This window comes from Pedobacter sp. CG_S7 (assembly GCF_040544395.1).
Taxonomy (GTDB): Bacteria; Bacteroidota; Bacteroidia; order Sphingobacteriales; family Sphingobacteriaceae; genus Pedobacter.
The window spans coordinates 1-45,999 of sequence record NZ_JBEONS010000026.1 but is presented as its reverse complement, the minus strand read 5'-3'; the positions used below and the strand labels follow the sequence as shown (position 1 = coordinate 45,999).

Genomic DNA, 45,999 nt, shown 5'->3' with positions numbered 1-45,999 from the left:
AAATACATAAAAATATCCTAAATAACAAAAAAAACAAGTGTAATTTATTGTTAATCAATTAGTTAAATCACATATTGCCTTGCAACGGTCTTAAATTGTAACAAAACTGTTCCTTTTAGTTTTGCCTATAATTTAATTTATTGCAACTTATTAAAATTGTATGCATTCTGGATCCACCTTTAAGGCCGATATCCCCACGCTCGCCAATTCATATCCGATAAATGTTTAACACAGTTAAGTTCATCTGAAAACCTGGCTTGAAATTCAAATATCAAAAGAATTTAAATCGATTTTTCATTCCTCTAATTTACTAACTTTAATAAGTACCTATTTCATCTTTCTTTTTTTCCATTTTACCCCTTCATACCATATCACAGATATAAAACCTATAGCTGAACAAAATAAAAGCTGGTAACTGTTTAGGGCTTCAAAACCGAAGAATTTGGCGAAAGTCGGTACGTAGACCAATGATCCTGTTATCGTTACCGTAATCGCTAAAATCATTGTAACCAGGTTGTTTTTGTATTTTAATGTCGTTAAAATGGAGTAATAAAAAGAACGGTTAACCAGGGTAAGAAAAATATTGGCAGAAATAAGCGTGGTAAATACCATTGTTCGGGTAAGTTGCTCGTCTAAGTGCTGGATTACAGCATATTGATAAATAAATAATGTGCCAGCAGTAATCAATAATCCCTGTACAACGCTTGTCGCCAATTCTTTCCAACTAAAGAATGTGGTGCTAAATGGCCTTGGCTTTTGGATCATGGTATTTTTTTCCATAGGTTCATTTTCATAAATGATAGAACACGTAGGCCCCATAATCAATTCTAAGAAAATAACATGAACGGGAGAGAAGATGTTAGGATAAATCCAACCAAGTACCAAAGGTATAAAGACGGTTAATATAATTGGAATGTGAATAGAAATGATGTATTGAATAGCTTTTTTTAGGTTGCTATAAATTTTTCTTCCAATAGCAACGGCATCAACCATTTTAGATAAATCATCTTCGAGTAAAATGAGCGATGCTGCTTGTTTAGCTATTTCAGTCCCTTTTTTTCCCATGGCAATTCCAATATGTGCCGCTTTTAAGGCTGGGCCATCATTCACTCCGTCTCCTGTCATTGCTACGATTTCATTTTTAGCCTTTAAGGCATTAATGATTTTTAACTTGGCTTCGGGAAACATCCTAGTGAAAATATTGGTTTCTAAAACCCTTTCCTGTAGTTCTTTAGGGGCTAATTTCATCAACTCATCGCCAGTTAAACTTTTCTCTGCACCTTTAAATCCTATTTGGCGCGCTATTGCAATTGTTGTCGCGGTATTGTCGCCAGTAACAATTTTTACTGTTATACCTGCTTTGTGAAAAGCCTCAAATACGGCCTGTATATTTTTTTTCGGTGGGTCATAAAAAGCAACGATACCCTTAAAAGTGAACTGAAATTGTTGCTGTTCATCAGGAAAATCGTTTCCGGCAAAGGTTGCCTCGCCAACACCGAGCAAACGGTAACCATCTTCACCAAGTAACGCAATTTCACCTTCTATTTTGTGTTTTTCTACATCAGTTAAGTTAGACACTTTCATTAATGCTTCTGGAGCACCCTTGGCGGAGATAATTCTATTACCATTCTGGTCTTCAAATAGATGGGTCATCATTGGTGGTTTGCCACCAAGTGGATATTCATGAATCATTTTAAAATTTGGCCTCTCATCGTTCGAGGTAAATCCCGCATAGGCTTTATGCAAAGCAATTTCCATAGGGTCAAATGGAATAGGCTCACTGGCCCACATTGCCATCCGGATCAGCTGCTGTTGCTCCTCATTTAATTCATCGCCAAGATTTGAAACTTCCTGCGACGAAAAAACATACAATTTCGCCAGGCTCATTTTATTCTCTGTAATCGTTCCGGTTTTATCAGTACAGATTACCGTAGCGCTGCCTAAGGTTTCTACGGTTTTCATCTGTTTTACAATGATGCCTTTTTTCATTAACCTCCAGGCCCCCATGGCCATAAAAGTAGTAAAGGCCACCGGTATTTCTTCAGGTAAAACACTCATGGCCAGGGTGAGGGCCATTAACAAACTAATAATAACACTATGGGTATTTAAGAAATTGACGCTCCAAACAATAAGGAATACAATAGCCCCAGCGATGACCATTTTTTTTACAAAATTTCCGATTTGTTGCTCTAAAGGAGTTTTTTCCTCTTTAATGCTTTCCAGGCTTTCGCCAATTTTCCCTAATTTAGTTTCTTTTCCAATTGCGCTAACTGTGGCAATAGCTAAGCCACTTGCTACGGTTGTGCCCCTGTAAACTAAATTATTTTCATTGTCTTTATCTTTATAAACAGAAAGTGACTCACCGGTTAGTACAGACTCATTGACAGAGAAGTCATTCGAATGAATAATCACCCCATCTGCTCCAATAGCTGTACCTTCTTCAATCATCAATGCATCACCAATAACCAGCTCTTCGCTCTTAATTAATAGCTCTACACCATTTCTAATCACCTTGGCACTGGGCTGTGTAAAGTCTTTTAAATTAGCCAAAGCTTTCCGGCTTCTTGAATCCTGATATAAAGAAATAACGGATACCAGGATAATAGCTGAGGCAAGGAATAACCCGTCGCCTTTGTTTCCACTTATAAAATAAACAGTAGAGGCTACTAAAAGGAGCACCACCATTGGCTCTTTCGCCAGGCTTTTTAAAGCATCCAAGAAACCGTTTTCTTGTTTGTAGTTTAACTGATTGTCGCCATGCTTGGCTCTTGCTGCAAGTACTTGTTCATCTGTTAAACCTTCAATATTGAAATTATTAGCTGACATATGGGGGACGATCGGGAAATTAGATAGGGTTAAGTTAGTGTTTTTAATGATAACTTTTAAATAAGACTTCACTTCTAGGTAAGTTAAACTTTTATAAATCATTACCATATCATTGGTAGGTCGTTTGCAGGTCATTTTGACCTACCAACGACCTACCAACGACCTACCAATGACCTATCAACGATCTGCCAATCTACCAGTTTCTAAGTGCGCAATTTGTATTTATAAACACCTCATTTATCGAGTGCTGTTGCTGTGTGACCTATGTCACTAACCATGATAAAAGGATCATTTATCTTTGTAGCTAATTAACCAACTTTATTAACAATGAATAGAAGCTTATGATAGCTTCATTACCGTTAAAAACATAAATATAACTATGAAAATCGAACAGTTTGAAGATAAAAGCCTTTCCCATTATTCTTATGCCGTTTTAAGTGAGCGTCAAAATGAAGTCGTGTTGATTGACCCTTCGCGTGATCTTAGTCCTTATATTGCTTATGCGGCAAGTAATAAGGCGAAAATTATCGGGGTAATAGAAACCCACCCACATGCTGATTTTGTAAGTGGTCATTTAGAATTGCATGAAACTACTGGTGCAACTATTTATTGTTCTAAATTGATAGGAGCCGAATATCCACACCATACTTTTGATGATGGACAACAATTGAATTTTGGAGAGATTATGCTAAAGGCAGTGAATACGCCGGGGCACTCACCAGATGGGATATCTATTGTATTAGAACAGGAGGGAAAAGATTATGCTGTTTTTACAGGAGACACGTTGTTTATAGGTGATTGCGGCCGCCCAGATCTTCGTGAAAGTGCAGGAAACATTACCTCAAAGCGGGAAGATCTGGCTAAACAGATGTACCATTCTTTAAGGGAAAAACTGATGAACCTCGATGACGAGGTATTGCTTTATCCGGCTCATGGTGCAGGTACACTGTGTGGAAAAGGATTAAGTGAGGCCAACAGCAGTACTATGGGTGCGGAGAAAATAAGCAACTGGTCACTGCAGCAAATGACTGAAAGTCAGTTTATAACAAAGCTTTTGGCCGATCAGCCTTTTATACCTGCTTACTTTACTTTTGATGTAGAATTGAACAGGAAAGGTGCAATGGCGCTTAACCTCGCTTTAGAAAAGGTAAAAAGAACTAATTGGGACAGCACAATTATTGATAGTCAGGTAGTTATTGTAGATGCAAGGTCAGCGGCTGCATTTAAAACCTCCCATTTAAAAGGAGCAATAAATATTATGGCGGATGGTAAATTTGAAACCTGGTTAGGTAGTATTATAAAACCTAGCGAACCCTTTTATCTTGTGGCAGAGAACAATAAAGCTTTAAATGACCTGCTCTTAAGGACAGCAAAAATAGGTTATGAAAGCTTTATTAAAGAAGCCTTCGTTTTAATTGCTGGTGATACCAGTTCTGATCAAACAGCTATAATTGACTTTAAGGAAAACCCTTCGGCTTACACCATCGTTGATGTACGTAACAGGAGTGAAGTTACAGAAAATGCAGGATTTGAGCACGCGCTACATATTCCATTACCCGAACTGCGTAGCCGAATTGCTGAAATACCTTCAAATAAGCCAATTATGGTGCATTGTGCAGGTGGTTATCGCAGTGCAGCAGCCAGCAGTATTATAGAAGGTGAATTTTCTGCACAAACAAAAGTTTATGATTTAAGTACTGCGGTGAAAGACTTTTTTTAAGTAAAAGTATGTTGGATGATCATCACCTTTTTGTCTGGTGGTTTTCATCCAGCTTTTTATTGATTTCCTGAAGCATATTGAGTTGTACACCTTGCAAATCATAAAGCTTTTTTATTTGATCCCCCAGTAATAAATCCATTTTTTGGTGAAGGCTCCTTACACCCATTTCTGCCTTAAGGTTAATCAGGTAGTCATTCTCGCTTCTCATTCGATCTTTTTCTTCCTTCCTGTTCTGGCTCATCATAATGATGGGTGCCTGCAGCGCAGCAATGCAGGAAAGGATCAGGTTCATGAGAATAAAAGGATAAGGGTCAAAGGCTTCGCTGCTTTTTACGTTAACGTTATAGGTAATCCATATCGCTAAAACTACAGAACATGAAATAATAAACTTCCAGCTTCCACCAAATTGTGCTACCCGATCAGAAATTTTTTGGCTAGGTGTAAGCGTTTCTTTGGTGGGGTGCAATAAATTGTTGAGAATAAGGTCTTCTTCCTGAATTGTTTTCTGTACAATATCATGAAGCTTTTGAATGAATTCATTCTCATCTGAAGTTACCTCTTCATTAATTTTATTGTTGTTTATTTTTTTAGTTTGCATCTTTATGTAGCTTAATTTATTTTTTGATAGAACGGCTTAAAAAATATTTAAGGGTTTCCAATGTTCTAAATTATCGCTTATTATTTTAAGTATAGCAACAAAAGGTATAAGTATTGCACAAAACGATGTCGAGCTAGAGCTGATACCTGTATTGTTATGCCTTTGCAACGGTATGTTTGATTTTCTCAGCTTCCGAAATATTTTGAATTCCTTTAAGAAGTGCATCCGGAGTAAAAGAGATGGAATCAATGCCATTGGCTACTAAAAATTGAGAAAAGGCAGGGAAATCACTTGGTGCCTGTCCGCATAAACCTATTTTAATTCCTGCTTTTTTAGCGGCTCTAATGGCCTGGGCAATCATTATGGTTACGGCTTCGTTGTTCTCGTCAAACAGGTGACTTACAATTTCCGAATCCCTGTCTAAACCAAGGGTGAGTTGTGTAAGGTCATTAGAGCCTATAGAAAAACCATCAAAGAGCATTGCAAATTGGTCTGCCAGAATAACATTGCTGGGTATTTCAATCATTACATAAACTTCCAGTCCATTTTTACCACGCTTCAAACCAAACTCCTCCATTGTTTGCAAAACATTTTTAGCTTCCTGTATGGTACGGCAAAAAGGGATCATGACTTTAACATTTGTTAATCCCATGGTATTGCGTACGCGGAGAATGGCCTCACATTCTAGTCCGAAACCAGCTTTATAGCGCTCATCGTAATAGCGTGATGCGCCACGAAAACCAATCATGGGATTTTCTTCTTTTGGTTCATATAAACGACCGCCAACCAGCGATGCGTACTCATTGCTTTTAAAATCGCTCATGCGTACAATTACATCACGGGGGTGAAAAGCTGCGGCAACCTTGGCTATAGCTTCAGATAATTTCGATATAAAGTAATCTCTTTTGCTCTTGTAACCTGCAGTAAGGTGGGCAATGGTCTTTTTTTCCGGGCTATCAGCTAATTGATCATAATTGATTAATGCCATGGGGTGTATTAGGATGCTGTTGTTGATGATGAACTCCATGCGTAAAAGCCCTACGCCTTTGGAGGGGAATTGCGATAATTCAAAAGCCCGGTCTGGGTCGGCCAGAATAAACATGGGCTGCGTAATGGTAACAGGAATTGTTGAAAGGTCGGTCTCCGTTACCTCAAAAGCAACGCTGCCATCCATAACTTGTCCTTCATCACCTTCGGTACAGACAACAGAAATCAGCTGCCCGTCTTTAATTACCTGTGTTGCATTGCCAGCACCAACAATAGCTGCAATGCCAAGCTCGCGGGCAACAATTGAAGCATGACTGGTACGGCCTCCTTTATTGGTTACAATGCTGACAACCTTTCGCAATAAACTATTCCAGTCGGGGTTGGTATTATCTGCAACCAGAACGTCTCCTTGTTGTAATTTGTAGGCTTCGTTTAAGGAATTGATAATGCATGCCCTGCCACTAATAATGGTTCTGCCAACTGCTTTACCGGTACACAATACGGTGCCTTTTTCGGTAAGTTTATAATTTTTTATCTTGCCAATTGATTTTTGAGAATGCACGGTTTCAGGCCTTGCCTGTAAAATATAAATTTCCTGATCTTCGCCATCTTTAGCCCATTCAATATCCATTGCCATGCCATAATGTTTTTCAATTTCATAACACCATTTTGCCAGTTGCTGAACTTCGGTATCCGTTAATATCCATTGCGCGCGTTTTTGAGCAGGTGTTTCTATATTATGGATGGGTATTTCGGCAAGAGGGTCCTCGCTATAGACCATTGTATTTGCTTTGTCGCCCAGATTTCTTCCTATAATGGACTCTTTGTGAAGTTCAAGAGAAGGTTTAAATACCCAAAACTCATCAGGATTAACCGCTCCCTGCACCACGTTTTCTCCTAAACCCCATGCACCAGTAATGTAAATAGCATTTTTAAAGCCAGTCTCTGGATCTATGGTGAAAATTACTCCGGCAGCACCTTTATCTGCTCTAACCATTCGCTGTATGCCAACTGATAAAGCAACATCCATGTGCTCAAAACCATTATCAATACGGTATTTGATAGCTCTGTCATTGAATAAAGAAACATAGCATTTAAGTACAGCCTTTAATAACAGTTCGTTGCCATTGACATTTAAAAAGGAATCATGTTGGCCGGCAAAACTGGCAGTAGGTAAATCTTCAGCTGTGGCACTACTGCGAACGGCAACCGAAGTGGTTTCATTGGCAGCAGAATTTAATGAAGCATAATATTTCAAAATCTCATTCTTCAAATCGTCCGGCAACTTTCCTTCTGCTACCAATAGCCGGCACTGTTTTCCTATATCAGGTAAGTTAGATAAAGATTTACTATCAATGGTGTCTAACAGCTGTTTCAGCTTTTCTTCGATTTTGTTATAAGCTAAAAAATATTGGTAGGCCGCTGCTGTAACCGCAAATCCATCAGGTACTTTAATGCCTAAAAACTTCAATTTGTTGAACATTTCGCCTAGCGATGCGTTTTTTCCACCAGTTTCGGCCAAATGGCCCAAGTTTATTTTCTCAAAGGGAAGAATGAATGAATTCATAATAATTTTTTATATAAATCAAAACCTTTTATATATTAAAGTTAAACTTTGTATTGATGATTTACTAATGATATTGTGGTTTAGAAAAAATAATTATTAGTCATAAATGATTTGTTTCCAGCTAACTAAAGTAATTGTACTCATATATGTAAAGTAGTGTTAACTTTATAATTAAATTTGACTATTCCTTATGGTAAAAGATGCTATCATTTCTAATTATATCAATCAATTATTTCCTCAATTTGAGCCGGCCTTAAAAAATATTTTAATTGAAAATGGGGCGCTTAAATCTTTTCAAGCAGGAGAATTGCTGATGCAAACCGGGCAGAACATGCGTACTACGATGCTTGTTGTTGAAGGTATGGTTAAATTATACAGGGAAGGAGACGAGGGAAAGGAATTTTTTATGTACTACCTGCAGCCTGGAAATGCCTGCGCTTTGTCGCTGGTTTGTGCCGCTAAACAAGAAACTAGCGAAGTGATGGCAAAAGCCGTTGATCAAACTACGGTATTGACAATCCCTATTGCCCTGATGGATACCTTGATGAAAGACTATAAAACCTGGTATTATTTCGTTTTGGAAACTTACCGTACAAGGTTTGAAGAGTTACTGATCGTTATTGATAATATTTCTTTTAAGGCAATGGATGAAAGGCTGGAGTTCTATCTTTCCAAGCAATATAACGACTTAAAGACCAGGAAACTTGTCATTACACATAGTGAAATTGCCAGCGACCTGAATTCTTCCAGAGAGGTGATTTCGCGACTTCTAAAAAAAATGGAACAGCGTGGCAAAGTGATGCTCCACCGGAATTTTATTGAATATTTAAAATAATATTGTGTGACTTTGGTCACCATTAAACAGAATTTAAGCTGACATATTTGTATTATAATTACAAATATGGAAATCATTGCTTATTTCGCTTCTGCATTTATTGGTATTTCGCTCGGTCTTATTGGTGGTGGTGGTTCCATTCTCACCGTTCCGGTAATGGTCTATTTATTTGGCGTAAACCCACTCTTAGCTACATCCTACTCTCTTTTTATTGTGGGTACAACTAGTCTTGTGGGGGCTTATAATAATTTTAGGAAAGGACTAGTCAATGTTAAAACGGCGTTGCTGTTCGGTATGTCTTCTATTACAACTGTTTTTCTTATCCGCAAGTTTGTTATTCCTGCCATACCTCAACATTTGATCAATTTAGGCGATTTTGAGGTAACAGAAAACATCATGACAATGGTGCTCTTCGCCATATTGATGCTTGCGGCATCCATTGCAATGATAAGGGATAAAAAAATAATTGATCCTGAAATAGCAGCGACCAAACCAGTAAACCTGCCCAAGCTTTTGCTTTATGGTATAGGAATAGGCATTGCAACAGGATTATTGGGCGCTGGGGGAGGGTTTCTGCTGATTCCAACATTGGTATTGTTAGTCGGCATGCCTATGAAAGAAGCTGTAGGTACTTCTTTGCTCATTATTGCCTTAAATTCTTTAATTGGTTTTGCCGGAGACCTGGGTCATTTTCAGATAGATTGGTTCTTTTTACTTAAAATATCAGCTATTGCTTCTGTAGGGATTTTTGCAGGTGGTTATTTAAATAAAAGAATTAATAGTAATAAACTAAAGAAGGGATTTGGGTGGTTTGTGTTAATTATGGGTTGCTATATACTTATAAAAGAAATTTTCTTAAAAAATTAATAAGTGACTTAAGTCACCGTCTAAAGCTTATTTAAGCCAGATATTTGAATCACAATATAAAAGATATGATCATTGAACAAATTTACACCGGATGTTTAGCACAAGGTGCTTATTACATTGAAAGTAACGGAGAGGCTGCAATTATTGATCCTTTAAGGGAAGTGCAACCTTATCTTGATAAAGCAGAGCGCAATGGTGCAAAAATAAAATATGTTTTTGAGACTCATTTTCATGCAGATTTTGTGTCTGGGCATTTAGACCTAGCTAAAAAATCAGGTGCTGTAATTGTATACGGTCCAACAGCGAAACCTGATTTTGAATTTATTTCCGCTAAAGATGGAGAAGAATTTAAAGTTGGTAAAGTAACCATTAAAGTCTTGCACACCCCAGGGCACACATTGGAAAGTTCATGCTATCTTTTGAAAGATGAAAATGGCGAGGAAAAGGCTCTTTTCTCTGGCGATACTTTATTTATCGGCGATGTTGGCAGACCCGATCTGGCTCAAAAAATAGTTGCAGACCTTACTCAAGATAAATTAGCAGGCTATTTATTTGATTCCCTTAGAAATAAAATAATGCCGTTGGCAGACAATATTATTGTTTATCCAGCACACGGTGCTGGCAGTGCTTGTGGAAAAAACATGAGTAAGGAAACAACAGACACTTTAGGCAATCAAAAGAAAACCAATTACGCTTTAAAAGCTGATATGACTAAAGAAGAATTTATCAAAGAAGTTACCGAAGGCCTTTTACCTCCGCCTGCTTATTTCCCTTTAAATGTAATGATGAATATTCAAGGTTATGAGGGTATTGATGAGGTTTTAGAAAGGGGTCTGATACCATTAAAGCCCGAAGCATTTGAAAAAACTGCTAATAATGCTGGAGCATTAATATTGGATACGCGTACGCCGCAAACTTTTGCTAAAGGATTTATTCCTAATGCTGTAAACATTGGTATCGATGGTAATTTTGCACCATGGGTAGGGGCTATGATTCCTGATATTAAACAAAACATCTTATTGGTTACAGATAATGGTAGGGAAGAAGAGGTCGTTACAAGGTTAGCACGGGTTGGTTATGACCATACGATTGGCTATTTAGAAGGTGGTATGGAAGCTTGGACTACAGCAGGAAAAGAAATAGATCAGATTGAATCTATAGCTCCAGAAGTGTTGGCAGAAAGAATGGAAAAAGGTGTAGCAGTGAATGTGCTGGATGTTCGTAAAAATAATGAATATACCTCGGAGCATTTAATTGGTGCTATAAACCTTCCATTAGATTATGTAAATGAGCACCTGTCTGAAATAGATAAAGATAAGACCTATTACGTTCATTGTGCAGGTGGTTACCGGTCTATGATTTTTAACTCTATTTTAAGAGCTAGAGGGTTTGATAACTTGATTGATATTAATGGTGGTTTTAACGCGATCAAAGAATCTGGTAAGCTTAATCTCAGCCCTTTTGTTTGTCCAAGCACGTTATCCTAAATATTGAAAATGTTATTATGTTCAAGATTAAATTTAAAGATATGGTAAATAGTCTTTTTTCGAAAAATCAATATGACTTAGACGGTGCTGCTTTTAAACAACAGTTTGAAAGTTCTAAAAATGCAGTTTTGATTGATGTTCGTACGCCTGAAGAATTCCAAAGCGGAACGCTAGCTGGGGCAAAAAATATAGCTATTACGAGTGCTGCTTTCCAGACTAAAATACAAACTCTTGCTGTTGAAAAGGAATATTTCCTGTTTTGCAGGAGTGGCAATAGAAGTGGTAATGCTGCCAAATTAATGGAAAAGCTTGGCCTGAAGTGTTATAATTTGGTTGGCGGAATAGGGGCATGGCCTCATAAAAAATAACAAATGAAAACATTAAATATATTAATTCCTACTGACCTTTCACCTTTAAGTGAACAGGCACTTTTAATGGCAGATTTGATTTCAGAAAGGCTTGCCGTTAAAGTTCATTTATTGCATATTATTGAGGCTAATGAATCTATAATAGAGGGAAACCCTGACTTGGCGGAAGCTATAGATGTTACTGTGTTTCAAAAAAGAAAAGAGGAAGCGCTAACCTATTTTGATGGGTTACGTCAAGCTGGTAGAACTTTCGAAGCGCATATTAAAATCGGATTATTAACAGATCAAATCCATTTGGTAACTGCTGCGCTTGCTGCAGATCTTGTTATTATGGCTACTAAAGGAGCTGACGGTTTGATGGAAATAATTTCTGGTTCAGCAGCACAGCAGGTAGTCAGGTATTTGAAAGTACCAATACTTACCCTAAAAATAGGAACCGCTATCAATGACTTAAAAAACATTCTTTTTGTAGCAGATTTCTATCACATCGAGAAGGGGCTTCAAATTGATCTGGTGAAAGATTTAGCCGCTGCTTTTGGTAGCACCATACATTTGCTGCAAATCTTGAAAGAAGGTGATGAAGAACATGTGGGTCAAATCAATGCACAAATGAAACGATTTGCAGAAGAACATGAGTTTGAGCGTTTTGAAATTCACGTTCATCAGGATCGTCAGGTTGCCAATGGTGTTTCTAATTTCAACAAAGAAGCAGAAATGGATTTGGTTTGCATCAACACCCATGGCCGTACTGGTATTGCTCATTTATTATTTGGTAGCATCGCAGAACGCCTTGTTAATCATTGTCAAAAACCCTTGTTAACCTTTAAATTAAAAGAAAATGCTTGAATTTATTAGCCAACCTTGGCCTTGGTACACTTCAGGTGCCGCCATTGCTTTTATCTTGTTTCTGCTCCTTTATTTTGGAAAATCATTTGGATTCTCTTCTAATCTAAGAACACTGTGTACCATCGCTGGTGCTGGCAAAAGTGTGAAGTTTTTTGATTTTGATTGGAAAACGCAGAAATGGAATCTTCTTTTTCTGGTTGGGGCAATAATTGGAGGGTTTATATCTTCTACATTACTTAAAAGTGACCAGCCACTGCAACTTTCAACAGCTACTATTGCTGATCTGAAAGAATTAGGTATTTTCTTTGATGGAAATATTAACCCTGGTCAAATTTTTGGATGGGAATTTATGAGCACACCTAAAGGGCTGCTAGTTTTATTAGGAGGAGGGGTTTTAGTTGGATTTGGATCTAGGTATGCAGGTGGCTGTACTTCTGGTCATGCCATTTCTGGATTGTCAAACCTACAGATGCCATCTTTAATTGCTGTTGTTGGTTTCTTTATTGGCGGACTTGCAATGACACATTTAATCATGCCAATTTTATTTTAAATTAATTGAATTTATTAAAGCTTCTTTCTTTATTACTTTAATTCATTTTATTAATAATTATATTTTTATAAACTATGAAATCTATTAAATTTATATTAGCCGGAATTTTGTTTGGTATTATCATGAGCAAATCAGAGGCTATTTCCTGGTATCGTATTCAGGAGATGTTTCGTTTTCAGGCTTTCCATATGTATGGGTTTATCGGGACAGCTGTAGCGCTAGGTACGCTAGGTGTTTTTCTAATAAAAAAGTTTAAAATCAGAGATTCTGGAGGCAACCCAATTGTGTTTCAGGATAAAGACAAAGGCTGGCCAAGGTATATCATTGGAGGTACCATATTTGGACTAGGTTGGGCTTTAACAGGAGCTTGTCCGGGGCCTATGTTCGTTAACATTGGTTTTGGGTATTGGGCAATGTTAATCGTCATATTTGGGGCTTTAGTCGGCACCTACCTTTATGGGCTGTTGAAAAATAAACTACCACACTAAATTTACCTTAATTTCTTTCTTATCAAGCTCGTCAATAATTGTCTTACTTTTTTAAAAAAAAATAATGGAGGTCAAACAAGGGTTACGTGAAAACTGGAAACAATTTACCATTCTGGTGGTCATTAATGCTTTTGTAGGTGGAATGATTGGTTTAGAACGGACCATTTTACCTGAACTGGCAAAGCAAGAGTTTGCAATTTTAGCAAAATCTGCAATTCTTTCCTTTATTGTTGTTTTTGGTTTTACAAAAGCCATTACTAATTATTTTGCAGGTACATTAGCCAATAAAATCGGAAGAAAAAACCTGCTTGTTTATGGGTGGGTAATAGCAATTCCTGTTCCTTTCATTCTGATGTTTACAGATAACTGGAACTGGGTTATTATGGCCAATGTACTCCTTGGTATTAATCAAGGTTTAACATGGTCTTCTACTGTAGTAATGAAGATTGACCTGGTTGGAGATAAATCCCGTGGTTTTGCCATGGGATTGAATGAATTTGCAGGTTATTTTGCCGTTGCCGTAGTTGCTTTGTTTAGTGGCTATATAGCAAATAATTATGGATTAAGACCTTATCCTTTCCTGATTGGTGTAGTCTTATCTGTTTTAGGTTTATTAAGTAGCTTATTTCTGGTAAAGGATACGCGGAAATTTGTTGCTCAGGAAAGTAAATCTTCTTTACTTAAACCGTTGAAAAATATCTTTTTAGATACTTCCTTTCGTCATCCTAACCTTTCTTCTGTTACGCAGGCAGGTTTGATTAATAATTTGAATGATGGGATGATTTGGGGTTTACTGCCAGTGTTATTAGCTGCGAAAGGATATAACCTTTTGGAAATCGGAATTATTGTCTCCATTTATCCTGCCGTTTGGGGCCTGGGACAATTATTTACGGGTAAGCTCGCTGATTTAATCTGTAGAAAGAAATTGCTTTTTTGGGGTATGCTACTACAGGGAATAGCTATTATAGCTTTAGTTTATGCTACTCAGCAAGCTCATTATATTTTCGTTTCTATTGTTCTTGGATTAGGTACTGCTGTAGTTTATCCGGCATTCCTTGTGGCAATTGCTGAAGATACAACTCCTAATCAAAGAGCTGAAAGTATTGGTATATTTAGGTTGTGGAGGGACTCGGGTTATGCTTTCGGGGCCATTTTATCGGGGGTATTGGCAGATGCTCTTGGGGTAAACTATGCTATCGGGGTAATAGGGTTTTTAACCCTATTATCAGCGTTAATTATTCAATGGAGAATGAAGTGCTTATTTTAGTAAAAACTTTTAACTCCTTCTTGTAGCTGCGGTATTTATTTTGACCAGTTTCATTAACTTTTGCCCTGCTTATCATTTCTTAGGCATCAGTACTAAAAAACCCAATCAAGAAATTACTTAGTCCTTTTTTCGAATTTTAATCACTACTTTTGTCGCCAATGAATATTAAAGTCAGAACAATTTTTGATCAATTTCTTGTTAAAGGCCTTAGGCCTTTATCCATTGGCTTGTTGATTATTATTTGTCTGCTTTCTTCTTGTTCAGTGAGAAAAGGTTTCCAATCTTTTCTCTCCGGTGAAAGTTTTGAGTATTTTGCTTCTGGTAAATTAGTTAAACCCATTATTGCTAAAGCAACGGTGGATGATGCTTTTAAAAGTTGTAATACCTTAAATCAGGGGATGGAGAAAATCCAATCTTTAACCCACGCAGAATCATCCAAAATTGCGATGGTTCCTCTTTTGTTTTTCCTTTTACCGGGATTTCTTATTTCACTTCGTGTAACTATTAAAGATCATGCGGTTTTGCCTGTTCCTTATTCCTTGTTACAGTGGTCGTATCTGCCTTTGTTTTTACAAAATAGGTTTCTTCTCTTATAGAATTGTTTTGCTAAACAGGTATTCCTGTTCAGATTGTGCTGGTTTTTAATTCAGCGCAATAATTTCTATTTCAACAATTTCTATAATTCTAATTTTCTAAAGATGATGAAGTATCTTCTTCAACTGCCGTTTTTTCTGGCGATACTGCTGAGCATACCTTCAATGGCGCAGCAGTCGAATACCCTTTCTTTAAATCAGGCCTGGGAACAGGCAAGTAATACCTATCCTGGACTAAAAGCACAGGAAGCACACATTGGTGAATACGAGTTTAATAAAAAAGAAGTACAAAGCCGTTCTTTGCCACAAGTACAATTACAAGCGCAAAACTCTTATGGTACTTTTGCCGGAAGCAATGGTGCCTTTTTTCCTGTACCGGGGATCTTTAATGTTACTGGTAACAGTTCAACCGCAGAAACCGGACAAAATGCAGCTGTTAATACTTATGGTTCAGTATTAATGGACTGGAAGATTTTTGAGTTTGGAAAACAACGGAAAGCTGTTGAAGCTGCTGAATACCAGGTTCAGGGTGCAAAAAGCAGTTACGATGCTGCAGGTCTTTCTTTAAAAACAAAAGTAACTCGTTTGTATTTTGAAATTCTTTACAGCTATTCCAACTTAATATGGGCAAAACAGCATGTGAAAAGGGTGAAAGAAATCATGGATCTTTCCGTTAGCCTGGCGCAGGCAGGCTTAAAACCTGGGGCCGATACATCACTTACCTCCTCTTCTTATTCACAGGCAATGGCCTACCAGAAGGAGTGGCAGGGAAAATATAATGCCAGTAAAATCAATATGACTGAGGTAGTTCCACAGCAAGATTTCGTTTTGCCACAAGAATCTTTTCTTCTCTATAATGACCTTCAGCAAAATACTGATTCGGTATCACTAAGCCATCCCTACTTACAGGTGCTAAATAAAGAAGTGCTATATGAAAAGGCCCGGGAAGCGTTCGCCTCCCGCAAAGTATTCCCCACACTCTCTATTTTAGGCGGTTTATCGACCAGGGGAAGCGATATCAATACCCATAGGAATTATAATTATACAAATAATTACCTGATTGGCATTGGATTAACTTGGAATATCAGTGGCGCTTATACCAGTTCTCTGGAAAAGAAACGCGCAGAAAAAACTGTTCAAAGTGTGGTTGCGAAATATGAGCTGCAGAAGTTGCAGATGAATACCTCTTTAGCGGCCGTATCGGAAAGGATTTTACAACAGCAGCAACAGGTATTGGAAAATAACATGGCGCAAAATAAAGCCAAAGAAGCTTATGAATTATACCTTTCGAGGTATGAGGGTGGACTGATCAACCTTACCGATTTATTGCAAATCCAGTTTTTGCTGCAAAGCGCTGAAAAGGAGGCAATTGAAGCACAGCAAGTGCTTTGGAGCCTGGTGACCACCCATTCTGAGATTTCTGGTGATTTTAATTACTTGTCCACACATTTTAACTAAACGCTATGAATATGATCCGGTTTGCATTAAAAAAACCTCTTTCCATAATGGTAGCCGTATTAGCTATCACTTATTTTTCTTTTACCGCCATACGAAATATTAATGTTGATATATTTCCTAAGGTTGAACTTCCTGTAATCTATATTGCTATGCCTTACGGTGGTTTAACGCCTGCTTATATGGATGGCTTTATGGCCAATGAATTTCAAAAGGTGCTGATTTTTGTTAGTGGGGTTGAAAATATAGATTTTAAAAGTATACAGGGATTTACCCTGATGAAACTTTCCTTTTATCCAGGTACTGATATGGCACAGGCTTCAGCAGAAGTAGCTACCCAGGTATCCCGAGCGATGGGTTTTCTACCACCTGGAGCCGTTCCGCCACAGGTGGTTCGTTTTGATGGCAGTTCGCTGCCCATTGGTCAATTGGTTTTTGAAAGTCCAAAACGCTCTATTACAGAACTTCAAAACCTTGCCATGACTAAGATCAGGCCAATGTTTGTCACGATTCCCGGAGTGACTGCACCAGCTCCTTTTGGTGCTAATATTAGAACGATGGTTGTTAAGGTGGATCCCCAGCTCATGCAATCTTATGGTCTTTCTGCTGAAGAAGTGACGATGGCTATCGCTAAAAATAACTTTCCTTCACCTGCAGGAAACATTCGTATAGGCGACCAGAACTTGATGAGTCCTGTGAATACGATCGCAAATGGCCCAGAAGAGTTTCTTAATATTCCGGTGAAATCAGAGCCAGGTAAAACTGTTTTTATCAAGGATATTGCTGCTGTAGAGGATGCTGCAGATATCACAACGGGTTATGCCATCATTAACGGAAAAAGATCAGTCTATTTGCCAGTAATTAAAAAGGCAGATGCTTCAACAATAAAGGTGGTCGAGAATTTAAAAGCCGCTATTCCAAAGCTAAAAGCCGCTTTGCCTGAAGATGTGGCAATTAAATATGTCTTCGACCAGTCTGGTTATATTGAGCGTTCATTGGAGAACCTTATCCATGAAGGTGTATTAGGGGCAGTGTTAACGGGAATAATGATCTTTCTTTTCCTTGGTGATTCCCGCGGGGCACTGATTGTGGTGCTCACCATTCCAATTGCGATACTTTCGGCAGTAATTATGCTCTACATGTTCGGTCAGACCATTAATGTGATGACCTTAAGTGGACTGGCACTTTCGATTGGTATACTCGTCGACGAGGCCACGGTGACCATTGAAAATATTCACCAACATTTTGAGATGAAAAAGCCCAAGCAAAGGGCCATTCTTGATGCTTTGCTAGAAATTTCCGTGCCGAAAGTATTGATCCTGCTTTGTATTCTTGCCGTTCTTATCCCTTCATTTATGATGAGCGGAATACCAAGAGATATGTTTATGCCGCTATCAATGGCGGTTGCCTTTGCTATGATTGCCTCTTTTGTTGCCTCTCAAACCTTTGTGCCGATATTAGCCAACTGGCTGATGAAGCCAGAGCTATTGGTGCATGAAAAAGTAAGCCTGCATAAGAAGAAACTGACCTGGTTTGAAAGGTTTAAGCGCAGGTACCTTATTCTGACCCGTTACAGCCAAAACAGAACGGGAAAAGTCATTGGCATTTATACCATCATATCAATCGTGTTGGTACTTAGTGGTGGATTGGTGATAGGAACGGATATAATGCCAGCAAGTAACAATGGCGACATACAATTAAGAATTGTCGCCCCCGAGGGCAGCAGGTTGGAATCATCTGAAGCTTATTTAAAGAAAGTGACAGCAATTGTTAAGGATCAACTCCCTGCTAATGCGATAAAGATAAGTTCAGCCTTTGTAGGTTTACAGCCTTCTGCTACAGCCATTAATCCGATTTTCTTGTTCACCAGCGGTGCACATGAATCAGTTCTTCAAGTTTCGATTGATCAGCAACAATATAAAGGTTCAATTGCAGCGTTGAAAGAAAATATCCGGATAGCAGTTCGTGAAAAGTTCCCAGAGCTTAAAATTAATTTTGAACCTATTGAGATGGTTGAAAAAATCATGAGCCAGGGTGCTATGACTCCAGTACAGATTAAAGTTGCTGCCAGCCAACTGAAAGGGGCAGAAAAGTTCGCCAAAAAGCTGGAAGCAGAATTATTAAAGGTGCCATTTTTAAGGGATGTAAGGATTGCAGAACCTGTAAACTCGCCTAGTGTGCAAATAAATGTGAATAGGGAACTTGCCGGTCAATTCGGCTTAACGATGGAAGATGTAGCCCGTGCGTTAACCATGGCTACTTCATCTACCCGCTTTACCAATAAAAACTTATGGGTTGATCCTAAATCTGGACTGGTCTTCCAGGTGCAGGTTCAAATTCCTGAATCAGCAATGAAATCGTTAGATAAATTGCGTGCTTTGCCTTTGAAATCTGGTCAGCCGCGACCAGTTTTAGAGGATGTGGCGAAGCTTCGCATGGTTAAACTCCCAGCACAGGTGAACAGGCAGGGCCCAAACAGATATGTGAGTGTATTAGCCAATACTTATCAGTCTGATCTTGGAGCCGCTTCAAAAGCTGTTAAAGAAGTGATCCAAAATGCAGGAGAACCACCACGTGGCGTAATCGTGTCTACGGAGGGGTTAATGCAACTGCTCGAGGACACACTTTCAGGACTTCAAACGGGACTTCTAGTTGCTATTGTAGTTATATTTCTGATGTTAACCGCCTACTACCAGTCTTTTGCAGTTTCCGGATTAATCTTATCTGTTGTTCCTGCAGTAATTGGTGGAAGTTTGATGATGCTACTGTTTTCTGGAAGTACCCTTAACCTCCAATCTTATATGGGCATCATTATGTCTGTCGGGGTTTCAGTATCTAATGCCGTATTAATGGTCAACCAGGCAGAAGTGAACCGCTTAACCCGTGGTCTTGCTGCCAGGCAAGCTGCATTTCTGGCAGCTTCGTCTAGGCTAAGGCCAATTATTATGACTACGCTAGCCATGATTGCAGGAATGATTCCTATGTCGCTTGGTATGGGTGATGGGGGTGAACAAGTTGCTCCACTAGGACAGGCAGTTATTGGTGGTTTAGTTTTATCTACCCTGACGGTCTTATTGGTGTTACCCCACTTATATGCATTAATAATGAAAAATAGTACCCGTTTTAGTCCGACACTCGATCCCGATGACCCGGAAAATAAAAATCTGTTTAATCAATCATCAGTTCAAAACCCTTAAAATGCACGCAAGAATTATATTATACGATATGAAACGCATCAAATTTAAAAACTTTAAAAGTTCAGCATTAATTATTTCCGTATTGTTGATTGTGGCAGGCTGTGGGCAAGAAAAGCCTAACAAGGAAACTTCCAATGCCAAAGCTGAAAAGTTGGCCGAGGTTCAGGTTGTTTATCCTATATCCGATCAGCCTTCCTATGCACTGGAACTTCCAGGAGAGCTTAAACCTTATGAGGAAGTGATGCTATACCCAAAAGTAAAAGGATTTGTTAAGAAAATCATGGTTGATAGGGGAAGCCGCGTTACAAAAGGTCAGCTGTTGGCCTTACTGGAAGCACCGGAAATTAGTCAGCAATATCTTTCTGCAAAATCTGTAGAAAACAAGTTTTATGAAGACTACCTATACAGCCGCCAGTCATTCGAAAGGTTAAAGAAAGCAGCGGCCAGGGCAGGTGCTGTAGCAGAAATTGAATTAGATAAAGCAAGAAGTAAATTCAGAAGCGACAGTTCTGCTTATGCATCTGTAAAGGCAAATACCAGGGCATCGGGACAACTGCAGCAATATTTAAGAATTACTGCTCCTTTTGATGGAATTATAACCGCTAAAAATGTGTCTGTGGGTGCATTAGTAGGGGATAATACAAATATAGAATTATTTTCAATTGCACAAACCAATCACCTAAGGTTAACGATTGCCATACCCGAAAAACACGCACAATCGCTAGGGAAAAATACAAAAGTAATATTTACAGTAAGCGACTATCCCGGTAAAGAATTCCAGTCCACACTTTCGCGTAAAAGTGATTTTATACAACAGGGATCTAGATCGGTTACAGCAGAATTTGATGTTTTAAATACAAAAAATGTACTTGCAGGCGGTGAATATGCTCAGGTAAAATTAAAGATGCGCAGGGAATACCCAACGTTATGGCTACCTGTAAGTAGTATTGTGCATGCGCAGTCGGGCATATTTGTGGTCACCGTTGACAATAATTTATTGAAAAGAGTTATAGTAGCAACGGGAATACGGAAAGGGGATCTTCAGGAAGTATTTGGGGAGCTGCAAGAGGAGGATCAAGTTGTTAAAATAGGATCAGAAGAATTAATAGAAGGTAATAAGATAATAATTAAATAAAAAATATCATGAAAGAAACAAAAAAACAAAACGATACAAATAAGCAATTGATAAACAAGAAATGGTTCACCTTTTCCAACTTGAGCACAATCGTGCTGATGCTATTTGTGATGGCTATGATTTTTAGTCCTGATGTAAAAGGCTTTGTCATACAAAACCTAATGAAGGTAGGATTATTTCAGCCTGATTTACCCAAAACAGCAGGTAAAGAAAGCGGGGCAGCTGTAGCAAAGGTGCCAGCCCAAGAAGTATTGTTTTTGGATGGTGAGGGTAAAACCATCAAACTTTCTGAACAGAGAGGTAAAGTAGTGTTTATTAATTTTTGGGCCACCTGGTGTCCACCTTGTATTGCCGAAATGCCTTCCATTGATAATCTTTACCTAAAATATAAAGACAATAAAAATGTCATGTTTATTATGGTAGATGTTGATGGAAAGTATGCAGCCTCCAGCGCGTTTATGAAGAATAAAGGGTTCAGTCTGCCGGTGTATACCCCAGCGGGCGGGATTCCAGAAGAATATTTTGCAGGTTCCATGCCGACAACTGTTATTTTGGATAAATCAGGAAATATGGCTTTCCATCATTTAGGAGGTGCCGATTATAGTAATCCCGAAGTTACTGCATTTATCGATAACCTCAATAAATAAACACCTAATTCACACTGCCCCAAATTGTGTCTAACTTTTTTGGGGCAGTGTAAAAATACGACAGCCGCTACTATTTTGATGAATATTTCTATAAGTGGATTGTTTTAATAAATTCATTTGAATTACCTTGATTCGATTTTTAATATCTATATATTTGCAGCAAATGTTGAATAGGATAATTGCGATATCATTATTGTTTGCGCTGATTGGCTCAAATTTCTCGCGTTTCTTTATTTATGCTGGCTTTGAAATGAACCAGGCATACATTGCTGAAAAGCTATGTGAAAACAAAAGTCGTCCATGGATGAATTGCCAAGGCAAATGTTTCCTAATGAAAAAACTGGAACAGGCTCAGGAAAAGGAGAAAAAGCAAGAACGTGAAAACCATAGAAACCATTACCAGGAAGCACTTCCAACAATAAACCTATCCTATACCTTAAAAAAAACGAGCGTAAAGATTTTTTATATTGATAAGCCAGTTCTCAAAACTGTTCATCGTTCGTTTGCAATATTCCAACCCCCAAAAGCTATTTGTTAAACAGGTTTAAATCCAATTTTTCTAGAATAAATTTATAGTTATATCATGCTATGTCTGGTTTGAATAGTTTTTTCTATTGATCAACTTTAAGTTGATCAATAGAAAAAACTATTAGCGGATTTTCAAGGCACCTGTAATTCTAGTACCCCTATTATTAAGTATAATTTTAAATTAACACATAAAATTTGTGGGATAATTTTAGTATACCCAATATAAATTCCTGATGATGCGAAAATTTTTAGGCTTGTATTTAATGATGTAATTAAATGTTATTAAAGCGCTTTCGGAATTCCAACGAACACTAATTGGTAGGAATTTCCCGCTATAATAAGTTTTAGCGAAAAGGATACCGCTTGCAATAAAGTAAATTAATCAATTATTACTTTTATAGAAATAGTAACGACAAGGAATTTATCACAAACAAAAAAATTAGTTATCCCAAATAAATCAAAAGTATCATGAAAACATATCTCTTAAACTTTAAATGGATTTTAATGCTAAGTGCCATCCTGTTCATTTCGTCTTGTTCAAAGAACGAAGATCCGGCGCCGGAATTTGTTGAAACTAACCTCGCTCCGCTATCTGTAGAGTTTGATAATATTGTTGGCGAAAGAACATTTGTTATTAATAACACCGCAAGTCTGTACACAAATGCAGCAGGTGAAAAATTCTCCATTTCCCTACTTCAGTATTTCATTAGCAATATTAAAGTGACTACAGCTGGTGGACAAACATACACGGTAAACCCCGATAGCAGTTACTTTCTAATCAATGGTGCTGACAAAGCCAGTCGTTTCGCTAAGGTGCGAGTGCCTGAAGGCGACTATACTAAATTAACCTTTACATTGGGTGTGGATAGTTTGCGCAGTACCATGCCAATTGACAAGCGGACTGGAGTGCTGGATCCTGCTTCTAACGGAGGCAATGATTTAGGTGGAATGTATTGGGGCTGGAACGCCGGATATATTTTCTTTAAAATGGAAGGCAATGCAGCAGCTATTTCTGATGATGTAAATGGTGACCCCACCGGTAAGAAACAGTTTAAATACCATATTGGTGGTTTCGGTGGTTATAGTGCACCAACAATAAACAATATTAAAACAATAACGGTAGACCTTACTACAGCAGGTGTGGCTAAAGTTAGAAAAGACCGTCAGAGCAATATTCACCTTTTTGTAGATGCTATGAAAGTGTTTAATGGCAAAAATAACTTTAGTATTGCTGCTCATCCCAATGTAATGTTTAGCCAATACAGCGTAAATGTTGCTACAAATTTTTTAGAAATGTTCAAACACGATCATACTGAAAATTAAAAAAAGATGCGCAAAAAACACGGTATTGTACTAGCCTTGTTCGGCCTTTTCATTCTGGCTTGTAAAAAGGATAGTTCCATAAAAGAACAGATAGATACTTTCCTTGGTTTTCAAAAACCAGGAAATTTTCCTGAACCTGACTATAATTTCGCTAATAATCCTATTACTCAGGAAGGTTTTGAATTAGGTCGAGCCTTGTTTTATGAACCCAGGCTTTCCAGGGATAATACGATATCCTGTGGTTCCTGTCATATTCAGTCAGCTGCTTTTACACAGCATGGACATGATGTAAGTCATGGTATAGACGACCGTTTAGGTACCCGCAATTCACCACCTATTATGAACCTTGCCTGGAATAAATCTTTCATGTGGGGCGGTGGAATCTATGATTTGGATCTTCAACCAATTGTGCCTATAACAACACATGAGGAAATGGATGAAAACCTGAAGAATGTAATGAATAAGTTAAGCAAACTACCAAAATATTTGGAGCTGTTTAAAAGTGCCTATGGATCAGAAAATATTACCACGGCTAAATTTATGAAGGCCTTATCGCAATTTATGCTAATGTGTGTCAGCAGTAATGCAAAATATGATAAAGTAATGCGAAAGGAGGGTGGAGCAGTATTCACAGCTGAAGAGCAGGAAGGCTATGTTTTATTTAAGCAGAAATGTGCTTCCTGTCACTCCGAGCCTTTATTTACAGATGGATCTTTCCGTAATAATGGCTTAGGCATAAGTCCGGTTAATGACAAAGGTTTATATACGGCTACACTTAAAGAAACAGACCTGTATACGTTTAAGGTTCCGTCTTTAAGGAATCTCCAATATACGGCGCCCTTTATGCATGACGGAAGGTTTTTAAGTCTGGCGGCGGTACTGGAGCATTACAATGCGGAAGTTCAACCTACCCGAAATTTAGATCCATTATTAAATCAGGAAAATAAACCTGGGATAACTTTACCTGAAGTGGAAAAAGTAAAACTGGCGGCTTTTTTGTCAACTTTAAATGACACCGAGTTTATTAAAAACACCTTGTTGTCTGAACAATAAAAATTATAACCTGAAACTATCATTAACTTATGTTAGCCTCATCACCTTTCAAAAAATAATTATATAACAATGAAAATAAAAGTAATTATCACCTTTTTACTCTTAATGATTTCCATATCAGCTACACGTGCCTGTGATATTTGTGGTTGTGGTGTGGGAAGTTATTATCTTGGGATTTTACCCGAATTTAACAAAAGATTTATTGGACTTCGCTACCAACATAAAACTTTAAGTACACATCTTGGTCCTGGAGGCGAGCGAACGCCAATTACAGCTGATGAGACTTACCAAAGTGCAGAACTTTGGGGCGGATGGAATATAGGCAGCCGGTTTAGGGTGCTGGCATTTATACCTTATAATTTTAATGCAAGGGAAAGTCAGAGTGGAAATGCTGCAAAAAATGGCTTGGGGGATATCGCTTTAATGGGATACTATAAAGTATTTGAGCAAAAAGGAACGGTAGGGGAAAAATTACTGATACAATCCCTTTACATTGGAGGAGGGATTAAAGTGCCTACAGGTAAATATTCACCAACTGAGCGACTTTCGATACAGGAGTCTCCCAATAATTTTCAGTTAGGTACAGCAAGTACAGATTTTACCTTGAATGCGGCTTATGATGTGCGTTATCAGGATCTAGGAATGAATATTAATGTAAATTACAAAATGAATACGGAGAATAAGTATGACTATAGGTATGGTAATAAATTTACATCAAACGTTTTGGTTTATCATAAATTTCGAGTGGCTAACCTGTTTACTATTGCTCCAAATATTGGTGTTTTATATGAAACAGCAAAGAAAGATATGGAAAGTAAGAAATATGTGGTAGATGTTTCTGGTGGTCATTCCTTTTCTGGTGTGACTGGCGTCGAACTGTCTATGGAAAAGGTGTCTTTTGGCGCAAATTATCAAAATGTGATGTCACAGGATTTGGCAGGTAGAAGAGCACATGCTGGAAACCGATTTATGATCCATACCTCTTTTGCCTTTTAACTATTTGGAAACCTAAAAAAGCTTAGTATGAATTCATCATAAGCTTACAAATTATAAAAAACAATGAATAGAAGCTTAGGATAGCTTGTCAACAATAAAAATATACTTATGAAAAATTTATTATTTAAATACAAATTCAACAATTTTTATTTCCTCCTATTAGGGATATTACTTATGGTCTCTTGCCAAAATGAGCCTAATTATAAAGCAGTTCGTCAGGAAGTGATGGATCTTCACGACAAGATTATGGTGGATGGAGAGCGCGCAATAAAAAATAAAATGATATTAGATACCCTGTCAAAGAGTAAATTAAAACAATTAAAACAGTTGCATCCGGAGATTGATACCCTTCAAGAAAAAGTACAAATTGTTAAGCTGGTCGAAAAACTAAGTCAGGCAGATGAAATGATGATGGATTGGATGCATGAATTCCAAGCTGACATTGAAGGTAAATCAAATGCTCAGGCTGTAACCTATTTTAAAGGAGAGATGGTTAAAGTAGCTAATCTAGATCATTTTTATGAAGAATTGCTTAAGGAATCAAATGCCTACTTGAAAAAGTTTAATTTAAATTCTGTCGAAGTGGAGAAAGAAGTTCCTCATAACCACAGTAAGCATTTATAACTATTTTTCTTTACTATTTAATGTATACAGGTAGTCTCAAAGCAGGTATTATATAATATATTTAAATAAAATATTAAATCATGACAATCACAAAAAGTTATCTTCAAACCTTCACAGAAGCAAGGACAAGGTTTATTAATTTATTGATAGCTATTACTGCTGAAGATTTAAAAAAGAAGTTGGTGAATACTAAAAATAGCGCAGGGTTTCTTATTCGTCATATTGGTGATGTTGAATTATTGTTTGCTAAAAATGTATTTGGTGCAAATGAAGTTAAAGTTTCCGCTAAAACTTTAATTGCGCAACACGATACCGGCGAATGGACAAACCTCGAAGAGTTATTAGAATACCAGCAGTTTGCTTACGATAGTTTGAAAGCGATTATTGAAATGCAAAGCGATCAAGATTGGCAGCAAACCATCATCACCAATGAGTTTGGTGCAAAAACAAAAGCTGAAGCAATTGGAAGGATAATTTCTCACACTGCATATCACGCAGGACAGTTGACACTCATTTTGAAATATAGCTGATTTATCGTATTCAAGAGGTCATCTCAAATGTTGATTTTACTTATGAGATGACCTCTCTCTAAATGACTTATTCCATTTTCGATGGGTAAACGAGTAAAGGAATTTTTTGATTAGACAAGGCTGTTTTTGTTGTGCTTTTCGTTAAAAGTCTTTTCAGAAAATTGCTTTGATAATGTACAAGTGCGAGCATATCAGAGCTGGTCTCTTTACAAAACCGGTTGAGCCGCGGTACAATTTCTTTTCCTCTAATAAATTGATGGTTTATCTTCGGGTATTTTAAATTTTCTACCTGGTCCATAAAACTTTTTACTTGGTCAGGTTGTAATTGATCTTTTTCACCAATTTCCCTCACATGAATTATTTCCATATGGAAATCGAATAGCCTTGCTAATTTAACCAGGTAAGTAATACCTTTAATTTCATTCAAATCAAAATTAGAGGCGAAGGTTATTCGGTCCATTTTTCTTAATGAAATATCCTGAGGAATGATTAAAATAGGACGGAGACTATGATTGATAACCGAACGTGTATCACTTCCCAACAGTATATGATCAATAGTGCTGCCAGATTTTGCACCCATCATTACTAATTCTATTTTTTTATTTTTGATGAGGTCTGCAACGCAGGTACCAACATTCCCTTCAGCAAGTTGTATATGTATAGTTAGTTTAAAACCATCAGGATACAATTTATTATAATTTGATGTTAATTTTGTGGCTGTTTTTTGTAGTTTTTCTTTTGTATCGGCTTTCCAAATTGATGTTCCCTGATCAATCCATGGAGCGCCCGAATAAATAGCCGTCTCTGGAAGGAGTAAATAGGTGCTAAATAAAAGAATATTCGCTCGGAGTTTCGAAGCCAATAATAAGCAGTAGTCTCCTACAGGAGCGCTTGAATGTGATGGGTCAATTAATACAACGATGGTTTTCATTATTAATTATGTTTTTAATGGTGATGAAACACTCCGTAATTCTGTGCTCAAATAAAATTAAAGAACAGCTTAATACATTGGATCGATAAAGCAAGCTCTTTTCAGCTAAAAAATGCTTTACAAAAGTATCAAGGTTTTATAGATTAGCATGTTACAAAATTTGAAGAAATTGTAGATCAGGAACAAATGAGAGTTCTTAATGTGAATGATCCTATAATGCTAACCTATATCAAAGAAACTGCAGTAAAGCTTTCTAACTGTACGAATCCAAAAGTCAAAGATGCTTGTTTGTTTACCTTAAGTAGATTATTAATAACAAACCGACACACTAACCATAGTTAAAAATATTTTATCAAAGCAATGTGGCTATATTCTTTTAAAACTTCAGGAGCTGTAAATTCCACATCACCACCATTTAGTAATATTTTTTCGATCACATCATCTACAGCATCTCTGATGTAAGAGAATTGGTTATAAGGCTCAACTAATTCCTCTATAGCCTCTGGCGAACTGCCTCTTTGAGCAGGATATTTAAAGTTTTTTTCTACCACTAGAAGTTTTCCTGGTTGGTTCATTGCTTCCTTCCAAACCTCTTTTATGCCTATTGCCAATTGGTTTTTACCCGCAGCTGCATCTAACTGGTTCAGCACCTCCTTGTCGTTGTCTGTTTCCCAGGCATCAAGATATGGTTGCAGCAGTTCTTTTAGCTGAGGAATTGTTGCATTGTCATAACTGCCATCTACATAAGCTATAATAGATTTGACATTTTCGCTAGACTTCTTAAAATGGCCCAATATTTTTTCATTACCTAAAACAATAACTGGCAAGGGGTGGTCGTGAAGAACAGTATGAAGTTCTTTATCCATCTGTAACAGAAAATTGTCAACCATGGTTTGCTTATAATTAGTCATATCCGAAAAATTGACTATCTCTCCTGGCGATTCTTCATATTCAGTTAAATCTTCTGGTATGTTGGCCTTTAGACGGGTAAGTGTTTTAAAGTCGGTCAGGAACATCCGACTTTGCTTTCCGCTTAAAAATAGTAATAGAAAGCTGTGTTGTTGTTTTTTACTGTAAATGAGGTCGCGGATTTCAAAGGACTCATCGACAATAATTTTTTCTTCCACAGGTACATCAAGGTAGTAAACTTTCTGAAAAACTAGTGAAACATAAATTGCGATACTTTTTTTTGTGGTATCGAAATCAATTTCTTTAATCAGCTCAGCAAGTCTTTGCATTATTTGCTCACATATCTCATTTGGGAAATCATTTAATAAGGCACGCTCAACCTTATCTGAAGCTATTTTTAAAGCATGATTGAGCTCGGTTTTTAAACTGATTTTAGCTTCTAATGGCATTAAGATAGAAACTGCAGGCCTGTAATGAAGTGCTGCTATAACTTCTTTTATTTCCGGGCTTAAATTAGTGTTCATAAAACAATGATTAGGTATCCTAAGTTAACCTTAAATATGGTGTATAACATTGATCTTAATCATATTATATATTGATTGTTCTCATTTCTTTATTCTGTTTATTTTACTTAATTACACTCTAAATTGTCCGCACTATGCCGTCTCCTATTTTAAAGTACTTCTTACTCGTGTTTTTGTTCATTAACCCTTTACTGAGCAGTTGTAACCAACAAGCAAAGAAAAAAATGGTTGTAATTGATGCTGTAGTTAAAGATTGGAATCAAACTATTCCTGGGAATTTTAGCGCACAGTCCAAAACTGTTTTTGATAGTACTAAAATTGATTCTTTTCTATTGACCTATCCCACGTTTAAAACTTCTACAAGCGAAATCAGGCGCTTTTACAAGAGTAGAAATTATGCTTATGCCTGGTTTGATGATGGAAGGTTAGTTGAATATGCAGGGAACCTGGCAAACAGGATACTAAACCTTGAAACGGAAGGAATTTATAGCAACACACCGTATAAAAAAGAATTGGACTCCTTAATTTATAATGTGCCCACTAAAAGTAAACAGCCAAACCTGGAATTGGAACTTATGCTCACGGCACAGTATTTTGTTTTTTCAAAAGTTGCATGGCAGGGAATGAGTAGTGGGGCCAGTAAATCGACTGGGTGGTATTTGCCCAGAAAAAAAGTGAATTATGAGCAGTACCTGGACAGTCTTTTGAAAAGCCCAGAACCTGTTGGATCGATACGTGAACCGGTTAATCGCCAATACGAATTGTTAAGAGGTTGGTTGCAGAAATATCGGGATCTGGATATTAAGGAAGAATGGAAACCAATTGCTATGCCTAAGAAAAGCTATAAATTAGGCGATAGCGCAGCGGTAATCAGTCTGATTAAAAAACGGTTATATCAATTAAATGATTATAAAGGGGATACCTTGAGTACTGTTTTTTCTGATGAATTACTCGATGCTGTAGAACTGTTTCAGGGGCGCCATGGCTTGGAAATTGATGGGGTGTTCGCAAAAAAGACTTTGGAACAGCTCAATGTGCCATTGGAAAACAGAATAAAACAAATATTGGTGAATATGGAGCGAAGCAGATGGCTTCCAATTAATTTGGACAGGAAATACCTGGCGGTAAATATTCCAGAGTTCAAGTTGCATGTTTACAACGGCGAAAGTTTATTGTGGAGCTGTAAGGTGGTTGTTGGAAAAACCGTTCATCAAACAACGGTTTTTTACGGAGAAATTAAATATGTTGTTTTTAGTCCTTACTGGAATGTGCCAAATGGAATTTTACGCAAGGAGATTATTCCAGCAATGCGGAAAGATCAAAATTATTTAGCGAAGCACGACATGGAAATTACAGGTTACAGAGACGGCTTACCCATAATAAGGCAAAAACCTGGTCCTGAAAACTCATTGGGATTAGTTAAATTTCTTTTTCCTAATAGTTATAATATCTATTTGCACGACACCCCGTCCAAGTCCTTGTTTGGCGAGTCAACCAGGGCTTTTAGTCATGGTTGTATTCGGGTTAACGAACCGGTTAAACTGGCCAATTTCTTGCTTAAAAACCAAACGGAATGGGATGCCAATAGAATAGACAGCGCTATGCATGCTGGCGTAGAAAGTACGGTTACTTTAAAAGAGAAAGTTCCTGTTTACATTGCTTATTTGACTGCTTTTACGGATCGTAACCATCAGTTGAATTTCAGGAATGATATTTATGATTTGGATAAACGGCTTGCCGATATGATTATATCTGGTAAGGGTAAATATTAAGGAAAAAAAAGGGTAGCCTACTTTTAGGAATGCTTCATGAAAAATCAACTTTTCCAAAACCCAAACTTCTGGCATTTAAGCCAACAGGATACTTTGACTAAACTTGGAACCAGTTTAAATGGTTTGAGTGGCAAAGAAGCCAATTTACGACTAAAAGAATATGGTTTAAACACCGTAAAAGACACAGCTAATGTTTCCAGGTTTGTGCTTTTCCTGTCGCAGTTTAAAGGCCCTATTAATATACTTTTAATAGCTGCGGCATTGTTATCTGCCGTTTTGGGTGATGTGCCCGATACCCTCATTATTTTATCCATTGTATTGCTCAGCAGTTTTTTAGGCTTTTGGCAAGAAATGGGCGCTGCCAATGCAGTAAAGGAATTATTGAAATTAGTAAGACTGCATTGCACTGTTTTAAGAGACGGACAAAAGCAAGATCTCCAATTGGAATCTATTGTTCCCGGAGATATTGTATTGCTCTCGGCGGGAGATATAGTTCCTGGTGATGCCTTATTAATGGAATCTCATGAATTATTTGTTGACGAGGCCGCATTTACCGGAGAAACTTTTCCTGTGGAGAAAAAGTGTGCCGTATTACCCATACAAACGCCATTGGCAAAAAGATACAATGCTTTGTTTATGGGCTCTCATGTGATTAGTGGAAAGGCTACGGTATTGATTGTTCAGACAGGTAAGCAAACAGAATTTGGTAAAATATCCTTGGAACTTCAATCCAGAAATAATGAAACAGATTTTGAAAAAGGTATCCGTCGTTTTGGATATTTGCTGATGGAAATTACCATGTTGCTGGTATTAATTGTTTTTGCCATTAACGTGTTATTGCATAAGCCTGTTCTCGATTCTTTTTTGTTTTCTCTTGCACTTGCTGTCGGCTTAACACCACAACTGCTGCCAGCTATTGTAAGTGTAAATTTAGCCACGGGTGCAAAGCGAATGGCCAGTCAGCAGGTAATTGTTAAACGTTTATCCGCAATAGAAAACCTTGGCAGCATGAACATATTGTGTTCTGATAAAACAGGTACCATTACCCAAGGAAAGGTTAACCTGAAAGATACTTTAGCTATTAATGGTAAACACAATGAAAAGGTGCTGGAATATGCCTGGCTAAATGCGTCTATGCAGCAAGGCTTCCATAATCCTATTGATGAGGCAATTTGCAGGAGCTTTAAAGGACCTGTAAATACCTTTAATATTCAATCAGAGGTTCCATACGATTTTATCCGTAAACGATTGACTGTACAGGTTAAAAGTTCGAAAGAAAGCATCGCCATCACAAAGGGGGCTTTAAATAATGTCATTTCCATCTGCAATCAGGTGGAATTAGAAGATGGGCAATTGCAAAGTCTGGATAAAAGCCACCTGGACTCTATTGATGAATGCTACAGGAAATTCAGCGATTTAGGGTTTCGTACGCTCGGGGTTGCCTATAAACCATGGAATAACGGAGAGGATTTTACAAGGGATGAGGAGAAAGAAATGATCTTTTTGGGTTTTATTACACTGTATGACCCTCCTAAAGCCAACGTGGCCGCAACGATAACAAAGCTAAATCAGCTTGGTGTACAATTAAAAATTATAACTGGAGATAATGCGCTAGTTGCCACTAGTCTCGCTATTGAGATCGGTATTGCAGCACCGAAGGTGCTTACGGGGGCAATGATTCAAAAAATGAGTAATGCAGCATTACTGCATAAAGCCCCAAAAACAGACCTTTTTGCAGAGGTAGAACCTAATCAAAAAGAAAGGATCATTAACATGTTGAAAAAGGCCGGTCATGTGGTTGGTTTTATGGGTGATGGGATCAATGATGCGCCTGCCCTTCATGTAGCAGATGTAGGTATCTCCGTTGATACTGCTGTTGATGTAGCAAAGCAGGCAGCCGATATTGTATTGTTAAGCCGTGATTTGGATGTGCTGGCAAAAGGTATTATAGAAGGACGTAGAACTTTTACCAATACCATGAAATATATTTTTATGGCTACAAGTGCTAATTTCGGCAACATGTTCAGTATGGCCGGAGCTTCTTTATTTCTGCCTTTCTTACCTTTATTGCCCAAACAAATCCTGCTAACTAATTTATTAACAGATTTTCCAGAGATGGCAATTGCTACAGATAGGGTTGACGAGGTAAATATACAGGCTCCGCAACGATGGAACCTCGGTTTTATTAAGCGGTTTATGATGGCTTTTGGTTTGTTAAGTTCTGTTTTTGATTATTTAACTTTCGTTATTTTATTGCATGTTCTTCATGCTGATGAGCAGGTTTTTCAAACAGGCTGGTTTACAGAATCAGTAATTTCAGCAAGTTTGATCGTTCTTGTGGTGCGTACACGCCTGCCATTCTTTAAAAGTTTACCCAGCAACTACTTGTCTTTAGCTACCATATTTATTTTAGTAGTGGTGCTCTTAATCCCATATACCCCAATTGCCGATTGGTTCGGTTTTGTCAAATTACCGCTGGTATTTTATGGCTGGATGATACTTCTTATTATAGGTTATATTATTTCAGCAGAGTTACTTAAACGCTGGTTTTATAAAAAGTGGTCTAAATAATTGGGGTGAAACAGTTAAATTATGATAGCAGCAAAAAAGCATCATTTATTTAGCGCATCAAGAATAGCCTTTTATGATTTATCTATGCTGGTCTTTTATTTTGCGCTACATTATATCCGTAAGCTAGAAAATACCGGTGGCCTTAGCGGTAATGGTTATGTTTTCAATTACTGCTGTTGCTTGTTTTCTATAATTGGTATATTTTCGAAAGGGTTAAAAATAACCCTATACTTAATTATGTCGCCATCATCGGGTTTATATTTTACTTCTTTTTGTTTCTGGTGATGGTTATGCTAAGCAATAAAAAAACAGTTGGTTACATTTTGCATAAATTGAGCCGGTTTTCTCGCCTGCAGCGATATTTTACAATATTAACCTTGCCTATTCATGCCGCCTTAATTTTAACCTTAATCTATCGTTTTTTAACTTTTTGGCTACCCATACCCATTGGGTTATTTTTATACAAAAACCTACAGCTTCAAAACCTCTACTGTACTAAGTTAATGAGTTAACACTGACTGCGCTTTCGGTCAAGGGTGAGTCAAGGGTTTCTTCGATAAAAGGTTGACTCACTGTTGACTCACCCTTGACTCACTGTTGACTCACTACGAATCAGGAATAGCACCATAGTTTGTAATTGTAATCATGAAAACAGCAGCTAAGTATGATTAAGCATTTATTTGACCTTGATTCACTGTAGTGTGACTTAGGTTACATAGAAAAAAACCAAGATTAGTTAAGTTTGTTTAAACCAAAATTAAACTGTTATCAAACATTCGATACATAGCTAATCCCATAAATTATGAAAACACATTATCAAATCTTAATAGTTGGAGGAGGGAATGCAGGTATTTCTATTGCAGCACAGCTGCTCCTTAAAAGCCGTAAATTAGACATTGGGATTATTGACCCTTCAGACAAACATTATTATCAGCCAGCCTGGACATTGGTTGGTGGTGGTGTATTTGATATACAGAAAACGGTTAGGAATGAAGCTGATGTTATTCCGAAGAATGCCGATTGGATACAAGACAGTGTTACCACCTTCCAGCCTGAGAACAACTCTTTAACTTGTAAAAGTGGCAATGTCATTAATTATGACTATTTGATTGTTGCTCCCGGTATACAACTGGATTGGGATAAGATAAAAGGACTGAAAGAAACATTGGGTAAAAATGGAGTTTGTAGTAATTACTTATTTAATCAGGCTCCTTACACTTGGGAAACACTTAAAAATTTAAAATCTGGAAGGGCAATTTTCACAAACCCTAATACCCCTATAAAATGTGGTGGTGCACCGCAGAAGATTATGTACCTCAGCGCTGATTACCTCAGGAAACATGGGTTTCAGGATAACACTGAGGTTCATTTTTATAGTGGAGGCACGTCTATATTTGGGGTAAAAAAATATGCGGATACACTTAATAAGGTCGTTGCCAGATATGGTATACATACACACTTTAGCCATAATCTTGTAGCGATTGACGGGGATTTAAAGCTAGCTTATTTTGAAACAAAAAATGCGAATGAAGAAATAATCCGTGTTTCGCAGTCTTTTGATATGATCCATATTACACCGCCCCAATCTGCACCTGATTTTATTAAAAATAGTCCGCTTTCGGTAAAAGATAATCCTTTAGGTTGGGTAGATTTAAATAAAGATACCCTTCAACATAACCGATACAAAAATGTTTTCGGTTGTGGAGATGCAGGGAGCACTCCAAATTCCAAAACTGGGGCAGCAATTCGCAAGCAAGCACCAGTGCTGGTAAAGAATTTATTGCACTTAATGGAGGGGGTGAAAATGAATGAGGTTTATAACGGCTATGGCTCTTGTCCGCTGATTACTGGTTACGGAAAATTGGTGTTAGCAGAATTCGATTATAATAACAAGCCCATGGAAACCTTTCCTTTTAACCAGGCAAAAGAAAGATATAGCATGTGGCTTCTGAAGAAAAAGGTTTTGCCTTGGTTATATTGGAATAAAATATTAAAAGGAAAATTATAGGGTATAGTTCGCTTTTTATTGCTTAAATCAGGATTAGATGAAACCATCATAAGCTTACAGTTTACAAATAGCATTGAATAGAAGCATATGATAGCTTCATCACCGTTAAAGACATAATTAAACTGATGAAAAATAGACGAAATAATATTAACGATGCCAAAATGCTTCAGGAAAAATGGAAGGTCAGGAGAATGAAAAAATAGAAGGTAAAACCAAATTGAGGTTTTCTAGTTATGTTATTTATTTATTTATAATTATTCTGATGATGATAGTCATAGCGGTGATTACTCAGAACCGAAAGGAAAATAAAGAAAGGCCTACGGATTTAAAGAGCAATGTTACGACTACAATACCATTGAGAAACAATGGGGAAATGATCAGCTATGGGAGGGAACTTATTGTACACACTTCATTATATTTAGGGCCGAAGGGTAGCGTGGCACAAATTAGTAATGGAATGAATTGCCAGAATTGCCACTTGGATGCAGGGACAAAACCTTATGCAAATAATTTTTCGGTATTTTTTTTTAGCTATCCTAAACTGAGCAATAGGAGCGGGAGGGTTGAACAGGCAAGTGAAAGAATTAATGAATGCTTTGAGCGTAGTTTGAATGGAATAGCCCTTAAGGAAGACAGCAAAGAAATGAAAGCGATATTGGCTTATTTGGAATGGGTGGCTAAGGATTTGGTAAAATCATCGAAATTAAAGGCACCATCTGTAGAAAAGCTGCCTTACCTGGATTATGCCGCAGATCCAATAAAGGGGAAGATTGTTTATATTGCAAAATGTAAGAGCTGTCATGAGAATAACAGCACAATTCCTCCGTTATGGGGTAGTGGTAGTTATAATGATGGTGCTGGCATGTATCGTTTAAGAAATTTCTCTGGATTTGTGAAAAATAACATGCCTCTTGGCGCCAGTTATCAGAATACGCAGCTTACAGATGAAGAGGCATGGAATGTTGCTGCGTATGTTAACTCCCAGCCCAGGCCACATAAAGATCAGTATGGCGATTATAAGGTTTTATCAACAAAACCAATAGATTTTCCATTTGGTCTTTATCAAGATGAATTTAATGAGAAACAACATAAATATGGCCCATTTAAGCCTATTGAAAAAAAAAAGAAATCAAATTTTATGATAGCTTTATCACCATTTTAAACAATATATTCTAATGAAGAACTATTCTCTATTATTAACCGCATTTGTGTTGCTTTTTTTTATAAAACCTGCTGTAGCTCAAACTGCCCCAGCTACTTTTACGGGAGCAAAAGCAAATAAAAAACATTATAAAGCTTTATACGTATTGAACAGTGGCGATGATAAAAAGATCAGTGGGACACTTAGAAACATCAAGAATGCCCTGGAAGACCCTAGGCTTAAAGGAAAACTTGAAGTTGAACTCATTGTATTTGGGGATGGTGTGGCTGTATACAGCAAATCTGGAAAATACCAGGAGCCACTTCAGGCGCTAAAGGAAAAAGGAGTATTGCTGGCGCAATGCGAAAATACCTTAAGGGAAAGAAAGATAGAAAAGAGTGAATTATTTGATTTTATTAGTTTTGTGCCGAGTGGAAATGGGGAGATTATTATCCGGCAGCAGCAAGGCTGGTCTGTTGTACATCCGTAACATTATTTGAATGATATGATAATGAAGAGCTAACTTTAAAATTGGTAAATAGCAATAAATTAATTGCTTCATTAACATATTATAAAAATGAAATTAAAATTTACTGCCCTTATTTTAGTAGTCATCATTGGATTTATTCAGCACGTAAGTGCACAAACAAGCGTTCATAAATTAAAAATAAAAAACGCAAAACAGCTTCGTCAATATTTTTACTATAAGGGTAAAGACTTACCACTTATTAGTGGGCATAGGGGTGGTACTACCATAGGGTTTCCGGAAAATTGCATAGCAACTTTTGAAAACACCCTTCGTTATACGCCAGCCTTTTTTGAAATAGATCCACGTCTCACAAAAGATAGTGTAATTGTTTTAATGCATGATGAGACGCTTGATAGAACGACTACTGGAAAAGGCAAAGTTTCGGATTATACTTGGGAAGAATTGCAAAAGTTCAGGTTGAAAGACCCAGAAGGTAATGTTACCGATTTTAAAATTCCGTTGTTGAAAGAGGCTATTTTATGGAGTAAAGGTAAGACTATTTTGAATCTTGATCATAAAGATGTGCCTTTAGAAAAAACAGCTAAATTGCTAAAGGAAAGTGGTAATGATGTGATTATGCTAACTGTTCATCAGCCCGAAGAAGCAAAGTTTTACCTTCAGGATAATCCAAACAGAATGTTTTCTGCATTTATCCTTAACAAAAAGACATATTATGAATATGAAAGGGCGGGTATCCCCTGGAACAGTATGATTGCATACATTGGTGCAAAACCAACACCAGAAAACCTTGAGGTATTAAAGCTGCTTCATGCAAAAGGAGTGATGTGTATGATTTCTGCTGCTTCATCTTATGATAAATCTAAGGATGCTGCAGAAAGGACGGCTGCATATAAAACTATTATGCGTCATGGCGCAGACATACTTGAGTCTGATTTGCCCATTCAGGCTGCAGCAGCTGTTAAAGAATTTATTCCTCAGCGGAGTTCCAAATTTAAATTCTGGAGTAAGGAGAAATAATTCTTTAAAAATCCTAAACGAGTTTTTTTAAGTGCTTAAAGTTGGTTCATTTTGCTGAAGAACATTTTTTTAATGTGATTTTTGCATCTTTGCACCAAATAAAGATAATGATCAAATCTATTACCATTAACGACTTTATCGGTCTGCCTAACTTTATTCCTTTAATTGATGTCAGAACCCCTGCAGAGTTCGAACAGGGGAAAGTGCCAGGCGCTTTTAACATTCCCATATTTAGCAATGAGGAACGCGTTCAAGTGGGTACTACCTACAAACAAATAGGAAGAGAGCAGGCTATTTTGTTAGGTTTTGATCTGACAGGTAACAAATGGTCTGGTTTTATTAAACAGGCTTTAGAAATTGCACCTGCTAAGATAATTGCGGTTCATTGCTGGCGTGGGGGCATGAGAAGTGGTGCAATGGCTTGGGCGCTTGATTTATATGGATTCGAAGTTTATTTGATCGAGGGTGGATATAAGAGTTATCGCAGTTGGACTATTGAACAATTTGAAAAAACTTATGAGTTGACCATATTGGGCGGGATGACTGGCTCTGGTAAAACAAAATTGCTCCAACAGTTTAAACTGTTGGATGAACAGCAAATTGATCTTGAAGATCTAGCCCAGCATCAGGGATCATCTTATGGCACAATGAATAGCATGGTGCAACCTACGCAAGAGCAATTTGAGAATAACTTAGCTTTTCAGTTAAAGGGCCTTGATGAACATCGCCGCATCTGGGTGGAAGATGAAAGTCTGACTATAGGTAAAAGATGCATACCGAAGTCTTTCTGGGAACAGATGAGGAGTGCTAAGTTAATCAACATTGATGTTCCTATTGAGCAAAGGGTTGAATTACTCTGTAAAGAATATGGTGCTCTAGATAAGGATTTCCTGATCGCTTGTACAGAGCGAATATGGAAGCGATTGGGCCCCCAAGAAACTAAAAATGCCATAGCAGCAATAAGTGAGGATAGAATGGCTGACTTTATTCGCATCGTTTTGGTGTATTATGATAAGACGTATAACAATGGCTTAAGCAAGCGAGATAAAGAAAATGTGCTTACTATACCTATAAATAGTAAAGAGGTAGTCTCGAATGCTATCCGGATTTTGGATTCAGTAGTTGGAGCCAACTTAAAATAAATTAATAAAAATGGAATTGAAAGATATAAAACTTACCCAATACTCACACGGCGCAGGATGCGGCTGTAAAATCAGTCCTGCTATACTTGACACTATTTTACATAGCAATGTCCCTTCTGTTATCGACCCACGTTTATTGGTTGGGAATGATAAAAGGGATGATGCTGCGGTATTCGACCTGGGTAATGGATCAGGATTAATTTCTACGACAGATTTTTTTATGCCGATTGTGGATGATGCTTATGATTTTGGCAGAATTGCATCAGCCAATGCCATTAGTGACGTTTACGCTATGGGTGGAAAGCCTGTTATGGCTATCGCAATACTAGGCTGGCCAATTGAAAAACTGGCACCAGAAATAGCACAAAGGGTTTTGGATGGAGCGAGGTCCATTTGTGCAGAAGCAGGTATTACACTTGCTGGAGGTCATAGTATTGATTGTCCTGAGCCTGTGTTTGGTTTATCTGTAAATGGGCTTGTTGCTATTAAAGATTTAAAACAAAATTCAACAGCTACTGCTGGCTGCCGATTGTATTTAACCAAAGCATTAGGAGTAGGTATTTTATCTACCGCACAAAAGAAAGGTGTTTTACTTCCTGAGGATGCCGCTGTTGCACTAAAAAGTATGGTAACTTTAAATAAATTGGGCGAAGTATTTGGTAAGTTGGAGACTGTAATGGCGATGACTGACGTTACCGGGTTTGGATTGCTGGGGCATCTGGCTGAAATGTGTGATGGAAGTGGGTTGTCGGCCGTGATTGAATTTGATAAAGTTCCGGTAATTGCCTCTTTGCCAAATTACCTAAGTCAAAATTGTTATCCGGGCGGAACGCAACGTAATTGGAATAGTTATGGTCATAAAGTGAGTACGCTGACCGATGAGCAAAGATTCATTCTGGCAGATCCGCAAACCAGTGGTGGGTTATTAGTGGCAGTGACCGCTGAGGGTACAGCAGAATTTGAGCGGATTCTTAAAGAACAGGGCTTAACGGAGAAGCATCTCGTGCCATTTGGCTGGTTGGAAGAAGCGAATAGTGAAAATGTTATTAAAGTGATTTAATAGTTACCATAACCTTGATTTGCATACAATCTTCAGGGCTTTGCAAACAGTCATCTTGCTAAGTTTACCGAAATTTGCTTTAATAAAATCAGAAAGTATGAAATCAAGGTTTTATATTATATACCCGAATATTCTGTAGGATGCAGGAGAATAATATCGCTTTTTGAAACGGTATTCTTATAAAAATCCATAGCAGAAAGTTTTTTCCATTCAGCGTCCGTTCTAAAAGCATCCCAATGCTTCTCCCGGGAGGCTATATCTTCAAAGGATGTCATGTACATTAAATTCGGCATTCGGCTTCCAGATATTACGCTGCCATAAAATACAGCATTAAAACCAAGACGTTTAAATAAGCTGATCTCTCCGCCCTGGTTAAACATATGAACTTTTCTTAAATAGCCTTTCTCCGTTGGTCCTTCATAACTACGTAATTCATAGACTCTTTTCTGAGGTTCATTCTTTAATGCAGGGATCTGAAGATTTGGCATATTAGCGAATGCTTTAATAAAAATCGATTCCATTCTTATATATGGCGCTTTATTATATGCTGCATCCAGATAAAGTTTTCCACTTTCGGCATGCTGCTGATCTTTTTCCAATCGATCGCTCATATCAGCATATTGCTTTGCAGATTTAAATGGAATTAAAACATAAATACGTCTGTCCTGCGAAGTATCATTTCCAATGGGTTTAAAAACGCCCACCGCTTTTACTCCATTACGATTTAAGGCAGGTAAAAATGCCTTTTTTAGATAGTCATCTACAATAGCTTCCTTCTCCTGATTGGCTAAATGATAAACCTTTATTTCATAAAAATATGAATTCTTCGATTGACTGAAAAGACGGGAAGAAAATCCTGACATGACTGTTAATAGAAGCACTGGAATAATTTTGAATTTCATGCTTAATAAATTTTTTTGTATAAAATTAGAATTTAATTAATTAGCTATTTATGAGAATTTATAAAAAAACTGGAAGTCGGCTTTCAGGATTCCCTTAATCCTTTAAGCTGAATGGCACTCTTTAAAAAGCATTATAGCAGCGTCATTTACTTTTCAGCCCAATAATCAATAACTGTTACTTTGTCTAAATGCGGTTTTAATATTTCAACAAATGCTTTGTGTGCCGAATGAACTAAATAATCATCCCTGTGCTTCTCCTTATTGAAGGTTACAAAAAAGCAATGCGTTAAGCCCTGGTTCAGTTTTTCAGGACTATTATTTGTTCCCCATTCAAAATCTTTTATCAAACTAATCTTGTCGGATAAACTACGGAAAGCATTTTCAACGTTTTTAATATCCGCAGGTTTTGAATCGTCTTTAAATTTAAACAACACAACATGTCTTAACAACTGCTTGGAAGTTGTTGTGTTTTGTGCATTGGTGGATTTGGTTAACATAAGCAGGCTTGTGAATGAGATAAAAAGGTAAATAATAATTTTCTTCATACAGTAAATAATTTTAGATTGCTAATCTAATAATAATTTTAGAATTTTAAACATTAGTTTTTCAGCACATCCAACCTTCCAAAAGCATTCATTATGGAACAAAATTCCCTGCTGGATCTGGCTTTTGATTTTGTACAATTTACCGACAAAAATATCTTTCTGACAGGTAAGGCCGGCACCGGTAAAACCACTTTCCTGTATAAGCTTAAAAAGTTATCACCTAAGAGAATGGCCGTTGTGGCCAGGAACGCGCATAATAATGAACCCGGTGAACAATCAAGGCTAAAGAACGGGATGAATTAAAATTGTTATGATGATCTATTAAAAATTCACTTCGAAACCTGCTGTAAGCATTCGGGGTAAGCTTACACGAATACCTTCAGGTCGCCTGGTAGTAATATATCGCTGGTTTGTAAGGTTTTTTACCGCCACATTAAAAGCAGCTTTAGTTTTTGGAATGTTGTAAAAGGCGTTCGCATCTACCACAAAGCGACTGTCTATTTTTCCGGTTCTCCCATTCGCTGAGGCTAGTTCTGTGTTTAATTCATCTGTAAACTGGGCGCTTATGTAATTTCCGGATACTCTGAATCCGAAGCCATTTTGCAAATCCATTCCTATGGCATTCCACACCATCAGCTTTGCTGAATAGGGAAGTTGGTTGTTTTTGACATTAACTGTCTGGCCTTTCACCGGAATAAAGCGGTCATTATTATATTCAGACTTCTGTAAAGTAATATTAGATTCAACAGTGAATGAATGCCTGGAGCCTGAGATCTCACCCAAATCAATTTTAAAGGCTGCCTCAATGCCTTTGTGTAAGGTTTGTCCGCCATTTACAACTCCGGTGGAATTAAGATTACCTGATGAATTGGAAACCGGGATGATCTGGTTTTGGAAATTCAAAATAAAACCGGTTAATTCTGCGCTTGCAAAATTTCCGAAATGCATGCGGGTTCCCAATTCATAATTTGTACTTAATTCCGCATCGAGGTTGTAAGGAACGCCATTGGATGTTATGGCATCTTTAATTCTTGGAGGTGCAAATCCTTTATGTACTCCTGCAAATAAATTAATATTATCGCTGGCTGCAAAGGTAAGTCCGGCACCAGGAATAATAGCAAAGGTGTTATCACTGGCAATAATGCTGGTATCCCTGATTACATTATTAACATTATTGATTCGGTATCTTCCACGAAGGATCTGGCGTTCGTAATCAAAGTTTTCGATTCTCATACCGCCGCTTACTGAGAGTTTAGAAGTAATGTTAAATTTGTTCTGAATATAGGCACTGAATGCATTGCCTGTTCGCAGCTCTTTATCACGCATAGTTCCCTCTGACGAACTTGCATCTTTCCCTATTATAAATTGTTCGTCAGCTTTTTCATACAGAAAACGGGCGCCTGTCTCGAGTTCATTGTCAATATTTAAAAGACGATGTTTTATACTCAAGCGTGGCTCCAGGCCAGCCACAACAAACTGGCGGTTACGGTTACCAGTAGAATTGATCATATAAACCGCACCGTTTGATATACCAGGATCACCCCAGATAATGCCTGTTTGATTAGCGGCAGCTGAATTAAAAGAAAAGTCCTGACGCTGCCAATTGCGGCTTGTGGTATAAGCAAAAGCCGTTGTTTTCAGGCTGATATTCTGATTAATCTGCAATTGGTGCGTAGCACTTACAGAGTAACGTTTGATAGGTAATTTATCAGAAGCAGACATACGTATAAAGTCCTGATCGCCTTTATCAAACATAGTTTGCGTTAAGCCCAGATAGGTAGAATTGGATTCTTCCTCGTAATAACCCAGTTTTATCCCCAGGCTGGAATTCGAATCCAGGCTGATCTTGATTTTTGCAGAAAGATCATTTAATCTAAAACGGGTAGGACCCAGCTCATCTGCTCTTTTATGAAGGTAAGAAATGATAAATCCTGTTTTGCCAATGGTGTTGCCGTAGGTTCCAAAACCTGAAAAGTAGCCGTTTTTAGCGCCCATTAATTTGATACGGGTTGTTTGGCGGAATGGCGGATCTGCTGTAAAAAAGTTTACTATTCCGCCGATGGTTTGCGGGCCATGAAGTATTTGACCGCTTCCTTTAAGAATTTCAATTCCCGCCATTTTATCAATGGAAGGTGTGAAATACATTTCCGGTTCTCCGTAAGGTCCAAGGGCTATAGGAACTCCATCCTCGAGCATTAAAATATTACGGCTCCTATCCGGATCCAGACCACGGATGCCAATGTTAACTCTTAATCCAGCTCCTTCTTCATCCACCACATTTACGCCACTAACTTTACGTAAAACTTCGTTCAAACTAACCGGTGAAAAAAGTTTAATCTCTTTTTGGTTCAAAATATTTCCTGACCCAGGAACTTTATTGATCATGCCATCTCTTTTGCCAATGATAATCACCTGGGGCATTGCAATACTACTACTGTCAGATAATTTTAACGGTTTTTCGGAGTTTTTCTTTTGACCTGATACATTAAAACTTATTACCAGTCCCGTTATTAGGGTAAAAAAATGCTTCATCTTATTTAGACTAAAATTGAATAGTTCACAATACTACCGGATCTTTTTATAAAAAACAAATTATTAAGAATGATTATGAATAAATATTTTCTCGAATATTCAAACCTGTGCTGAATGTTGAGGAAGTTTAAATATATTTCGAATTATTTGTTGAAATGAGAGCCTTGACTAAGAAAAACATGTTTATTTCTACCGGAGTTGATCCAATCCATCTAACTTATTGGAATGAGCCTCACTTTTTAAGGAGATATTTAAAAATGAAACAGGTAATGCTATCAAAGATTACATCCTTACCATATCAGAGATTGCTATCGAAATGAATTTTATAGATGAAAGCCACCTAAAAAAGGTATTAAAGGGTGTATTTGGGAAATCAGCAAAACAATATAAAAAGAACAGTTAAACTCTGAACAAATGGTTTATAATATTAAATTTGAAGACCTATCCAAAAAACACGTCTCATTATTATAATTCTTATCATGAAAAAAGCACTATTAGCAATTTTATCAGGAGTATTTTTTTTGATGCTAGCATCTTGGGCAAAAGTAAAAAAAGATACGATCTCAGAAGGAAAACAGCCACAGATCAGTGAAGATAACAGGGGAATAATACGAGTGGTATTTGGACAGGAAGACAAGATATTTTGTTCGACCTCTACAGACAAAGGAATTGTTTTTTCGGAACCAGTTTTGGTTGCACAAATACATAATATGCATTTAGGAATGTCCAGAGGGCCTCAAATAGCCAGTTCTGGTAACTATTCAGTTATTACTGCTATTGATAAATCCGGCAATATTCATTGGTTCCAGCTTAACCACTCTGCCAAAAGCTGGAAAGATATGGGTACAATAAACAATATTAAAGGATCTGCACCAGAAGGTTTGATGAGCATAGCAGCGGACAAAAAGGATCATTTTTATGCAGTTTGGCTAGATACAAGAACAGGCAATAAGAACCAAATTTATTTCTCTTCGCTAATACCAAATGCAAAAACTTGGTCAAAAAACATATTGGCTTATCAATCACCAGCTGAACACGTATGTGAATGCTGCAAGCCAAACATTTCTGTTCAAGGCTCTGAAGTTGCTATTATGTTTAGAAACTGGCTAAACGGTTCAAGGGATTTGTATTTACTTCGATCATCGAACAGTGGACAGTCTTTCACAGCAGCTCAAAAGTTAGGTATGGGTACCTGGAAGTTAAATGGCTGTCCGATGGACGGTGGAGGAATTAATATTAGTGGTTCTGACGTACAGACCACATGGCAGCGAAAGGGAGTCGTATATTATTGCAAGCTCGGTCAGCCCGAAGTTACTATAGGAAAAGGAAGAACGTGTAGTATTTCCGGTACAGGAAATAATACAGCAATTGCGATGCAAGTCGGAGATATGGTCAAGATCGTAACGCTTAAAAACAAAAATGAAATAACGATAGGTAAAGGAAGCTTCTTAAGGTTTATTGTTTTACCAGATAAAAAAATAATTTGCGTATGGGAGCAAGACAATGAAGTCAAATTTAAAAAAGTATAGTACAATTCGTAACTACTCAGGTACTTTAAAAGATTTGACTGTTTTCAGCCCTTGTAATCGTTGTTAGTTTAGGGGCAGTTTCAAAATTCAAATAAAATGGCTGTTTTATCCACATTTCACTGTATAACTTGATTGGATATTTCTAGCTTTATTGGCTTTAAAAGCGGTTTTTTGTATAAAACAGGAACTGCTAATAAATGGATAATAAAGATTTTCTGAGACTGGTTGATTTGCTCGAAAAGGAGTCATTTGCACGTATTGCTGCAGAAAGCGTAAAGACTGCTGAAATCGCTGCCTTAAGCCAGATTATTTCAGATCAGAATACTTCATTTGGTCAGACGATCCATGATCTAAATGCCACAATTGTGCAGCTTAATCACACCATCGGCAGGTTACTGGAAGAAAACAGGCTTTTAAAAGGCCCGAAAAAGAATAGTAG

At 37.5% G+C, this 45,999-nt stretch carries 39 protein-coding genes and 2 pseudogenes; 32 read left to right on the top strand and 9 right to left on the bottom strand.

What is annotated here, in order from left to right; translation table 11 throughout:
• Nucleotides 1-327 precede the first annotated feature (327 nt).
• Nucleotides 328-2,826 carry a cation-translocating P-type ATPase gene (locus AAKU52_RS13220; protein WP_354334242.1) on the bottom strand — a complete coding sequence of 833 codons (2,499 nt, stop codon included), beginning with the start codon at nt 2,824-2,826 and terminating at the stop codon, nt 328-330.
• A 379-nt stretch (nt 2,827-3,205) separates the two neighbouring features.
• Here AAKU52_RS13220 and AAKU52_RS13215 point away from each other — a divergent pair, with 379 nt between their 5' ends.
• A complete protein-coding gene (locus AAKU52_RS13215; RefSeq protein ID WP_354334240.1) occupies nt 3,206-4,546 on the top strand; it encodes an MBL fold metallo-hydrolase in 1,341 nt (446 codons plus the stop codon).
• A gap of 22 nt (nt 4,547-4,568) precedes the next feature.
• Here the strand turns inward: AAKU52_RS13215 and AAKU52_RS13210 are convergent, their stop codons facing one another.
• Both AAKU52_RS13210 and ppsA read right to left on the bottom strand, forming a co-directional pair.
• Nucleotides 4,569-5,144, bottom strand: a complete 576-nt coding sequence (locus AAKU52_RS13210) for a DUF1003 domain-containing protein (protein ID WP_354334238.1) — start codon at nt 5,142-5,144, stop codon at nt 4,569-4,571.
• A 154-nt stretch (nt 5,145-5,298) separates the two neighbouring features.
• Nucleotides 5,299-7,698, bottom strand: a complete 2,400-nt coding sequence (ppsA, locus tag AAKU52_RS13205; protein WP_354334236.1) for a phosphoenolpyruvate synthase — start codon at nt 7,696-7,698, stop codon at nt 5,299-5,301.
• 190 nt (nt 7,699-7,888) lie between these two features.
• Here ppsA and AAKU52_RS13200 point away from each other — a divergent pair, with 190 nt between their 5' ends.
• The 20 genes and pseudogenes from AAKU52_RS13200 (at nt 7,889) to AAKU52_RS13105 (ending at nt 26,487) form a co-directional block, all read left to right on the top strand.
• Entirely contained in the window at nt 7,889-8,533 is a 645-nt protein-coding gene (locus AAKU52_RS13200) for a Crp/Fnr family transcriptional regulator (RefSeq protein ID WP_354334234.1), read from the top strand.
• 66 nt (nt 8,534-8,599) lie between these two features.
• Nucleotides 8,600-9,400, top strand: a complete 801-nt coding sequence (locus AAKU52_RS13195; RefSeq protein WP_354334232.1) for a sulfite exporter TauE/SafE family protein — start codon at nt 8,600-8,602, stop codon at nt 9,398-9,400.
• Between the two features lie 65 nt (nt 9,401-9,465).
• Nucleotides 9,466-10,887 carry an MBL fold metallo-hydrolase gene (locus AAKU52_RS13190; protein WP_354334230.1) on the top strand — a complete coding sequence of 474 codons (1,422 nt, stop codon included), beginning with the start codon at nt 9,466-9,468 and terminating at the stop codon, nt 10,885-10,887.
• Between the two features lie 17 nt (nt 10,888-10,904).
• Nucleotides 10,905-11,255: a rhodanese-like domain-containing protein gene (locus tag AAKU52_RS13185; RefSeq protein ID WP_354334228.1), complete on the top strand. Its 351-nt coding sequence runs from the start codon at nt 10,905-10,907 to the stop codon at nt 11,253-11,255.
• Between the two features lie 3 nt (nt 11,256-11,258).
• Nucleotides 11,259-12,101 carry a universal stress protein gene (locus AAKU52_RS13180; protein ID WP_354334225.1) on the top strand — a complete coding sequence of 281 codons (843 nt, stop codon included), beginning with the start codon at nt 11,259-11,261 and terminating at the stop codon, nt 12,099-12,101.
• Nucleotides 12,094-12,651: a YeeE/YedE family protein gene (locus AAKU52_RS13175; protein ID WP_354334223.1), complete on the top strand. Its 558-nt coding sequence runs from the start codon at nt 12,094-12,096 to the stop codon at nt 12,649-12,651. Before AAKU52_RS13180 ends, AAKU52_RS13175 begins: the two co-directional genes overlap by 8 nt.
• 74 nt (nt 12,652-12,725) lie before the next feature.
• Nucleotides 12,726-13,139, top strand: coding sequence for a DUF6691 family protein (locus AAKU52_RS13170; protein ID WP_354334220.1), 414 nt, complete (start codon nt 12,726-12,728; stop codon nt 13,137-13,139).
• A gap of 64 nt (nt 13,140-13,203) precedes the next feature.
• Entirely contained in the window at nt 13,204-14,406 is a 1,203-nt protein-coding gene (locus AAKU52_RS13165; RefSeq protein ID WP_354334218.1) for an MFS transporter, read from the top strand.
• A gap of 25 nt (nt 14,407-14,431) precedes the next feature.
• A pseudogene (locus AAKU52_RS13160) lies at nt 14,432-14,527 on the top strand (YgaP family membrane protein); the annotation flags it as partial.
• Between the two features lie 37 nt (nt 14,528-14,564).
• Nucleotides 14,565-15,002 (top strand): hypothetical protein, encoded by a 438-nt coding sequence (locus tag AAKU52_RS13155; protein WP_354334216.1) that lies wholly within the window; start codon nt 14,565-14,567, stop codon nt 15,000-15,002.
• A 102-nt stretch (nt 15,003-15,104) separates the two neighbouring features.
• Complete coding sequence (locus tag AAKU52_RS13150; protein WP_354334214.1) at nt 15,105-16,457, top strand: TolC family protein; 1,353 nt, start codon at nt 15,105-15,107, stop codon at nt 16,455-16,457.
• A 5-nt stretch (nt 16,458-16,462) separates the two neighbouring features.
• Entirely contained in the window at nt 16,463-19,651 is a 3,189-nt protein-coding gene (locus tag AAKU52_RS13145) for an efflux RND transporter permease subunit (protein WP_354334212.1), read from the top strand.
• A gap of 28 nt (nt 19,652-19,679) precedes the next feature.
• Nucleotides 19,680-20,786 (top strand): efflux RND transporter periplasmic adaptor subunit, encoded by a 1,107-nt coding sequence (locus AAKU52_RS13140; RefSeq protein ID WP_354334210.1) that lies wholly within the window; start codon nt 19,680-19,682, stop codon nt 20,784-20,786.
• A gap of 8 nt (nt 20,787-20,794) precedes the next feature.
• Nucleotides 20,795-21,433, top strand: a complete 639-nt coding sequence (locus AAKU52_RS13135) for a TlpA family protein disulfide reductase (RefSeq protein WP_354334208.1) — start codon at nt 20,795-20,797, stop codon at nt 21,431-21,433.
• Between the two features lie 163 nt (nt 21,434-21,596).
• A complete protein-coding gene (locus tag AAKU52_RS13130; protein ID WP_354334206.1) occupies nt 21,597-21,971 on the top strand; it encodes a hypothetical protein in 375 nt (124 codons plus the stop codon).
• Between the two features lie 458 nt (nt 21,972-22,429).
• Entirely contained in the window at nt 22,430-23,284 is an 855-nt protein-coding gene (locus AAKU52_RS13125) for an MbnP family protein (RefSeq protein WP_354334203.1), read from the top strand.
• A gap of 6 nt (nt 23,285-23,290) precedes the next feature.
• Nucleotides 23,291-24,337: a cytochrome-c peroxidase gene (locus tag AAKU52_RS13120; protein ID WP_354334201.1), complete on the top strand. Its 1,047-nt coding sequence runs from the start codon at nt 23,291-23,293 to the stop codon at nt 24,335-24,337.
• A gap of 69 nt (nt 24,338-24,406) precedes the next feature.
• A complete protein-coding gene (locus AAKU52_RS13115) occupies nt 24,407-25,333 on the top strand; it encodes a transporter family protein (RefSeq protein ID WP_354334199.1) in 927 nt (308 codons plus the stop codon).
• A gap of 108 nt (nt 25,334-25,441) precedes the next feature.
• Entirely contained in the window at nt 25,442-25,957 is a 516-nt protein-coding gene (locus AAKU52_RS13110) for a hypothetical protein (RefSeq protein ID WP_354334197.1), read from the top strand.
• An 80-nt stretch (nt 25,958-26,037) separates the two neighbouring features.
• A complete protein-coding gene (locus AAKU52_RS13105; RefSeq protein WP_354334195.1) occupies nt 26,038-26,487 on the top strand; it encodes a DinB family protein in 450 nt (149 codons plus the stop codon).
• Between the two features lie 67 nt (nt 26,488-26,554).
• Here the strand turns inward: AAKU52_RS13105 and AAKU52_RS13100 are convergent, their stop codons facing one another.
• Nucleotides 26,555-27,418 carry a universal stress protein gene (locus tag AAKU52_RS13100; protein WP_354334193.1) on the bottom strand — a complete coding sequence of 288 codons (864 nt, stop codon included), beginning with the start codon at nt 27,416-27,418 and terminating at the stop codon, nt 26,555-26,557.
• A 338-nt stretch (nt 27,419-27,756) separates the two neighbouring features.
• Nucleotides 27,757-28,851 (bottom strand): baeRF3 domain-containing protein, encoded by a 1,095-nt coding sequence (locus AAKU52_RS13095; RefSeq protein ID WP_354334191.1) that lies wholly within the window; start codon nt 28,849-28,851, stop codon nt 27,757-27,759.
• A 134-nt stretch (nt 28,852-28,985) separates the two neighbouring features.
• Here AAKU52_RS13095 and AAKU52_RS13090 point away from each other — a divergent pair, with 134 nt between their 5' ends.
• The 8 genes from AAKU52_RS13090 to selD all read left to right on the top strand — a co-directional run bounded on the left by AAKU52_RS13090 (nt 28,986) and on the right by selD (nt 40,052).
• A complete protein-coding gene (locus tag AAKU52_RS13090) occupies nt 28,986-30,623 on the top strand; it encodes a L,D-transpeptidase family protein (RefSeq protein WP_354334189.1) in 1,638 nt (545 codons plus the stop codon).
• Nucleotides 30,624-30,659: 36 nt separating this feature from the next.
• Complete coding sequence (mgtA, locus tag AAKU52_RS13085) at nt 30,660-33,194, top strand: magnesium-translocating P-type ATPase (protein WP_354334187.1); 2,535 nt, start codon at nt 30,660-30,662, stop codon at nt 33,192-33,194.
• 802 nt (nt 33,195-33,996) lie between these two features.
• Complete coding sequence (locus AAKU52_RS13080; RefSeq protein ID WP_354334185.1) at nt 33,997-35,202, top strand: NAD(P)/FAD-dependent oxidoreductase; 1,206 nt, start codon at nt 33,997-33,999, stop codon at nt 35,200-35,202.
• A gap of 262 nt (nt 35,203-35,464) precedes the next feature.
• A complete protein-coding gene (locus AAKU52_RS13075; protein WP_354334183.1) occupies nt 35,465-36,364 on the top strand; it encodes a c-type cytochrome in 900 nt (299 codons plus the stop codon).
• Between the two features lie 13 nt (nt 36,365-36,377).
• On the top strand, nt 36,378-36,833 hold the full coding sequence (locus AAKU52_RS13070; protein WP_354334180.1) for a DsrE family protein: 456 nt from the start codon (nt 36,378-36,380) through the stop codon (nt 36,831-36,833).
• A gap of 87 nt (nt 36,834-36,920) precedes the next feature.
• Complete coding sequence (locus tag AAKU52_RS13065; protein WP_354334178.1) at nt 36,921-37,850, top strand: glycerophosphodiester phosphodiesterase family protein; 930 nt, start codon at nt 36,921-36,923, stop codon at nt 37,848-37,850.
• Nucleotides 37,851-37,957: 107 nt separating this feature from the next.
• Nucleotides 37,958-38,992 (top strand): tRNA 2-selenouridine(34) synthase MnmH, encoded by a 1,035-nt coding sequence (gene mnmH, locus AAKU52_RS13060; RefSeq protein WP_354334176.1) that lies wholly within the window; start codon nt 37,958-37,960, stop codon nt 38,990-38,992.
• A gap of 10 nt (nt 38,993-39,002) precedes the next feature.
• Entirely contained in the window at nt 39,003-40,052 is a 1,050-nt protein-coding gene (gene selD / locus AAKU52_RS13055; RefSeq protein ID WP_354334174.1) for a selenide, water dikinase SelD, read from the top strand.
• A 116-nt stretch (nt 40,053-40,168) separates the two neighbouring features.
• Here selD and AAKU52_RS13050 read toward each other — a convergent pair whose 3' ends face one another.
• A complete protein-coding gene (locus AAKU52_RS13050) occupies nt 40,169-40,954 on the bottom strand; it encodes an NIPSNAP family protein (RefSeq protein WP_354334172.1) in 786 nt (261 codons plus the stop codon).
• Nucleotides 40,955-41,100: 146 nt separating this feature from the next.
• Complete coding sequence (locus tag AAKU52_RS13045; protein WP_354334170.1) at nt 41,101-41,499, bottom strand: Dabb family protein; 399 nt, start codon at nt 41,497-41,499, stop codon at nt 41,101-41,103.
• Nucleotides 41,500-41,592: 93 nt separating this feature from the next.
• On the opposite strand from AAKU52_RS13045, the gene AAKU52_RS13040 reads away from it, so the two are divergent.
• Entirely contained in the window at nt 41,593-41,802 is a 210-nt protein-coding gene (locus tag AAKU52_RS13040) for a hypothetical protein (protein WP_354334168.1), read from the top strand.
• 18 nt (nt 41,803-41,820) lie between these two features.
• Here AAKU52_RS13040 and AAKU52_RS13035 read toward each other — a convergent pair whose 3' ends face one another.
• The gene (locus AAKU52_RS13035) at nt 41,821-43,494 is read right to left on the bottom strand and encodes a TonB-dependent receptor family protein (protein ID WP_502931031.1); all 1,674 of its coding nucleotides are present in this window, start codon (nt 43,492-43,494) and stop codon (nt 41,821-41,823) included.
• A gap of 66 nt (nt 43,495-43,560) precedes the next feature.
• Nucleotides 43,561-43,884 (bottom strand): annotated as a pseudogene (locus tag AAKU52_RS17540) (TonB-dependent receptor plug domain-containing protein); the annotation flags it as partial.
• A 626-nt stretch (nt 43,885-44,510) separates the two neighbouring features.
• Here AAKU52_RS17540 and AAKU52_RS13030 point away from each other — a divergent pair.
• On the top strand, nt 44,511-45,560 hold the full coding sequence (locus AAKU52_RS13030) for a hypothetical protein (protein WP_354334164.1): 1,050 nt from the start codon (nt 44,511-44,513) through the stop codon (nt 45,558-45,560).
• Between the two features lie 197 nt (nt 45,561-45,757).
• A partial coding sequence (locus tag AAKU52_RS13025; protein WP_354334162.1) for a hypothetical protein occupies nt 45,758-45,999 on the top strand: 242 nt, incomplete at its 3' end.

What these genes read in the sequence shown, in the direction of transcription:
- AAKU52_RS13220 (WP_354334242.1), bottom strand. Translation starts at nt 2,826, where the DNA reads ATGTCAGCTAATAATTTCAATATTGAAGGTTTAACAGATGAACAAGTA.
- AAKU52_RS13215 (WP_354334240.1), top strand. Translation starts at nt 3,206, where the DNA reads ATGAAAATCGAACAGTTTGAAGATAAAAGCCTTTCCCATTATTCTTAT.
- AAKU52_RS13210 (WP_354334238.1), bottom strand. Translation starts at nt 5,144, where the DNA reads ATGCAAACTAAAAAAATAAACAACAATAAAATTAATGAAGAGGTAACT.
- ppsA (WP_354334236.1), bottom strand. Translation starts at nt 7,698, where the DNA reads ATGAATTCATTCATTCTTCCCTTTGAGAAAATAAACTTGGGCCATTTG.
- AAKU52_RS13200 (WP_354334234.1), top strand. Translation starts at nt 7,889, where the DNA reads ATGGTAAAAGATGCTATCATTTCTAATTATATCAATCAATTATTTCCT.
- AAKU52_RS13195 (WP_354334232.1), top strand. Translation starts at nt 8,600, where the DNA reads ATGGAAATCATTGCTTATTTCGCTTCTGCATTTATTGGTATTTCGCTC.
- AAKU52_RS13190 (WP_354334230.1), top strand. Translation starts at nt 9,466, where the DNA reads ATGATCATTGAACAAATTTACACCGGATGTTTAGCACAAGGTGCTTAT.
- AAKU52_RS13185 (WP_354334228.1), top strand. Translation starts at nt 10,905, where the DNA reads ATGTTCAAGATTAAATTTAAAGATATGGTAAATAGTCTTTTTTCGAAA.
- AAKU52_RS13180 (WP_354334225.1), top strand. Translation starts at nt 11,259, where the DNA reads ATGAAAACATTAAATATATTAATTCCTACTGACCTTTCACCTTTAAGT.
- AAKU52_RS13175 (WP_354334223.1), top strand. Translation starts at nt 12,094, where the DNA reads ATGCTTGAATTTATTAGCCAACCTTGGCCTTGGTACACTTCAGGTGCC.
- AAKU52_RS13170 (WP_354334220.1), top strand. Translation starts at nt 12,726, where the DNA reads ATGAAATCTATTAAATTTATATTAGCCGGAATTTTGTTTGGTATTATC.
- AAKU52_RS13165 (WP_354334218.1), top strand. Translation starts at nt 13,204, where the DNA reads ATGGAGGTCAAACAAGGGTTACGTGAAAACTGGAAACAATTTACCATT.
- AAKU52_RS13155 (WP_354334216.1), top strand. Translation starts at nt 14,565, where the DNA reads ATGAATATTAAAGTCAGAACAATTTTTGATCAATTTCTTGTTAAAGGC.
- AAKU52_RS13150 (WP_354334214.1), top strand. Translation starts at nt 15,105, where the DNA reads ATGATGAAGTATCTTCTTCAACTGCCGTTTTTTCTGGCGATACTGCTG.
- AAKU52_RS13145 (WP_354334212.1), top strand. Translation starts at nt 16,463, where the DNA reads ATGAATATGATCCGGTTTGCATTAAAAAAACCTCTTTCCATAATGGTA.
- AAKU52_RS13140 (WP_354334210.1), top strand. Translation starts at nt 19,680, where the DNA reads ATGAAACGCATCAAATTTAAAAACTTTAAAAGTTCAGCATTAATTATT.
- AAKU52_RS13135 (WP_354334208.1), top strand. Translation starts at nt 20,795, where the DNA reads ATGAAAGAAACAAAAAAACAAAACGATACAAATAAGCAATTGATAAAC.
- AAKU52_RS13130 (WP_354334206.1), top strand. Translation starts at nt 21,597, where the DNA reads ATGTTGAATAGGATAATTGCGATATCATTATTGTTTGCGCTGATTGGC.
- AAKU52_RS13125 (WP_354334203.1), top strand. Translation starts at nt 22,430, where the DNA reads ATGAAAACATATCTCTTAAACTTTAAATGGATTTTAATGCTAAGTGCC.
- AAKU52_RS13120 (WP_354334201.1), top strand. Translation starts at nt 23,291, where the DNA reads ATGCGCAAAAAACACGGTATTGTACTAGCCTTGTTCGGCCTTTTCATT.
- AAKU52_RS13115 (WP_354334199.1), top strand. Translation starts at nt 24,407, where the DNA reads ATGAAAATAAAAGTAATTATCACCTTTTTACTCTTAATGATTTCCATA.
- AAKU52_RS13110 (WP_354334197.1), top strand. Translation starts at nt 25,442, where the DNA reads ATGAAAAATTTATTATTTAAATACAAATTCAACAATTTTTATTTCCTC.
- AAKU52_RS13105 (WP_354334195.1), top strand. Translation starts at nt 26,038, where the DNA reads ATGACAATCACAAAAAGTTATCTTCAAACCTTCACAGAAGCAAGGACA.
- AAKU52_RS13100 (WP_354334193.1), bottom strand. Translation starts at nt 27,418, where the DNA reads ATGAAAACCATCGTTGTATTAATTGACCCATCACATTCAAGCGCTCCT.
- AAKU52_RS13095 (WP_354334191.1), bottom strand. Translation starts at nt 28,851, where the DNA reads ATGAACACTAATTTAAGCCCGGAAATAAAAGAAGTTATAGCAGCACTT.
- AAKU52_RS13090 (WP_354334189.1), top strand. Translation starts at nt 28,986, where the DNA reads ATGCCGTCTCCTATTTTAAAGTACTTCTTACTCGTGTTTTTGTTCATT.
- mgtA (WP_354334187.1), top strand. Translation starts at nt 30,660, where the DNA reads ATGAAAAATCAACTTTTCCAAAACCCAAACTTCTGGCATTTAAGCCAA.
- AAKU52_RS13080 (WP_354334185.1), top strand. Translation starts at nt 33,997, where the DNA reads ATGAAAACACATTATCAAATCTTAATAGTTGGAGGAGGGAATGCAGGT.
- AAKU52_RS13075 (WP_354334183.1), top strand. Translation starts at nt 35,465, where the DNA reads ATGATGATAGTCATAGCGGTGATTACTCAGAACCGAAAGGAAAATAAA.
- AAKU52_RS13070 (WP_354334180.1), top strand. Translation starts at nt 36,378, where the DNA reads ATGAAGAACTATTCTCTATTATTAACCGCATTTGTGTTGCTTTTTTTT.
- AAKU52_RS13065 (WP_354334178.1), top strand. Translation starts at nt 36,921, where the DNA reads ATGAAATTAAAATTTACTGCCCTTATTTTAGTAGTCATCATTGGATTT.
- mnmH (WP_354334176.1), top strand. Translation starts at nt 37,958, where the DNA reads ATGATCAAATCTATTACCATTAACGACTTTATCGGTCTGCCTAACTTT.
- selD (WP_354334174.1), top strand. Translation starts at nt 39,003, where the DNA reads ATGGAATTGAAAGATATAAAACTTACCCAATACTCACACGGCGCAGGA.
- AAKU52_RS13050 (WP_354334172.1), bottom strand. Translation starts at nt 40,954, where the DNA reads ATGAAATTCAAAATTATTCCAGTGCTTCTATTAACAGTCATGTCAGGA.
- AAKU52_RS13045 (WP_354334170.1), bottom strand. Translation starts at nt 41,499, where the DNA reads ATGAAGAAAATTATTATTTACCTTTTTATCTCATTCACAAGCCTGCTT.
- AAKU52_RS13040 (WP_354334168.1), top strand. Translation starts at nt 41,593, where the DNA reads ATGGAACAAAATTCCCTGCTGGATCTGGCTTTTGATTTTGTACAATTT.
- AAKU52_RS13035 (WP_502931031.1), bottom strand. Translation starts at nt 43,494, where the DNA reads ATGGGCGCTAAAAACGGCTACTTTTCAGGTTTTGGAACCTACGGCAAC.
- AAKU52_RS13030 (WP_354334164.1), top strand. Translation starts at nt 44,511, where the DNA reads ATGAAAAAAGCACTATTAGCAATTTTATCAGGAGTATTTTTTTTGATG.